This window comes from uncultured Nitrospira sp., from assembly GCA_902500695.1.
Taxonomy (GTDB): domain Bacteria; phylum Nitrospirota; class Nitrospiria; order Nitrospirales; family UBA8639; genus Nitrospira_E.
The window spans coordinates 1-45062 of sequence record CABVRQ010000031.1; the positions used below are offsets into that span (position 1 = coordinate 1).

37 protein-coding genes are annotated in these 45062 nt (G+C 49.1%); 21 read left to right on the top strand and 16 right to left on the bottom strand.

All coding sequences use genetic code 11. The annotated features are described in order from the left end of the window. Positions 1-80: 80 nt before the first annotated feature. The 5 genes from AAH187_RS09625 to AAH187_RS09645 all read right to left on the bottom strand — a co-directional run bounded on the left by AAH187_RS09625 (position 81) and on the right by AAH187_RS09645 (position 6616). Complete coding sequence (locus AAH187_RS09625) at positions 81-1802, bottom strand: hypothetical protein (protein WP_342348239.1); 1722 nt, start codon at positions 1800-1802, stop codon at positions 81-83. Between the two features lie 731 nt (positions 1803-2533). Next, positions 2534-3217, bottom strand: a complete 684-nt coding sequence (locus tag AAH187_RS09630; RefSeq protein WP_342348240.1) for a zinc metallopeptidase — start codon at positions 3215-3217, stop codon at positions 2534-2536. A 119-nt stretch (positions 3218-3336) separates the two neighbouring features. Beyond that, positions 3337-4125: an SDR family oxidoreductase gene (locus AAH187_RS09635; RefSeq protein ID WP_342348241.1), complete on the bottom strand. Its 789-nt coding sequence runs from the start codon at positions 4123-4125 to the stop codon at positions 3337-3339. A 73-nt stretch (positions 4126-4198) separates the two neighbouring features. Next, positions 4199-5668: a YdiU family protein gene (locus tag AAH187_RS09640; protein ID WP_342348242.1), complete on the bottom strand. Its 1470-nt coding sequence runs from the start codon at positions 5666-5668 to the stop codon at positions 4199-4201. Positions 5669-6427: 759 nt separating this feature from the next. Further along, positions 6428-6616 (bottom strand): hypothetical protein, encoded by a 189-nt coding sequence (locus tag AAH187_RS09645; RefSeq protein WP_342348243.1) that lies wholly within the window; start codon positions 6614-6616, stop codon positions 6428-6430. A gap of 198 nt (positions 6617-6814) precedes the next feature. Between AAH187_RS09645 and AAH187_RS09650 the strand changes: the two genes are divergently transcribed. The 17 genes from AAH187_RS09650 (at position 6815) to AAH187_RS09730 (ending at position 27532) form a co-directional block, all read left to right on the top strand. Then, the gene (locus tag AAH187_RS09650) at positions 6815-7297 is read left to right on the top strand and encodes a cupredoxin domain-containing protein (RefSeq protein WP_342348244.1); all 483 of its coding nucleotides are present in this window, start codon (positions 6815-6817) and stop codon (positions 7295-7297) included. An 83-nt stretch (positions 7298-7380) separates the two neighbouring features. Further along, entirely contained in the window at positions 7381-9144 is a 1764-nt protein-coding gene (locus AAH187_RS09655; protein ID WP_342348245.1) for a hypothetical protein, read from the top strand. 175 nt (positions 9145-9319) lie between these two features. After that, positions 9320-10717 carry a sigma 54-interacting transcriptional regulator gene (locus AAH187_RS09660; protein WP_342348246.1) on the top strand — a complete coding sequence of 466 codons (1398 nt, stop codon included), beginning with the start codon at positions 9320-9322 and terminating at the stop codon, positions 10715-10717. A gap of 256 nt (positions 10718-10973) precedes the next feature. Beyond that, positions 10974-12404, top strand: a complete 1431-nt coding sequence (locus AAH187_RS09665) for an MBL fold metallo-hydrolase (RefSeq protein ID WP_342348247.1) — start codon at positions 10974-10976, stop codon at positions 12402-12404. Positions 12405-12422: 18 nt separating this feature from the next. After that, entirely contained in the window at positions 12423-13010 is a 588-nt protein-coding gene (locus tag AAH187_RS09670) for a rhodanese-like domain-containing protein (protein WP_342348248.1), read from the top strand. 298 nt (positions 13011-13308) lie between these two features. Beyond that, positions 13309-13827 carry a DUF1264 domain-containing protein gene (locus tag AAH187_RS09675; protein ID WP_342348249.1) on the top strand — a complete coding sequence of 173 codons (519 nt, stop codon included), beginning with the start codon at positions 13309-13311 and terminating at the stop codon, positions 13825-13827. Between the two features lie 72 nt (positions 13828-13899). Beyond that, positions 13900-14367 (top strand): cytochrome c, encoded by a 468-nt coding sequence (locus AAH187_RS09680; RefSeq protein WP_342348250.1) that lies wholly within the window; start codon positions 13900-13902, stop codon positions 14365-14367. 331 nt (positions 14368-14698) lie between these two features. Further along, on the top strand, positions 14699-15106 hold the full coding sequence (locus tag AAH187_RS09685) for a hypothetical protein (protein ID WP_342348251.1): 408 nt from the start codon (positions 14699-14701) through the stop codon (positions 15104-15106). 654 nt (positions 15107-15760) lie between these two features. Beyond that, on the top strand, positions 15761-16438 hold the full coding sequence (locus tag AAH187_RS09690) for a hypothetical protein (RefSeq protein WP_342348252.1): 678 nt from the start codon (positions 15761-15763) through the stop codon (positions 16436-16438). A 279-nt stretch (positions 16439-16717) separates the two neighbouring features. After that, positions 16718-17950, top strand: coding sequence for a molybdopterin-dependent oxidoreductase (locus AAH187_RS09695; RefSeq protein WP_342348253.1), 1233 nt, complete (start codon positions 16718-16720; stop codon positions 17948-17950). A gap of 9 nt (positions 17951-17959) precedes the next feature. Beyond that, positions 17960-18625 (top strand): cytochrome c, encoded by a 666-nt coding sequence (locus tag AAH187_RS09700; RefSeq protein WP_342348254.1) that lies wholly within the window; start codon positions 17960-17962, stop codon positions 18623-18625. Positions 18626-18804: 179 nt separating this feature from the next. Next, positions 18805-20235 carry a pyruvate kinase gene (gene pyk, locus AAH187_RS09705; protein WP_342348255.1) on the top strand — a complete coding sequence of 477 codons (1431 nt, stop codon included), beginning with the start codon at positions 18805-18807 and terminating at the stop codon, positions 20233-20235. Positions 20236-20262: 27 nt separating this feature from the next. Next, complete coding sequence (locus tag AAH187_RS09710) at positions 20263-21915, top strand: FAD-dependent oxidoreductase (protein ID WP_342348256.1); 1653 nt, start codon at positions 20263-20265, stop codon at positions 21913-21915. Between the two features lie 255 nt (positions 21916-22170). Further along, on the top strand, positions 22171-22617 hold the full coding sequence (locus AAH187_RS09715; protein ID WP_342348257.1) for a response regulator: 447 nt from the start codon (positions 22171-22173) through the stop codon (positions 22615-22617). Positions 22618-22896: 279 nt separating this feature from the next. Beyond that, positions 22897-24306 (top strand): cytochrome c, encoded by a 1410-nt coding sequence (locus AAH187_RS09720; RefSeq protein WP_342348258.1) that lies wholly within the window; start codon positions 22897-22899, stop codon positions 24304-24306. Positions 24307-24409: 103 nt separating this feature from the next. Next, a complete protein-coding gene (locus tag AAH187_RS09725) occupies positions 24410-26020 on the top strand; it encodes a PAS domain S-box protein (RefSeq protein ID WP_342348259.1) in 1611 nt (536 codons plus the stop codon). A gap of 723 nt (positions 26021-26743) precedes the next feature. Further along, positions 26744-27532, top strand: coding sequence for a sulfite exporter TauE/SafE family protein (locus tag AAH187_RS09730; RefSeq protein WP_342348260.1), 789 nt, complete (start codon positions 26744-26746; stop codon positions 27530-27532). Positions 27533-27545: 13 nt separating this feature from the next. Here the strand turns inward: AAH187_RS09730 and AAH187_RS09735 are convergent, their stop codons facing one another. The 10 genes from AAH187_RS09735 to AAH187_RS09780 all read right to left on the bottom strand — a co-directional run bounded on the left by AAH187_RS09735 (position 27546) and on the right by AAH187_RS09780 (position 38752). After that, positions 27546-28619: a potassium channel family protein gene (locus AAH187_RS09735; protein WP_342348261.1), complete on the bottom strand. Its 1074-nt coding sequence runs from the start codon at positions 28617-28619 to the stop codon at positions 27546-27548. A 33-nt stretch (positions 28620-28652) separates the two neighbouring features. Beyond that, the gene (locus AAH187_RS09740) at positions 28653-30473 is read right to left on the bottom strand and encodes an SLC13 family permease (RefSeq protein WP_342348262.1); all 1821 of its coding nucleotides are present in this window, start codon (positions 30471-30473) and stop codon (positions 28653-28655) included. A 598-nt stretch (positions 30474-31071) separates the two neighbouring features. Then, positions 31072-31302 (bottom strand): hypothetical protein, encoded by a 231-nt coding sequence (locus tag AAH187_RS09745; RefSeq protein ID WP_342348263.1) that lies wholly within the window; start codon positions 31300-31302, stop codon positions 31072-31074. A gap of 378 nt (positions 31303-31680) precedes the next feature. Further along, positions 31681-32748, bottom strand: coding sequence for an SAM-dependent methyltransferase (locus AAH187_RS09750; protein WP_342348264.1), 1068 nt, complete (start codon positions 32746-32748; stop codon positions 31681-31683). Positions 32749-32911: 163 nt separating this feature from the next. After that, a complete protein-coding gene (locus tag AAH187_RS09755; protein WP_342348265.1) occupies positions 32912-33265 on the bottom strand; it encodes a hypothetical protein in 354 nt (117 codons plus the stop codon). A 181-nt stretch (positions 33266-33446) separates the two neighbouring features. Next, complete coding sequence (locus AAH187_RS09760) at positions 33447-35255, bottom strand: ATP-binding protein (RefSeq protein ID WP_342348266.1); 1809 nt, start codon at positions 35253-35255, stop codon at positions 33447-33449. Positions 35256-35401: 146 nt separating this feature from the next. Beyond that, positions 35402-36079: a phage holin family protein gene (locus AAH187_RS09765; protein ID WP_342348267.1), complete on the bottom strand. Its 678-nt coding sequence runs from the start codon at positions 36077-36079 to the stop codon at positions 35402-35404. Positions 36080-36162: 83 nt separating this feature from the next. Further along, positions 36163-36696: a carotenoid biosynthesis protein gene (locus AAH187_RS09770; protein WP_342348268.1), complete on the bottom strand. Its 534-nt coding sequence runs from the start codon at positions 36694-36696 to the stop codon at positions 36163-36165. A gap of 46 nt (positions 36697-36742) precedes the next feature. Then, positions 36743-37729, bottom strand: a complete 987-nt coding sequence (gene hpnA / locus AAH187_RS09775) for a hopanoid-associated sugar epimerase (protein ID WP_342348269.1) — start codon at positions 37727-37729, stop codon at positions 36743-36745. Between the two features lie 132 nt (positions 37730-37861). Then, on the bottom strand, positions 37862-38752 hold the full coding sequence (locus AAH187_RS09780) for a polyprenyl synthetase family protein (protein ID WP_342348270.1): 891 nt from the start codon (positions 38750-38752) through the stop codon (positions 37862-37864). A gap of 862 nt (positions 38753-39614) precedes the next feature. Between AAH187_RS09780 and AAH187_RS09785 the strand changes: the two genes are divergently transcribed. Next, positions 39615-39794 (top strand): hypothetical protein, encoded by a 180-nt coding sequence (locus AAH187_RS09785; RefSeq protein ID WP_342348271.1) that lies wholly within the window; start codon positions 39615-39617, stop codon positions 39792-39794. A 6-nt stretch (positions 39795-39800) separates the two neighbouring features. Here the strand turns inward: AAH187_RS09785 and uvrA are convergent, their stop codons facing one another. Beyond that, a complete protein-coding gene (gene uvrA / locus AAH187_RS09790) occupies positions 39801-42317 on the bottom strand; it encodes an excinuclease ABC subunit UvrA (protein ID WP_342348272.1) in 2517 nt (838 codons plus the stop codon). 179 nt (positions 42318-42496) lie between these two features. Here uvrA and AAH187_RS09795 point away from each other — a divergent pair, with 179 nt between their 5' ends. From AAH187_RS09795 to AAH187_RS09805, 3 genes are all read left to right on the top strand, one after another. Beyond that, positions 42497-43054 carry a hypothetical protein gene (locus AAH187_RS09795; RefSeq protein ID WP_342348273.1) on the top strand — a complete coding sequence of 186 codons (558 nt, stop codon included), beginning with the start codon at positions 42497-42499 and terminating at the stop codon, positions 43052-43054. Between the two features lie 156 nt (positions 43055-43210). Next, entirely contained in the window at positions 43211-44224 is a 1014-nt protein-coding gene (gene ruvB / locus AAH187_RS09800) for a Holliday junction branch migration DNA helicase RuvB (RefSeq protein WP_342348274.1), read from the top strand. Between the two features lie 218 nt (positions 44225-44442). Then, positions 44443-44895, top strand: a complete 453-nt coding sequence (locus tag AAH187_RS09805; RefSeq protein ID WP_342348275.1) for a hypothetical protein — start codon at positions 44443-44445, stop codon at positions 44893-44895. Positions 44896-45062 lie beyond the last annotated feature (167 nt).

Below are 45062 nucleotides of genomic sequence, written 5' to 3' on the forward strand. Positions count from 1 at the left end.
CGGAAACTGGCATTCCATTCAACAAGTTCGGGATTGCAATTGTCCCGGATGGGTCAGTTTATTAGGCAACTTTTCATTTTCTATTGCTTTAGCAGCACCAACAGCTCACTACAACGCTTCGTGATTTCCCCTGTCCCTCCGGAAGTTTCTTGGCCGGTCGCCAGGCTGAAGTGAGCTTCAAAATGATTTTCCATTGAATCTTTTTCAACGACTGACGCCGCTTCCCATTGGAGATAATAAAAAATACAGCAGTACAATTCTTGGGTTGCCTGCGCGGCACCTTTTGGAAAGGCTGATTTGAATAAATCTCGAATCTCGACGTCATCCGAAGCAATTTTCCGAGCACTCGAAAGAAATTGCGTTCGAACATCACCGTCACTATTCAATCCAAGCTCGAGCAATGTGTGCCATTGTTGCAACTTTAAAAAATGGATCCAATGAAACTCGTCGTTCCAGTCAGTGATGGCAGATGCCCGATTGAATGCTTCCAATGCCAATTTGTATTGGCCTGTTTTGAACAACTGAACACCTTGACTGTTGGTTTCCATGAACTTCTGCTTATTTGATTGCCGGGTCATTTCACGTTCAGCAGTCTCTTTGCGCTTTTCATACTGACTCATGAATATTTCTACGGCTTTTCTTTCATCCTCAGTTGAATAGGAAGCATCGTGGTATTGGCTTGCACGTTCGTACAGCCTCTTTTCATCATAAACTTTGACAAGGTCTTCCCATTTAATCCGCACTCCTGTTTGGTCCCTATGATTGCTCGTGTACACCACAAGCACTTTCCCTATAACCGTAGGATCTTCTTCGACTAGTCCAAAGACATACTCATTGACCTTGAGATTATTGTGCGGCTGGTACGTTCCCCATTGAGCCAATATGTAACCGTAATTCTTTTCTTCATTGAAAATATTGCGTCTTCCTTCTATGAAATGTGCGGTGAGCCTCTCATCCAAATGCGAGCTCAGTGCATCAAAGTTTCCTTGCTCCGGGATATTAAAGACATCTCCCATTCTGCTTCGAACGTTATCCGCGATTCGAATGGCAAGCTCAAGGGACGGCGTTTTTTGGACGAGGTCACTCAACACAACTTCACAATCATCTAAGAACAACTTGTTATCTATAAGATCAAATAGAAGGCGGATCGCCGCGGAGGACTCTGAGTCCTGGAAGATATCCGTTCCTTCTTTTCTGAAGAAATGCATATTCCTGTGCAAGCATTTAATGAGTACTGCCGAAGTTTCACGGGTGAGGGTTGGCAGAAAGCTGTGCCTCTTCTGCCATAGTTCAGTCGGTTGGGTCCTCTTTCTCAAACCTGAAAGATGAGGATCAACGCTTTCTTTTAGCTCGTCTTGACCAAAACCATTCCAAGAAACAATGAAGGATTCGACAACATGATCCGGCACTTCGGTGGCTGGAACAGTGCGCGTGAAGTATTTCCAGAACACTTCAGGATGACTCAGCCGGTTATGACGGCGATACTCTGGCTCCAAGTCATCATGGCCATCAGGCGTGTTGAAAAACCCTTTACGCACCTCAAAGAATAGGATTTGAAGAAGTTCGAGCAAGACCTCCGGCTTCTCCTGTTTCTCACATAGGGTTTCGATGTGCTTTTTGATGCGGATGTAGGTCCTGTCATCTCTGGCATTGCATTCATAGGGAAACGAAATGAATGCGGCCTCACCCCATGCTGGAAGGTACATCCACGGACATGCAGACATATCTTCGTAGACGTCGGGGTACACAATCCTTAGCGCTTCCAGAATCAGGAAATCCTGAAGATGAACCTCTTTCTTCACAGAAGGAAGGCTTTGATAGAGACCATTTAAGTAAAGGTTTGCGGATCCTACCGTGGGAAACAGCTTTGATAACCAGGAGGCGTAGACTCCAGGGAAGGTTTTCTCGAAATCCTCGATTCTTTTCTGATCAATCTCGAGATTTCTCAACAGTCGGGCTATTGCGGAAACATGATCATCCTCGCTTGAGCAATAGAGATGAAGATCAATGTGCTCCTTCTCTGCTGGAAGCAGAGAAATCCCGGTCTGGGCAATTTCTTCATCGGATGAAAATTTTTCGAGCCAATCCGGGTTTACGATCGCGTTGTCCTCCATATGATCAGTACTTACCACCTATCCTGTTTTTTGAATTTTCCTGAATGTTTCACAAGTTGGACTATCTGCAGACGGGTAGGCTTTTCTCTCACTCGATGACTGTCATCAACCATGATAACCAGTTTTACCCCCGCCCTCTCAATGAGGCCTTCGATTGGGGATTGCACCTCATCTCATGTTTCGTCGGTCCATGATTGGCCAAAATTGAATCCTGTAACCTTACTACCAGAAACCAGAAGGGTGCGGCATTTTATTCCCAATTTCCTTAGGAATCTAGTTTCCCAAACCAAAAATTAATTGATCCGGCCCCGCCCTTGGCCGTCGATGAGTTCGTGTTTGGCTGGAGAATCTACGAGGAGAGGCAGGATGTCATATTCTGACATTACCAAAGCATTTCCGCAGGAGGTTTCTCACGAAAATTACCGTCGCACAAGACGGATCCATCGCCACATATTCACCAGGCTGAAGAGTGAGGAGGCGACATAGGTGAGGGCTGCGGCAGTGAGGATACGTTTGGCGCCATGTAAATCCGGTGGTGCCAGGTACCCGCCTTCTCTAAGGATCGGCAGGGCACGGCGGAAACTGGCATTCCATTCCACGGGGAGGGTGATGAGATGTACCATGGCCGAAACGCTCATGGTCCCAATCGCCACGACTAAGACAGCCAGACCCACTGCGGGAATCCTGGTCACTCCAGCCAGGACAGGAATCCCCAGCATCAAATACGACCCGGCCTTTTCGGCTTTCTGCGCAAATTTGATCAGGTGTGTTCGATCCTTTAAGAGGGAATACCCGTCATGATCTTGCAAGGCATGGCCCACTTCATGGGCCGCAATGACGGCCGCCGTGAGGGATCTGCCATTGTAATGGTTAGGGTTCAGACCGACCACTTTGGTTTCGGGATTGTAATGGTCTCCCATTGGCGTGGGTTCCACACGCACCTGTTGCAGACCAAACCGATTGAGCAAATGACGGGCTAATTCCCCGCCCGTTCCCCCAAGATCCTCACGGTGGTGACGGTATTGGCGGAAGACCCACCACACCCACAGTTGCGGTCCCAACACGACAATCATGAGCAGGAGAAAAAGAAGAATCATGCGCATGGAATCACTCTATCTCCTCAGCCCGCTCCTCACCAAGGAAGGGATTGCTTCTTATGTTGTTTTCCTGATGACACACCAGGAATTTTCGAAGAGGTCCTTTTACTCATTGGTCTTTTTCATCAAAAGACCGTACGCACGAGACCGCCTTCAGCCCGGATGCAAGACCCATTAATGACTGATGCCCGGGAACTGCAGACGAACGCCACGATCTCTCCTATTTCTTTTGGATCAATCAGACGACCGATAAGGGAGGTCGGACGGTTTTCTGACATAAAACGGCGCCCGGCTTCCGCTGGCGGAAGGTCAGGAAATATGTTCCGGATGAACGTTTCAACGCTTTCCGTGCGGGTGGGGCCGGGGAGCACCGAATTGACCGTCACCTCCGTCCCTTTCGTGAGTTCTGCCAATGAACGTGCAATGCCTAACTGCATGGTTTTCGTTGCGCTGTAATGTGCCATTTCGGGAGCCGGGGACACCCCCGATTCGCTTGAAATGAATACGATACGTCCGTGCCCACGTTTTAGCATGCCCAGAAGGTAATGGCGGGCGAGACGCACGCCGCTCATGATGTTGATCTCAAACATCTGCTGCCACGCCTTATCCGATTCCTCAAAAAATCCGACAGCCTCGTAGATGCCAAGATTGTTGACCAGAATATCGACCTCGGGCACTTGAGAGATACTGTGAATGCAACCGGCGACAGTCCCGTTGTCAGCCACCAGAGGGATCATCTCTGCATGGGGAAGATCGGCGCGGATCTCCGCCAAAGCTTGTTCCACACTGGCCTGCGTACGACCGTTAATCACCACTTTAGCGCCTTCAGCGGCAAGTGCACGCGCAATTTCCAAGCCTATGCCCCCGGAGGAAGCCGTCACCATCGCTGTTTTTCCATTCAGATTCAGATTCATGATGACACTCCCTTCCCATGACGGATGAGTGGAAATCCCCGATCAGGTCTTTACTGTTTTTTTTCTCAATTGTTCACGAAGAGCACGAGACAATAATCGAAGGTTCGCCGGGAGGCGGAGGCAGGGCATAGTCTTCCATGCCGGGTTGTTCGGTAAACGGATCACTCAGCAGATTCAACAACCGATCTATTTCCGAATAATCTTTCTGCTGAACGGCTTGGGTTATGGCCCGTTGCGCGAGATGATTCCGGAGGATGTACTTGGGGTTCACCTGATCCATTCTGGCTTGGCGCTCCTCATCATCGCTTTTTTCGGCTCGAAGCCGCTCCCGAAACCGTGCCGTCCAGTCATCAAAGGCTTCCCGGTGGAGGAACTGGTCCCGTAACGCGGAGGGTACCGTGGGACTCTCCTGGTGAACGGTTCCCAAGGCACGGAACACGGTTGTGTAATCCGCCCGGCTGGAATCCATGAGGTTCAACAGATCGGTCACGAGTTTGTCGTCTCCCGCATGGGTTTCGACCAGCCCAAGCTTAGCCCGCATCAGTTCGGCATATTTCCCCGTCATCGCTTTTTCATAGACTCCCGGAGTGGCATTGACGTCGGCTTCTTCCACGAACGGGGACAAGGCCCGCGCCAGAGCCCGGATATTCCAATAGCCGATGTCGGGTTGGTTCTGGAAGGAATACCGCCCGTGATGGTCTGAATGATTGCAGATAAACGTTGGGTCATAGCGTTCCATAAATCCAAATGGGCCGTAATCCATCGTTAACCCCAGGATAGACATGTTATCGGTATTCAGAACGCCATGAGCCCACCCCACGGCTTGCCATTGGGCCACGAGATGCCCGGTGCGAACGGCTACTTCATGCAACAGCCTGGCATATCCATTTTCAACCCCAACCAGATGCGGGTAATGATATTCGATGACATAGTCTGCGAGCGTTTTCAGGTATTCGAATTGGCGTCGATAGTAAAACACTTCAAAACTGCCGAACCGCACATGGCTCGGCGCCATCCTGAGCAACATCGCTCCCGGTTCCGGTGTTTCCCGCCATACCACTTCTTCCCCGGCCACAATACACAAACTCCTTGTGGTGGGAATCCCCAACCCATGCATGGCTTCGCCACAGAGATATTCCCGAATGGTCGAACGCATCACCGCACGGCCATCGCCATCCCTTGAGAATCGCGTCAGCCCTGCGCCTTTCAATTGCAACTCCCACCGCTCCCCTTTTTGGTTTCGCACCTCTCCCAGCATAATGGCCCGCCCATCGCCGAGCTGCGGCACGTAATGCCCGAATTGATGACCCGAATACAACATGGCCACGGGATCACTGCCAGGCAACAGTTTGGCCCCGCAGAAGTATTCGGCAAACTCCGGACGGGCCCATTCTGTGGGGTCAAGTTCGAGCAAGTCGACAGCTGCCGGGTTGACGCTCACAAGGTAAGGGTTAGGAAAAGGCGTTGGCTTGACCCGCTCATGAAACACGTCAGGCAGGCCCGCATAGGTGTTCTGGAAATTGAGATGTTCTAATTTGTTCATGAGTTCATTATCCGTGACCTTGCCTGGGTCGAGCAACCACAAACCTCTTCATATCACTTTGAGACCGCTGAAGATTCAACGGTGAATGCAAAAACCTTTAAGACACTAGGCAAGAAATGACACTTCAGTATGTGTTTTAAAACGCGTCTTTCAAAACCGTATCTCTTTCGATTCAACTGTGTGTGGTATTTTCTCAACAACAATTCTTTTGATTTCCTTGAAAATTGAAAAATGTCAATATATACAATACATTATGAACAATGGCTTTCTAGGTTCAATAATTGCTTTTGCCATCATGCAGAAGTCTTAATGCTAGGAAGCTTATGGTTATTGGGTGCGTGTATTTTTTCTTATGCCCTCGAAAAAGAAAAGGAGATCGCATGATTCGGATTTGTGCATGGTGTCGACAGGAAGGCAAGACCGGAATTCTTGGAAGGAACCCGGGAGAGTCCGGGGAGATCAATGAACCGGAATCCCACGGGATCTGCCACGACCATGGAGTCCGCCTTCGCCAGACTTTCACGCGAAACCTTGGCCATCGCCCTCTTTCAACAGCTACTCTTTCCCCCTCATCAGCTTCCCTCTAGACAGCGTTCACCCTTCCTAATGCTGAAACTCGGGTTGCAAGACGTCAGAGGCGTGAGCTGCGGCAGGGATGGTATGACCCACATCACAACTGCGCGAATGGAAATTTCAACAAATACGGTTTGTCGGAGTTGGGTCTTGAGGCTGTGATTCGAGAGAACTGCGGAAGGTATGCTATCGGCGCGGAGTTGGGAATTTGCTGGTCGTCTTTAATCGGTTTTTGATCAGGACCATCCCGATATGAGGGAGGCGGGCGGTTCGACGGACCTCAAACCATCCATACGCCAGCACGCTCAGGACCAACACCAGGGCAATGCCTATCGAAAGGGGGTCAGGACCGATAAATAATTCAAAGAGATGCACCGTGGACTGTTCTCCTGATGTATTCCCATGTTTTTCGGTCGTTTCCGCAGGATCTTGAGATTTTCTCTCCCACTTCCGATTTTTTTCCTTTTATACATATTTCCCCTTACGGCTATACCAAATTTTTTTATAGAATTGGCGAACAATTCCTCCTGCTCGTTTCGCGCCGGAATCGCTAACCGGTATAATGCATTCATCATGATGTTTTCCCTACCCTCATTTAGATTTTTTCAGGCCTGGATTCTGATGCTGAGTCTCACGGTGTTTGCGCCCCCGGACATGGCCGTAGTGGGGGGAGCCACGCCGGTCAGTCTCGCTCCTGCCGCTGATACCGAAGAAACCGTCGTGACCATCAATATTAAATCACGGGAATTCAGCCCCAACACCCTTTCCGTCACCGTGGGGCAAAAAACCCGGCTGGTCCTCAAAAATTTGGATACGGAACTGCATGCATTTCTGCCGGTCGGCCTACTGACAGATATCCACTTGAATGTCAGCGGAAGTGGTGCCCCACAGTTTTCCAAAGAAGGTCTCAGCCGCGTTTTGCTTCCCACCAGAGGCCAAACAGACATTGTCTTTATCCCATCTCATCCCGGTACGTTCCCATATTTTTGCGATTTACCGGGCCATGTGATGCGGGGTACCATCGTGGTACACAAGAACGAGAGTATGGTAGATTAGCCACCTGGGCATGAGGGATATCCCCTCTCTACTCGTACACAAAATCATTAACCAAGCATGTTTGTGAGGAGGAGTTTGGTTCCATGAGTATTGTTTGTCGTCAACCAATTATGACAGATACCCTGCAACCTGAGGCAGATCATCGCCTCGGTTCCCCTGTTCGCCGGATGTGGCCTTCGCTCAAATGGGCAGGGCTCCTTTGCTGTTCCTGGCTGTTGACCTTCACTCATGTGTGGGCCGCCGAGCCAGGCCCCGTCAATGAGGAAGCCTTGCTCACCACCGTTCGGGAATTTGCCAATGCGTTGGGAAACGGCGATCGAGTCGCGGCCGGCCAACGGGATTTTGTGTGCTTACATCAGATGGCCCAACAGCAGTTGTTCTCAGACGGGAATTTTCCCGACCCGTCAAATCCTATCTATGAATGGTGTGAACACCGTCGGCAGGAGGCCCACCAACTCGTCATTCAACAACACGACCGGGCATTGGATAATGTGTGGCCGGGACCGGGAAGACTAGTCGATTTTTCAGATTTCGAACGATTCTTTATTGCGGAGACCCTTCATCAACAACTAGCTCCGTCGTTTTTTGTCATGCAGGCCATTGCGATTCAGGAACCAACGACCCCATTTATCATTGAGGCCGTGGAATCGGGTACCTTGCCCCATGCCTCGTTTCCTTCGCCAGATGAAACCGCAGTCCTTGCCACACCCACAGCCTTTCTGACCACAAGGGTGTCCTACCCGAATGCCTTGACAGCACCCATTGCCAATGCCCCGGGAGCCGAGGATTGGGTCGTGCCTTATAAAAAAGCACAGCGGGTGGTGAAATCCGTTAACGTGAAATGGGTCGTGCTTTCAGATCTCAAGCGGTTGGGATTTCCCACCGACCGTGCCGTGCTGGATTTGATTCTCGATGGCCCACGCGGCACAACCATTCCATTTGTGGTGGATCCAGGTGGGTTTATGCCTCGCTCAACAGAATGGTTTGGCCTTCCAGAAAGCATGGAGACCATCAAAACAGGAATACAGCAGGCACAGGCAGCCCCTACCAGACTAGAATCCATCATGAGGTTGAACCGGGTTTTGATGATTGGTCCCACCCACATTCCTACCCTCGAAGTTTTTTCCGATCAACTGTATAAAGGTTTTCTGGAGTATGGAGGTCGCTTGAACGGCCTTCAATTGGGTGACGAGCGTCTGGCTCAACGGTTCAACGAACTCTATTGGACGGTGCAATCCCAAACCGATCGGTTTGATATGTCCCTGGGTATGGAAATGGGTGGGAAGCCTGAGCCGATGTCCGCCGATTTTCTCTATCGAATGATTCCCGTGATGGAGGCCTTAGCCTCCCTGGAGCCTGGTGATTTCAACAACCGTATTCGCCTGTCCTCGACCTACCGATGGACGAACGACCAAATGGCGGCTCTGTCCGCTCCACAGGAATTATTGACTGAAGTCCCAACCGACCAGGAAGAACTCCGCGCACAGGTGCTCTTGGAATTGGCGTGGGCCCGAATTGGGAAAGTGGCCTGGAACCGGCACTTTGACGATCCCGACATTCACAAAGGCTATGAGGCGGCTCAAAAAGCTTTCGAGCTCACGAAAGATCCGCTCAACAAATTTACCGCAGCCTATGCGATGGCCTATAGCCTGGCGTTTCACGTACCTCGTGACAATCAGGCCATGTTGGGTTTACTACAGCAGGCCCGTGACTGGTTTGAAAAAACTCCCGGCTCAAGCCCCCAAAGCTGGGCGTATATGTTGCACAATGATACGCTGAAGGGGTTAGTCGAGACTGATCCCGCCTTCAAGTCATTGCTAGCCGCACAGGTAGATTCTGCAAAATAGGTGTGAGCAGCCTCATGAAATTATCACATGCGGTGTCCCGGACAAACTGACGACCACGAAAGGCTGGAGAAACGTCTTGCCTCAATGAACGTTCTCCAGCCTTACTGGTTCACCTACCCTCTTTTTCTCAACACGGTCCATCTCTCCCGGAGCTCTCTTCTTTAATTCACCTACCATGGAGCTAGATTTCCGAAAAAATCCCGCTATCTTGAATAACATGCTCGACGTGATGGCCGATGGCGTGTTCACCGTCGATGCCAAGGGTCATATTGTAGCCTGGAGCACGGGGGCAGCTCGTATTACGGGATATTCCAGTCAGGATATCCTGGGAAAATCCTGTCATATTTTAGAGGGTCAAAATTGCAAGGGCTTTCGCATCCTGACGGAATTTCTCGACAACCCGACTCCGTATCCATGGGGAATCTGCAACCAGGAATGCAAAGTTCTGGGGAAAGACGGGCGAGAACTCTACCTCTTTGGCAATGTCTCGATCATCCGAGATGAACAAGGTCAGGTCGGAGGTGCTGTGGGTACCTTTACCGACCTCACTTCATTTATTGTAAATAATCAGAAAATTGCCGTGCTGGAGGAACAGGCAAAATCCCGTGAGTCCTTTCAACAACTCATAGGCAAAAGCCCTCCGATGCAAGAAGTGTTTCGCCGGCTCCGACTGGCCGCACAAAGCGATGTCACGGTGCTGCTCACCGGGGAATCCGGCACCGGAAAAGAATTGGCGGCCCGAGCCATTCACACCCTGAGCGATCGAAAAGATAAACCGTTTTTCGCCATCAATTGTTCAGCCATTCCTGAAACCTTGCTTGAAAGCGAACTTTTTGGGCATGTGAAGGGGGCATTTACCGGGGCCATACGCGACAAAATCGGAGTCTTTCAAGCCGCCGGCGGTGGCACGTTATTTTTAGATGAAATCGGAGATACCAGCCCTCTCCTGCAGTTGAAATTACTCAGGGTCCTGCAGGAAAGCGAGATTCGCCGGGTTGGAGATGATCGGGGCATGCAGGTCGATGTTCGACTCATTACGGCCACCAATAGGGATTTAAACCTTCTTATGGCGGAAGGCACGGTTCGGGAAGATTTTTATTATCGAATTCATGTGTTCGAGATTACCCTTCCACCTTTGCGAGCCAGACGAGAAGATATTCCTCTCCTGGTTCACCATTTCATGGCAGACAGTTCTAAGACGTTTCGTCGCGAAATAGGAGACATAGCCCAGGACGCCCTTCAACGATTGATTGACTATAACTGGCCAGGGAATGTCCGCGAATTAAAAAATGCGATCGAACATGCCTTCGTCACTGTCACGGGGGATTGCCTTACCCTGTGGGACCTCCCTTCCGAAGTCCAACGTCCCCCAAGATCTAAAAGTCTCAAACCTCTCTCTTCCAAATCAGAGCCTTCCCTTCCACCGGATGAGGAAGCTCGCATTGCTGAAGCCCTCCAACAGACCAACGGCAACAAAACGGAGGCTGCCAAACTTCTCGGAGTGAGTCGAGTCACCCTTTGGAAGAAAATTAAACAGCTTCAGACCCCTCCCAACGCACAACCAAACCGTTAATACGTTAACTTAACAGTTAACGCGTTTTGTACAGTTCTTCGGACTTTAAGGCCATACTCGGGCTTTTAGTCATCTTTATTAATCCACTAGGACATTGTTTTTATTTAGAATTTTTAAAACATTCACGAAAAAACTTACATGGCACAATCCATGCTTAAGTGTATGTCATGGAAAGAATCTTAAAAGAATATCTCAAAACGAACTCAGTCGAATTTGACCAAGACTCCTTTTCAAGAAGGAGGGGAGGGTATCAATCATGATTGTGAAACAATTTTATTTGAGTTGTTTAGCCCATGCGTCTTACATGATTGGCGATAACAAAACCTCAACCGCTGTGGTTGTGGATCCTCAACGGGACGTCGAGCAATATCTTCAGGAAGCCCGCCGTCACGATTGGAAGATTCGGTATGTGTTTCTCACTCACTTCCATGCGGACTTTCTGGCCGGGCATCTTGAACTGCAACGACAAACTGGTGCTGAGATTTGCCTTGGCGCCAAAGCCAAGACCGACTTCCCCATTCGCAACTTTCAGGACAAAGAGGTGCTTGAGTTTGGGTCGGTGCGCATTCAGGTCCTGGAAACCCCCGGACATACCCCTGAGAGTATTTCGCTTGCCGTCTACGATTTGAGCAGGAGCGCCGATCATCCACACTGTGTGCTGACGGGAGATACCTTGTTTATTGGCGATGTAGGTAGGCCGGACCTTATGGCCTCCATTGGGGTCACCGCAGAAGAGTTAGGGGGCCAACTATTTGATTCGCTCCGCAATACACTCATGCGCCTCCCGGATGAAACGCTGGTCTATCCTGCCCATGGAGCGGGATCCATGTGCGGGAAAAATTTAAGTAATGACACTGTGTCCACATTAGGCAGGCAACGTTGGGAAAACTATGCGCTTCAACCTATGACAAAAGAAAAATTTGTTGAATTGGTCACGGCTGACCAACCTGAAGCCCCTTCGTACTTCGGATATGACGCCAAGATGAATAGGGAACAACATCCTATTCTGGATGATGTGGTGCGGAACAGCCTCACTCCTCTTTCCCTTCAAGTGGTGTTGGATCATCAGAAAAAGGGTGCTCAAGTCCTTGATGTCCGAAATGCCGTTGAATATGCGGGGGGGCACCTGAAGGGGAGTCTCAACATTGGATTAGGAGGGAAATTTGCGACCTGGGCCGGGACGGTTCTGGACCCCAAACGCTCCATCCTCATCATTGCCGAGCCTGGATATGAAAAGGAGGCGATTCAACGATTAGGCCGCATTGGGTTTGACCGCGTCCTGGGCTATCTGAACGGTGGGATGCAATCCCTTGAGGTAAACCCTGATATTATCCAAAAAGTCCAACGCATCTCCGCTCAGGGACTTGCGGAACTGTTGACGACCTCTCAACCACCAATGGTCGTCGACGTCAGATCGGAAAAAGAGTGGCAATCAGGGCATATTGACCGAAGCATCAACATTCCTTTGCCTCACCTGGCCGAACATGTTCATGACATCCCTGCAGATACCCCTGTGGTGGTCCATTGTGCCAGTGGCTATCGATCATCCACCGCCATAGGGATTTTGGAACAGGCCGGACGAGACCAGGCCATGGATCTCGTCGGCGGGCATGACGCCTGGCTCACCACGTGGGGGCATCCACGCCACAAAGGTCAATCCGAAGCTACAACCTCATGCGGGAAATAACGGAAAGGAGGATAGCAAATGAATGCATTGGTATTAGATCAAGGAGCAAAATCGGGAACGGGTAAGGAAAATCAGGTGTCGACTCCTTCATCGAAGGGTCCCCTGTATATCGATGTCAGGACACCACAAGAATTTGAAAAAATGCATATTTCAGGTGCTCGAAATATCCCTCTACCAGATTTACATAGATATGTGGGCGAACTGAAAACCCTTTCTCATGAGCACCCCATCATGTTGATCTGTCGAACACAAAACCGGGTGAAGATTGCCTACGAGTATTTGATTAACCAAGGTCTAACGAATTGTGGAATTCTGGAAGGAGGCATCACTGCCTGGATTGAGCAAGGCAAGCCTGTGGTCCGGGGGCAACATCAAATCTCCCTTGAAGGACAGGTTCGAGCCATCGCAGGCGGGTTGATTCTGGTAGGGGTAGCCTTAGGCTTTACGGTTCACGGTGGATTCTTTTTCCTCCCTGCCATGGTTGGAGCCGGACTCCTGCACGCTGGATTAACCGATTCGTGTTTAATGGGTATGCTGTTATCCAAGCTACCCATGAACCGAATTGAAAATTCCTCGCAAAAAAAAGGCAAGAAAGGAGATTCATGATGAATTGTCCACGATGCGAAGGATTATTGATGAGTGATCAAGTCTATAACCCGCAGGAAGCCGTATATGTGTTGCCTATATGGCGCTGCGTTAACTGCGGCGAATCGTTTGACCCCATGATTCTCCAGAACCGGACGACACAAAAAGGGAAAGGGACTATGCTACATTCAAAATCCACAAGTTTGACAAACAATAGAACCCCATTGGCTATGACACGATAGAACGCCTATAGTTTTACCATAGTCCCTAACCTGGAATTCAGTCAGGTCCATCACATATTAATCACAAGGAGGTTGCTATGCATCGTTCAATTCGATCCGTTTTGATGTTGGGGGGTATTAGCCTTATAGCCATGGGGTGGATGACCACTCCAGCCATGAGTGAGGGAAAAAGCCCGACAGATGGCTATGACATTCACATTCAAGCCCCGCATATGATGGCGGATGGGACCGTGGGAGGACCGTACCATCATTACTGTAAGGGCATTTCGGATGAGCTGTTGCAATGTCAGTTATATGAGTCCACCGATCCCAACGCCAAGCTGGTGGCCATTGAATATTTTATTGCCAAAGACCTCGCACGAAAAAATGTCCCCCTGGTTCAGTGGAATCGGGCCTTTCATGATCATCAAGTCGAAATCGATACCGGGCGCGTGCAAATTCTTGATGTTGAAGACCCTGCCAAAGTCAAAGCCCTGGCAGAAGCGGCTGGGAAAACCGATGGAGTCATTTTTCACCTCTGGGGCAAGGATCAGGTGGTTCCAGATGGGGCCGTCTCGATACCCACCTCGCTTGGTCACGTCTTCCGGACAGAATAATCTAACCTCACAGGGAGAGCGGTCTGTCGCTCTCCCTGTATTCTTACAAACTCATTATTTTAAGGAGCGCTTGTGATACGTTGGAAATTAGGAAGACTCCTGGTGGGGTTTTTCATATTTCAAAGTCTCTGGCCTTTTGCAAATGAAGCGGCTGATCTTGAAGTGTTGACCCCTCGGGTACCTCAGGATCAAATAGCCAAAGCGCGATCGCGGGAAAATCCATTTTCATCCAGCCCTGAGAATATTGAGAAGGGGAAACACATTTTTCACGGCAAAGCCTTTTGTGTCACCTGTCATGGACCGGAAGGAAAGGGCTTGGGAGATATCCCTGGCTTAAGGGGGAAGCTTCCCCGGAATTTTACGGATAAAATCTGGCAGGCAGCTCGCACCGATGGAGAACTCTTTTGGATATTGCAAAACGGCAGCCCGGGGACGGCTATGGCCTCCTTCATCCCCCTGGTGTTGACTGAAGAAGAGGCTTGGTATGTGATATTGTATGTGAGATCATTTGGCAATGGGGTAGAATCAAGAAAAGAATAAAGCGATGATCCGGCCATCAACCTCATTGAATCTGCTATCCCTCACAACGATGTGTTTGTGGTCTTTTAGGTTCCGAGTCCATTGACCTGACATCCTAAGAATGTCAATAATGCGAAAGGGGCCACGCCTGGAGTAGCGGCCATCAAAGTTTTTATGCCAGAAAAGGCGGTGAATTGATAGGTAATACCGGTCTCACCAATATGGTAGAAGGAAATGAAAAAGCGGATCTACATGGCCTTGCGGTTGTTCATCCCTAATTTGTTCCGTGCGCGAACCTGGCCCCTTCCCGAGGCCATGTTCCGAACCACATCTAGGAAGGAGGACTTGGCTTATGTCGGTTATGCCTCTAATCGTTCTTGCAACCTGGTTAGCGTTCACCTCAGTCGAGATTCCCTCCCCCTCAACGACCTTAGCCTTGCCTTCAGAACCAGACGAAAATACGCGGATCGATGAAATCTACGATCAGGAATCTCTCATGCTGCTTTCCCTGTATTCCTTGAAAGGGAATGGGAAAGCCGATTACATCACGGGACGAACCGTCGAACAACATGTGCGAAGCACCTACGGAAACCCGGTTTACTACACCCTGGAGTTTCCCATTTTTTATTGGTGGAACCATACAATGTGGAATGACCCGTTTGTGGATGGTGTCAACGGAAACGAACAGGTCTATCAGGAGGAAACCGATTTTGATGTGAGCCGATATAAGCCTTGTGCCTTTAACGGGCAACTCTGCTAGAAAAGCGGCTTTACAGTAGAGTCTCTTCCTTTATCATCTGGCCGCTGGCGGCCCATCAAACACATTCGCCCAAATGTCCACTCGTTCGAAACACGAACCGGATAGAGGGTATAGGTTGTTCAGGCATTTCCATAAATTTTACCAGTATCCACCCGAAAAAATGAGGAAACCCTCTGGGTTTTAGCCAGCCGGTGCTGGCAACTCTTCACAGTTTCCCGGCCACTTGCCTTGCCAACTGACAAATTAAAGCCGAAGGCAAACACCAGTGGGCTACAGGAATGGTGCTGATCTTAGACCCACAACACTCTCAACGCACAGTCAGCTTCGAACCCGAAAATGTCTTGAATACCAATGTCTGGATTGGAGCGCAGTATGCATGTTGAAAATTTCCAAGATTGAGGATACGGCATTGGGAGCCGGGAATTCCAATTCAAGGAGCCTGGATTCGACTGTACATACCTGAGAGGCTTTACCTGCTAAAATCTGTCAAGAACGATTTACAGTCACTTCCTAAAAGAGATATAAAAAGCTTGCCGAAAAAACAATACGGGACCAAGCAACCGGCCTGGACTCTAGATTCAATCCATTCCATCCGGAATCTTTCGAAAATGAGCATTATTCTTTCTATAAAAATTTCCTGCAGGAAAAGAAATCATGAAATTCGCAACCCCTCATTTCTGTAGGGTCATTTTGTTCGTTCTCCTTCCATTGTTTGTTTCTGGTCCTTTCTTGGCATTTGGCAACGAGTTACCTGATGGTGTTAAACCACTTCTTTTGACAGACGGGAAACCTTTATCAACATTTGTCCCTGAAGGAACTCTTTTTCTCAATGATCCTGAAACCCTCGACCGCTTCCTCAAGAATCTCGAAGGGTCTCCTCCAGACTGGAAATTTCTGTTTGGGTCTAATGTTGACGAACGGTATGATCGCCTTTTTGAGGAAACAGAGAAACGCGACGCTGCCAGGATAGGCAACACAACAGCAAATCAATTTTTGGCCTTCATTTGGGAAGGAGACCTCACCAGCTATCGGCCCGAACACAAAGGATTCGGGGTGGCGATTGGGCCGAGCCAAATCCCTACGGCTTGGGGAATCATTCGTTTCAAGATCGCCAACCAACCCTCTGAAATGGTGGCGATCCCTCCTTCACGTTTACTAGAAGAGCTTCAGAAGAAACGTTTACACCATGAACAGGTAGAAGTCACCATTCTATTTATCGGAAAACTTATTCCTGAAGAATCGTTGATGTATGATTTTTCCACGGCCAAAGAAGGAGAAGGTATGATTCTTCCTATTGTGCACCTCACCCAAATTGAATACCTTTTTGAATAATGCATGCCGAGTGTACAATGTGAAAACGATGAAGAGTCTCTTCGATGGTTAACGATATTGGATTATTAAAATGGGTCTCCAAAAACGAGCATACTGACCTTTTCTGAGATGCCCAATGACCCGTCTGGCAGATCATTCAGTATCTTGGGACATTGGCAAAATAAGAATAAAGGATAATTCCCTGATTTGTTCTTCAGTGCTGTCATGGAAATAGAAAGGTTTGATTTGTGAGTAGGTCATCTCTCTGGGCTCTTTTGAAAAAATAAGGTAGATTAACCCATGAAAGACACAAGGCCCGGAATTGATCGACGACATTTTTTGAAGGGAAGCCTGGCTCTTGGGTTGGCAGGCCTCCTCACACCCGCGGGGATCCGCGCTAACGATTCATCGAACGTCACGCTTCCTTTCGAGCGGGGTCGTCGCCCATTGGTCGCTTTTCCACAGAAGCGGCCACTCATGGTATTGGCCACAAGGCCTCCCCAGTTAGAAACACCCTTTCATATTTTCAACGAGAACATCTTCACGCCTAATGATGCATTTTTTGTTCGTTGGCATCTTGCCAATATCCCTCAGGAAATTGACGTGAACACCTTTCGGCTGACTATTCGAGGTCGAGTCAATCAAATTTTATCTCTGAGCCTTGAAGAACTGAAAACTCAATTTGAACAAGTCGAAATTGCCGCCGTCTGTCAATGCGCGGGAAATAGTCGCGGGTTTTTCCAACCCAGAGTACCCGGAGTACAGTGGGGAAATGGTGCGATGGGAAATGCCAATTGGAAGGGAATCAGACTCCGTGATCTTCTTCACAAGGCGGGACTTGCAAACGATGCTCTGCAGGTACGGTTTGATGGCCTGGACCAAGCGGTCGCCCAAGTCACACCGGATTTCCGGAAATCTCTGAACCTTGATGATGCACTACAGAAAGAGGTGTTGATCGCTCACTCCATGAACGGAGAATCTCTTCCCATGTTGAACGGTTTTCCTCTTCGCCTCGTGGTGCCGGGATGGTATGCGACCTATTGGGTGAAGATGCTGAATGACATCGAAGTGCTCAATCAGGCCGATCAAACTTTTTGGACGACCGATGCCTATCGCCTGCCGGCTGATCCTTGTCACTGCGTGAACCCCGGTGAGGCCTTAACGAGCACCGTTCCAATGGGCAAAACGCCCGTTCGATCCTTTATGACGAATGTGGAACAGGGTCAACTCCTGCCTGGAGGAAAACCATTCACGATTAAAGGGATAGCCTTTGACCAGGGCTATGGCATTGATCGCGTGTTGTTCTCCATGGATGGAGGCCAACAATGGCAGTCCGCTCGATTGGGAAAGGACTATGGGAACTTCAGCTTTCGTCCTTGGGAGGCACCCTTTACTCCTGAGCCTGGAAAGACATATCCACTCCAATCACTGGCCATCAATCGGATTGGAGAAACACAGCGGTTCGATGCCAGATGGAATCCACATGGATATCTTCGCAACGTCATCGAAACGGTGAATATCCATGCAACCTGAGACCAAGTCATGATGCGTGTGTGCAAGTTCTTGATGGTGCTGCTGTGTCTCATCGGATTTTGGTGGGAACTTCCGGCTAATGCCGATGACAGAAAACAGCTATCCATTCTCCATCTTCCTTCCGATCCCATTTCTTTTCAACCAGGTCCTGGGAGTGATCTCGCCAGCCGTTACTGCCTGATGTGTCATTCCGCAGAGTATGTGTATATGCAGCCACCTCATCCCCGTGAGGAATGGACGGAAATTGTCGAAAAAATGAAAACATCCTTCGGCTGTCCAATCTCGAATGAGGACATGGCTCCCTTGGCCGATTATCTCGTGTCGCAAAACTCACTTCAACCTTCCCCCTCAGCGCCTCACGTCCAAGCGGACGATCAGAAGGAAACACCCGGTCGATCTCCTACTCAATCTGGCGATCCGCAACAAGGGAAATCCCTCTATGAACGCCACTGCCTCACGTGCCATGGACCCGGTGGCAAAGGAGACGGCCCCATCGGACCGGTTTTGGTTCCGCCGGCAGCCAACCTCACGTTATTAGGTAAGCAATCGGACAAAACCATCCTTGATGCGCTCCGAAAAGGACGTCCGGGAACAGCGATGCCAGCCTGGGAATACGATCTGAATCCACAAGAGCTGAATCATCTTCTTTCATTTCTTCGAACGTTAACTCCATAACACCGATGAATCCTGTACGCCAGATCAAGAGGCCATTCCATCAGCAACCAGATACATTCCTTGGATTTCCCTATTCATACGAGTGCTTCCCGTTCGTGGCTCTGTAAAACCTGAAAAAATCTCCGCTTCTCTCACCAATGTCTGTTAGCGTCACCTTCGCCAATTTTGAGACCATACCCATGCGCCATGTAAAAATTATAGCTACTATTGGCCCTGCGACTTCCTCTCCTGAAAGTCTGAAACAACTCCTGCATGCCGGGGTCAATGTCGCCAGATTCAACATGTCCCATGGAACCGCCGATTGGCACAGAACCACAATCCAACGCCTTCGTCAGCTTGCCCTTGATGAAAAGACCCCACTCGCTATCCTTGTAGACTTGGCAGGTCCCAAAATCCGCCTGGGGGAACTCCCAAACCAAGGAACCGTCTTGAAGAAAGGCCAGGATATTCTTCTGATTGCGAAGTCAGATCAAAGCTCAAGGCAAAACGAACCGGAGGATACACTGCCCGTTAATCTTTCCCATTTCCCGAATGGAATGAAACCCGGTCAAATCGTGTTACTTGATGACGGGAACATGTCTCTCACCGTGGAGAAACAAGTAACCAACCGTCTGGTCTGTAAGGTATTGGTCGGAGGAACGGTCATCTCACATAAAGGGGTGAATTTCCCTGGCCTCCCACTCGACATTCCCGGATTTACGCAGAAAGACGCTGACGATCTTCAAGTGGCCATCGACATTGAAGCCGATTATGTCGCCCTCTCGTTTGTGCGAAGTCCGCAGGATATTCACGCACTCCAAAAGGCCTTGGCTGATCGATCCGCGCTGATTCCTCTCATTGCCAAAATTGAAAGGCCTGAAGCCCTGACATGTCTTGATGAAATCCTTGATGCGGCAGATGGGGTGATGGTCGCTAGGGGAGACCTGGCACTGGAAATGAGTCCGGAAGAAGTCCCGCTTCTGCAAAAGCAGATCATCGCACAGGCCAATCTCATGGGAAAACCCGTGATCACCGCCACACAAATGCTGGAATCGATGACTCACAATGCTTTCCCCACTCGCGCGGAAGCCTCAGATGTGGCAAACGCCGTGCTGGACGGAACGGATGCCGTCATGTTGTCTGCCGAAACTTCAATGGGAAACTTTCCTTTCGAATCGGTCCAGGTCATGGATCGGATTATTCGACAAGCAGAAAAAGAAATGTTCCGCCGGAGCCAAAACCTCATTTCACCTAAAGGAATCGTGCATTCGACTCCGGAAGCAGTCTGTGAGGCTGCCGTCTCTCTTGCAACAGCTATTGGCGCCCAAGCCATCGTGGTCTTCACCGAGTCCGGCCATACAGCCATGTTATTGGCCCGCCATCGACCGACGGTCCAGATTTTCGCACTGACTCCCTCCCCAACCGTCACCCGTCAATTAGCTTTAGTATGGGGCATTGTTTCAAGTGTATTTCCTCAAATTGATGAAACCGATGAACGAATTCATGCCGCCCAGGATCACCTAAAAGCACTAGGCCTGCTTCAGGAAGGGCGGCTCATTGTCATCGTCACCGGGGAACGATTGGGACATGCCTTCGGAACCAATATCATCAAAGCTCATTTGGTCGTGTAAATTCATACAAGGAGAAGATTAGGGAACATGTCCCTCAAAATCATCATTGTCGGAGGCGTGGCTGGCGGAGCAAGCGCGGCGGCCAAGGCGCGGAGAACCAACGAAGCCGCAAACATTGTGATGTTTGAAAAAGGGCCCTATGTATCCTTTGCCAACTGTGGTCTCCCATATTATGTCGGAGAGACCATTCAGGATCGTGATGACCTTCTCCTTCAAACCCCGGAGCGGTTTTGGAAACGATTCAGGGTCCAGGTCCAGGTGTTACACGAAGTCATTCGCATAGACCGAACAGCGAAATGCGTGCAGGTGAAAAACTTGGTGACTCAAGAGATCGCTTCGCACCCCTATGACACACTCATTCTCGCACCCGGTGCCGGGGCCATCATGCCCAACATACCTGGCATTCACGCCAGGAATATCTTTACGGTCAAAACCGTTCCTGACTCTGATGCCATCAAAACCTTTCTCGCCAGCCAAACTTCGCAGCAGGCCTTGGTGATTGGAGGCGGGTTTATTGGGCTGGAAACGGCCGAAGCCCTGATGGGTCTTGGATTGACCGTGACGATCATAGAAAAAGCTCCGCAAATACTGCCTCCTTTTGATCGGGACATGGCCACTCTGGTCGCTCATCATCTCCAAGAAAAGGGAGTGAAGATTATTGCGGGTGACGGAATCAACGGATTCCGGCAGAACGGCGACCATGCCAAAGAAGCCGAATTGGAAAGTGGAACACGGCTTCCAATGGACCTCGCCATTCTTTCGATCGGCGTCAGACCGGAGCTCAAGCTGGCCAGAGAGGCAGGGCTTGAAATTGGGTCAGCGGGAGGCATTACCGTGAATGAACGGCAGCAAACCTCTGACCCTGATATCTATGCAGCAGGTGATGCGGTCGAAACACTCCATCTCATAACCGGCAAACGAACAAGAATCCCTTTAGCCGGGCCAGCCAATAAACAGGGGAGGGTCGCCGGAGCCAATGCTGCGGGCGGAGACTTACAGTTTCATGGTGCACTGGGTACGGCAATTGTCGAAAGCATGGGCATCACCGCTGCCAAAACTGGATTAAGCGGACACGAAGCCAAGGCCCAGGGCTTGAATTACTTTGTCTCCCTCACCCATCCCTTAGATCACGCAGAATATTATCCTGGAGCAGAAGCCCTTCACATGAAATTAGTCGTAGAGCAACAGACGGGAAGATTGCTAGGTGCCCAAATTGTGGGGGATCAGGGAGTGGATAAACGCATTGATGTGTTGGCGACAGCTATACATGCCAAATTGAATGTCCAGGATTTGGAACAATTGGATTTGGCTTATGCCCCCCAATTTAACTCGGCCAAAGGGCCGGTCATTATGGCAGGTTTCGTGGCCGCTAACACCTTACGGGGTGAGGTCGACACGCTCACGGGGGAAGAATTACAAAAGAAATTAGAAGGGAATCCTTCTCTCCAATTGTTAGATGTCCGGACCATGGATGAATATCAAGAAGCGCATATTCCTCATGCCCGCCTTATTCCGATTGATGAACTGCGAGACCATCTTCAGCAACTTGATCCTTCTCAGGAAACGGTCGTCTATTGTCGTGTCGGATTACGCGGGTACCTTGCGGCGCGCATTCTCCTTCAACATGGCTTCACCAATGTCTTCAACCTCACCGGTGGCTATTTAAGTTTCCCTCAATAACCCCCCCCCTCAATCCAAGCAAACCAGTAAATCTTCGAAATCTGAGAATGTTAACTCGTTAACTCAATTCGTTAAATCAAGCTTAACGCTTCACCATATTTTTCGTTGATTGATAGTCCTTTATACGTCATAAGCAATTGATATTACATATTTTTATATCATTTATGTCATTTGGCATTCAGTTTGCTTAAGTTAATGATATGAAGAGGATAAATCCAGAGGTGGCTTAACAATTTTTACCAAAGGAGAGCGCTCATGGAACAAACGACAAGTAAATCTCGAACAGCAGCGATGTTCAGTGGTCAAGACACATTAGGCCGGATCTTGGTCGTCGATGACGAACCGGATGTTCGCAAAGTTGTGAGATTGTCATTGGAGAAAGCCGGATACGACGTGATTGAAGCCGAAGACGGTCAACAGGCCGTGCAAGAAATCAAAAGTGGAGAAAACCCTCTTTTACTGGACGTGATCCTCACCGATATCCGAATGCCCAAACTAAACGGACTTGAGGCTATTCAGTTTTTTCAGAAAGAATTCCCACGTGTATCGTTGATTGTGCTGACGGGATTCCCCGACGTAACAATGGCCACATCCTTGATGAAGAATGGGATTATTGACTATTTGGTCAAACCGGTTGAAAAAGAGAAACTTCTGACCGCAGTTGCTAAGGCCATGGAACAACGGGAACTCAACCATTTATAGATCGAGGGGATTTCTTACTAAACTCCTTATAAAAAAATGAGTGGCCTTCTTTTGTCTTTCAGTTTGGTGTTGATTTTGCTCTATCGATCTGGAAAGGGAATGATAGTTGGTCTTTATGGGTCAGAATTCCCCAAGTGGGATGGAATTGGGATGGGGAAATTTTTCTCATAGAATTATCATATCGAAACCTCTAAAATTCTGCGACCCAAGAGGATACATAGGATTTTTACCAATTTTTGAATGGAGGCGTTGCCAATGGCTCACATGAGGAATGTCCACTTGAAGACACAAGGCCATGCTCTCATACTCACGATGAGCATCCTTCTCTGTCTTCTGTTCCCTTTCTCGCTTTTTGCCGCTGAGGGAAAAGATCCAGAATCCCTGATCAGCACCACCTGTTCGACTTGCCACAAGTTTCAGGGCGAGGGGGAGAGCCGCTTTAATTTAAAGGCTCCGGATCTCATGTGGGGGGGCAGCAAGTTTCAGCGGGATTGGCTGATTAAATGGCTGACAGGGAAAGAACCGATGCTGTATGCCAAAAGCTACCGGTGGGATCAGTCTCAACAACCTGAGCAGCACATGACCGTCTCTCAACAGGAAGCTGAGGGCCTTGCCGACTATTTCGAGACACACCTTCAGGATCCGCGAGTGAAGCCGGGATCTATTGATATGTCGACGTTTAGTAAACAGGAGGCGAAGTTTGGAGAGGAAATCTTCACCCAACATTCCTGTATTGGCTGTCATCAGATTATGGTGGATGGAAAAAAGACCGGAGGCCCACAAAGCGCCTCGTTCTTTAACTCGGGAAAAAGGCTGAAGGCTGATTGGATTTATCGCTTCAACTCGGGTCCCCCCGACTTTGTACCCCACAGTGGAGAGTTTGTCGGGGATGTGAGTGCACTCGGGCTGCGGTATGTGACGGGGTTTATTGCAACCCGAGGGGATGAGGATTTCCCCTATTATGAACCTTGGAAAAGTTCAAAGTTCGATCATCCGAACGTCGAAAACGGTGCGAAAATTTACCAAGAATATTGCGCACAATGTCACGGGGCCGAGGGCAAAGGCGATGGACCTGCCGCGTCAGGCTTGGAACCCAAACCGGCGGTGCATGCCAATATTCCCTTTGAAAAAATTCCTCTCGATTATCTGTATAACGTGATCTACTATGGGGGGAAAGCTGTTGGGAAATCTCCTCTAATGCCGTATTGGGGACTAACCATTGGCGAGACAGAAGGCGTATCCGACGTCATTGCCTATTTGAAGACCACGTTTAAAGGTGCTCCGGAAGTGGCTAGCACGGCTTCACCATCTAGTGGTCCTTCAGGAGTCTGCCCGCAACCACGCAACACCAAGCAAGCGCCTGGGAAATTTCGTAACCTGACCAGTCCGTTACCCGACTCTCAAGAGCACATCAAGGCGGGAGAGAAGCTGTATCACGAAACCGCTCAACCGTTGGCCTGCACACAATGTCATGGACCCAAGGGAGATGGGCAAGGACCAATGGGTGCGGCGTTGAATCCTCATCCCCGAAACTTTACGTGTGGAGAAACCATGAAAGATATTTCTGACGGGCAGATGTATTGGATTATCAAAAACGGATCTGCAGGAACCGGCATGATGGCCTTTTCCGGTATGCCCGATGACCAAATCTGGCAAGTGATTCAGTACCTTCGGACGTTGGCTCAATAACCTGGCAATTGGTTTCAAGCCCCTTCGGGGGTAACAAGCAATTTTATTCAGGGCCTGGAGATATCATCTCCAGGCCCTGAACCTAACGAGTAGGAAGAGCATCATGCCCCTAACACCAGAAAATGTACCGCAGGACCATACCAACCTTTCACAAATGCTGAAACATCTTGAACAACACCATGCCCTCATTTTACAGGCTGCCGGTGAAGGGATATTCGGGTTGGATCTGGAGGGCCGGCATACCTTTGTGAACCCGGCAGCCGCGAAAATGTTGGGCTACGAGCCACAAGAATTAATCGGCCAACCCAGCCACTCCCTGTGGCATCACACCAAAGCCGATGGCTCTCCCTATCCTCAGGAACAATGCCCGAACTATGCGACATATAAGGATGGCCAGGTACATCGAGGCGACAACGAAGTATTCTGGCGAAAAGATGGGACCAGTTTTCCCGTCGAATACTCCAGCACACCTATTCGGCATGAAGGGGCTCTGGTCGGCGCCGTTGTGGTTTTTCAAGATATTACGTATCGCCGGCAATGTGAAAAATCTCTTACACAATTTCGTCGACACACCGATATGATTTTACAGGCTGCCGGTGAAGGCATTTTTGGGTTAGACCTCGAAGGAAATCATACCTTTGTCAATCCTGTCGCCAATAGCTTATTAGGCTATGAACCAGGCGAGTTATTTGGAAAACCCAGCCACATCACCTGGCATCATACGAAATCCGATGGCTCCCCTTACCCGGCTGAAGAATGTCCCATCTATGGAGCCTATAAAGATGGGCTGGTTCACCAGGGTGAAGACGAGGTGTTCTGGAAAAAAGATGGGACGAGCTTCCCTGCTCGCTATTCAAGCACTCCTATCTGGGATGACCTGGATAATTTAGCGGGGGCAGTGGTCACGTTTCAGGATATCACTGAGAAGAAACGTATGGCTGCTCAGTTGTTAGAGGAAGCCAAACTGGCAGAAGTGACCAGAGTTCTTGGGGATATCGGGCACGACATTAAAAACATGTTGATGCCTGTGTTGTCGGGTGCAGATTTATTAAAGGATGAATTGGACGAACAGTTCCCCACATTAATTCGGGAAAAGGCGAAAGGGGCAGAAACCAGTTATACCAACAGCCTGGATCTGATACGAATGATCGTTACCAATGCCAGACGCATTCAGGACCGTGTGCGGGAAATCGCGGATGCCGTCAAGGGCGTTACCAGTCCTCCACATTTCACACCCTGCCGCATACGAGACGTCGTGGATGGAGTGCTCGACACTCTTCGCACGTATGCGGCAGAAAAAGGCATTACCCTCCTGACCGATGGCCTTGATGCCCTGCCTGTGATTGATGCAGATGAACGTCGACTGTTTAATGCCTTTTACAATCTCATCAATAATGCCATCCCGGAAGTGCCCCGTGGAGGATCAGTCACGGTCGGCGGAGGTCCTGGACCGCGTCCAGACACCGTAGAATTGACGGTAGCCGATACCGGAAAGGGAATGCCCTCTGAAGTTCGAGATCGGCTCTTTACCGCTGAGGCCATTAGCACCAAAAAGGAAGGAACAGGACTCGGGACCAAAATTGTCAAGGACGCCATCGATCTCCATCATGGTCACATTTCAGTTGAAAGTGAAGAAGGCTGCGGAACAATCTTCCGTCTGGTCCTTTCCGTATCTCAAGTCGTTTCATCCCAGGCCAGACCCGGCAACAAATGACATGATCATGAGATACAAGGAAGATTCATTCCTTGCAGAAAAGGAAACCTTCTTAGCCAATTTCGAAAGATCACCAACTGATAACTGTCGGTTAACTCGAAGAATCTAACTGAGATGATCTGGGCTCAAAGCACTCATTGTGGGTGATTCTGGCAAGCCCATCTCAGGCAGAAATATCCTTCTCTTGTCTCATTTGATTTCTCCCCATACAATGAGTTCGTACTCCTCTTCACATCTTTTATTCATTCATACTCTTTCATACCTGGAAGATTTCAGGAACAATATGATGCGAGGAGTACTTATTGGCAAGGCCTTGATGACCCTGGCGGCCTGTCGAAAAACCAGTGGAAACTTTGGTCTTGGCGCATGGTGTAAGACTGCCGCTGGAGGCAATAAATATCATCTGAACAATCAAGAAGATCAAGTAACCAAGATCAGTAGACGGGAAATTTGCGCAGAAGGAACAAGGCATCTGCATTGATCAAATTAGGCGGGATTCGTGGTTTCAATGAAGAATGGATGAGGGGCATCACCATACTTTTCTGGTCATCAAAATGAGAGAAGGCACATACTCCTCTCATGTCTTCCTATCATTCTTCTTGTAACATTTCATTGCCGGTCAGGGTTTCTTACAAATTCCACTTTACTGGTTGAACCATGTCTTACGATTCTGACTCCTCAGGCCTTATCCTTTCATCTTTTCCTCTTGCCTCTTAATTTCTCATGGACTTCCACTATCTGCTGGGTCTTTTGTCTGGTGGGCTCATCGGGGTGCTGTTAGGAGCCACAGGAGGGGGAGGATCGTTAGTGGCCATTCCCTTATTGGTCTATGTGGTTGGCGTACCCGTACAAAATGCCACGGCTATGTCACTTATCGTAGTTGGCTATTCGGCCCTCTTTGGGGCATGGCATGAGAGCCGACAGCAGCGGGTTCACTTTATCTCTGCCATTTTATTCAGCCTGACCGGAATGGTCGGCGCTTGGGTGGGCGCTCATGGCCACCAACTTGTTCCGGACTCCCTGGTGCTTTTTTCCTTTGGCAACCTGCTCCTGTTTATTAGCATGTGGACGTTTTGGAAAAATTATGAGGGGGAACAGAACGACGTTCCGAGCGGATGCGCAAAAGAATTTTCCGGGCGATGTGCGCTGAAAGCCCTCACGTTCGGATGGGGGGTTGGCCTGCTGACCGGGTTTTTTGGAGTTGGAGGCGGGTTTCTCATTGTTCCCGCACTGATGTTTCTCATGGGGTTTCCCATTCGTTTAGCTATTGGCACGTCGCTTCTCATTATTGCCCTGATTTCCATCGGCGGGGTGATCGGCCATTTCAAGGTGTCCCACCTGGATTTTGTGTTAACGGGATTGGTGTTACTCGGCAGTCTTCTCGGGTTGATGTTTGGCTCACAAGTGACGCAATCTATTCCAGCGCATCATCTGAGACGGGGAGTGGCCATCTTAATCGGTGTGATCGGCATATTGTTGATCGTGGCCAATGCCCGGCCACTCCTCTTTTAGAAATGGAGTTCTTTCAAGAAGAAACCGTATTTTCCGAAACCGGCTTAAATAATAACATCACATCCCCCAGTTCCAGAGTATGGCTCTTTTCAAACTCCCAGTGTGAAAGTATCGTACCTTGCCGATACACCCGAAGCAGCAAATCCGGCTGCAAATCCATTGCGGACTTTCCAACATCCTGCTGGTCCGCCGTTCGCTCCTCGAGATGGACCTTCCCGCCTGCCGTTAAGAAATCCTCCAAGTAATCCACCAAAAAATGTTGATCCACTGCGGCGGCTAACATATATCCCCCATACGTCGCCGGCGAAATAATGGTTTGTGCCCCTCCCTGGCGGAAGAGTTTGACGTTTTCTTCTTCCTTTGCACTGACAATCACCCGACAACGTGAATTCAAATTCCGGACGGTTAACAAGATAAGGGCATTCGTATCATCTCGTCCGGCGGCAATAATGACGGCCTTGGCCTCATTGAGAAACGCCCCATACTTTAATATTCCTTCCTGCGTCGCATCCCCTCTGAGTGCCACGACTCCCAATTCTCCAGCAACGCGTACCCGTTCTTCTCCTGGATCAATGACCAAAATATGATCAGGGTTCGTCCCCTTGGCGAGCAGTTCTTTGACCGTCGAATAGCCAGTATGACCGAATCCGCAAATGACGACATGCTGATCAAGAGATCTTTGGAGTTTTGCCATGCGAAATACCTCAGTAAATTGTCTGAACGCCAGTTGATAGGCAGTCCCTAAAAAAATGACCCAAAGAAAGATACGGACCGGTGTGACGACGAATGCATCAATCAGGCGTGCCCGGGTGGTGACCGGCACAATGTCCCCATAACCGACAGTCGTTACGGTAACCATTGTGAAATAGATCACATCTGAAAATGATATCTCTCCATCTATTTGATCCTTGAGACCGTTTCGATCCAACCAGAGTATCCCTGTCAAAAAACAAAATAACATTGCCACCAAGAGAATCCGGCTCAGAAGCGTGCGAAATGGATCAAGGTCGGTGGGCATGTACACCACCCGCCGAAAAAAGAGCCTGGAGGTCTTTCGGGAAGCATGGGCGCGGAATAAAAATGCCATGTTGTCCTCTTCTCGTCCCTATTCAAAGATGCGTTAACTTTGTCCCGTTAAGGGCCACATAAAGACAAGTAGGGGGATTGAGACCAGGAGGATTAAGAGTTCCAAAGGCAATCCCATACGCCAGTAGTCCCCAAATCGATACCCCCCTGGCCCCATGACCAATAAATTATTTTGATGGCCAATTGGAGTCAAAAAGGCACAAGAGGCCCCAATCGCCACTGCCATGAGAAAGGGATCGGTATTGACGCCAAGATTCTGCGCCACCGCCACGCTCAAGGGTGCCATCACGACTGCCGTCGCGGCATTATTCATGACATCTGACAACGTCATCGTTAACACCATGATGATGCCTAAGAGAATAATTGGGGGAAGCCCCTCCATCATATTGACCAAAAATCCAGCTAACACGGTCGTTGCTCCACTCCGTTCCAACGCTTGCCCAATAGGAATCATGGCTCCTAACAATACCAGGACCGGCCAATCCACAGCTTGATACACATCCCTCGGGGAAACAATGTTGAGAAGCACCATCCCTAAGGCCGAACAGATCAAGGCAACCGGGAGTGACGCAAACCCAGACATGGCGCTGCCCAAGGCAAGGGCGAATAGCCCGCTTGCCAGCCACGCCTGTCCCGGCTTTCCCAACTGAAGTCCCCGCTCGGCTAAGGGGAGACATCCGAGCTGGCCAATCACCTCCAAAACCCGTTCCTTTTCTCCCTGCAGCAGAAGCACATCCCCCGCTTTAAACCGAAATTCCCTCAGCCTGCCACGGTAAGGAGTGCCTTGACGAGAGGCTCCTAATAAGTTAATCCCGAACCGGCTTCGCAGCTTGAGAGAACCCGCCAGCCGCCCAACTAACCAAGAACGATCAGGAGGCACAACGGCCTCCAATAACATATCTTCATCCTGTCTCTTGGAGGGCTTTTGTTCAGAATCAGGGATTTCTTCCTTTGGCTGGGTCCCCGTTAACTTCAAGCCCAATGTGGACACAAATTTATTAATGCCTTGTGGCCCCGCCTCGAGGACGAGGACATCGCCGACTTGAATGTGTTCCCTCCAAGCTGCGCCCCGAATAGATTGGTCACCACGTACCAACCCAATAATTAAGGCGTCGGAGTCCTCAGTGGCCATTTCCAGTTCTGACAAAGACTTTCCTATTGCCTTAGAATTTTCCGGAACTTCAACTTCTGTTAAATATTCCTGTATGGAAAACAGGTCCTGTGGCGCATTTTGAGATCGTCGCGCAATGGGAATGAGGCGCCAACCCACGAGTGCCACAAAGAGAATTCCCACCAACGCCATGACTCCTCCCACAGGAGTGAAATCAAACATTCCAAATGGCTCACCGGCAACTTCTGCCCGGTAATGGGCCACGATGATATTGGGAGGTGTTCCAATAAGCGTAACCATTCCACCCAAAATTGTTCCAAAAGCCAATGGCATCAAAACCACGGCCGGGGAACGCTTGGCCTCAACGGACGATTGAATAGCCACTGGCATCAGTAAGGCCAAGGCACCGACATTATTCATGACGGTTGAAATCAATCCACCCAGAGAAGATAAAACGGCCACATGGATGGACGGGGAAGAAGACGTGGCAACCTTGACATAGCGCGTGAGAATTTCCACGGCTCCCGCATTACTCAACCCACGACTGATAATCAACACAGCCGCCACGGTGACGACCGCAGGATGACCAAACCCTAGAAATGCCTCTTCGGATGGAACGAATCCCAAAACTGTGCAGAGGAGCAAGCCACTGAGGGCGACCAAATCATAGCGCCATCGTTCCCAGATGAAGAACACCAACAGGATTCCCATTAAGCCCAGAAAAAAGAGATGGTCACTGTTCACGAACGAAAAGAATCCTTTTATTCAGGCATCAATGTATGTGGTCGAGAACCGGAAGGAAATTGCCAAAACACTCCTAAGAGTCAGATCTTAAGAAAACTATGCAACCGTACCTTGCCTGCTCAGATCATTCGGAGAATAATTGAAACTTATTAGTGTATCAAGGTTGGAAAGGAAATGTTCCACCATTCCGATCCGGCAAGATCAAAATGGTAGTTCGGACTGGGTTGGAATCCTCATGCAAGATACCGGGCATGCAGGGCTGAATCTCGTCGTGGAGATTTCTCACCATCCCCATGGTGACATGCTCAGTCAATAATTCGAGTAAGAATTGGCAGGCAACCTCAAGCAGTCATGCCGGAATAGTCGCAGATGAAAGTGTGGCAAAAGGTCGAGGAAAATACCAAGCCAAAGCCATGTGGCCAGGAAGGTTTTACTCTAAAGAAACCCGCTTCCGAAACGTCAGGAGAACCAGGAAATTAATCCATTAGGTGACAGGTCCTCACCACAATGCAGCATTCGAACCTCGTCCTGAACCTCGAGTCAATCAGTCCCTGGGAGCGTTGCCCCTCCCAAAGCACAACGGAGTCCTTCAAGACTTTCAGGCCGTCAAGCGAGCAACAGGAGTCCGTGGAGCTCTTCGCAGCCGCTTCCGAAATGGAATAACCTGGGCCTGAACTGGACCATCAGTGCGATGATGATTAATGACGGGGTCCATCAGGTTCCCGCACATAACACACCGATACGCTTTAATCCAAAGTTCTCCCATCGCTCCCTTAATGTCCAGACAATCATCAACCACCATTAGCCCATTACATCGTACACACGTCATAACTCTACCTCCTTTGAAAGCCTCCTGCTTCCCACTCTTCTCAACGGGTGAGTCAATGCATCACGCGTGCCACGCACCACGTGAGTTCTCGAAAAGCACCAACTAATTAGGTGTGTATGATTGCGGAAAATGAAAGGAGAACACTGGACAATCGAATTAATTTTTGGAGTCTACAATATTTTGTGATAAAAAAAAAGAGTAAACACACATTTTGTGGGTACTGCAAATAATGACTACAACTTAGGCACTTTTATCGTTTGTGAAAATATTATTTTTTTGACTTGGGTCTCCACATATTTCTATTTCCCTGGGCCTGGGTCAGTTCCATTAAAAATAGGGTGAGATTTGGCAGGCTAGTGGATATTTTGACAGGATCACTCATGAAGCTGATTGTAGACCAGGCCCATTTGAAAGACCTTTTGTTTTGAATATGAGAACGTCAAAGGTACTCCCCAAACCAGCAGGCCTAGTGAGCACATCAATCTCTTCTTGATCAGATTCCCTGTCACCTGTTGGCCCTTTATAATCCAGAATTCCAAGATTGCGCAGCCATATTCCTTGCGGGATAAGCCCATCCACCTCAAAACCTACCTCCTCTGCAAGGAAGCACGCAGCGGTATAATCCACATCAGCCGTCAAATCTTGTTGGCCCACAGCAAAAAACTGGTCATATATTTGTTGCTGGTGATAGTAAGAACGAAGGGTCCCGTTTCTATGCCGATGTGAATATAAATTTGACGCGCGATCGCCATAATCGACAAAAATCACATACCCTGGATCCACAACTCTCCATATGCTTTTGAGGAATGGCTTTAACTCCAAACAAATTTCTGCGACTTGCCCTCTCCCAAGCTGCACCCTGTCGTCACCCAATCGCTCGGCTAAAGCCATAGTTGAAAGAGGTCTCGGTTGCTCACAAAACTCTCCATCCTCATCTAGGTCCACATACAATTCCAAAACTTCCTCAGGTCCCATTCCCATCACACGATGAACGGGCAACGCATCAAGCACTTCGTTTCCGAATACAAATGTCGGTTTCGGTGGTAAAGAGTCAAGATTTTGGATTGACTGCAATCCTCTTCGCTGTTGATGGGCTCGCAACCCTTGGCTTGGCTCCAGAACTACGTATTCATGATCATTTTCAAGGCAAGAAATAATATTGTTCCCTAACTGACCTGTTCCTCCACCTAATTCCAAGACCCTTAAAGGAAAACCAATCGCCTTCTCTGCATAAGTGATGGCTTTGGCAATGGCATATCCAAAGGCCGGAAATCTTGCATTGGTGTCAAACGGCCCTTCAGGACTTCCAATTTTTGGTGCTTTTGAATAAAACCCCATATTTTCATCATATAAGGCCGCAGCCATAAAGTCCCTGAAGGTCATTGGCCCTTGCGTCCGAATTTTGCCCTTCAAGGCATTGCCAAGTTCCGTATCAATCCGGTTCAAGGCAAATCCAGCCTAATTTGTTGATGGTCAGAATCAAAACAATCATGTATTGAGGAGTGGAGAGGTCCTGACAAATTATTCGAGAGGAGAGGAATTGGCCATACAAAAAAAGGGTGCCATCTCTGGCACCCTTTTCCTAAGTTTTCAGACTGCAAAAATTAAATTACTTAATAACAGTCGATTTAGCCCCGGCTGGATTAGGGTTGGTTTTATTGAGCGGCCCTTCGACTTCTGGTAAACGGCCAGCACCGGCAGACTTTTGTATCCGCCCACGATTAGGATCACTGACATCATTCATCGCTGCTTTGCTGCCAAATGCTTGAGAAGACAACAGACTCTTTTCTCCTCCTGCATTCGTTTGGCCAGGATCATTGGCGGTAGCTTGACCTGTTACTGGAGACTTCCCCGCAGCCGGATACCCTGGATGAGCTGGTAACAACCCTGGATTGGCAAAGGCCATTGATAGGGCGAAGGTGCTAGCACCCACCGTTCCAAGAAAAATTCCAATCCCTTTCATAAGACCGCTCCTTTGTTGGTTATGACTGGTTAACAATAGAAAATGGTCTGGATATGTACATGTCCTGATTTAATCAGATAGAAAAAGCGATCTTATTCAGATTGGCCCATAGTGTCAAGTTTACACAACCAAAATGGCAAAAATTGCGAAATGTTGTGCTCCAGGCGCGTGTTTTTTTCAATCAAACTGGACGGCGAGGCCGATACGGAGTTCTTGGTCGGGGGGCTGGCATGAGAATGGTAACGGTCGTTCCCTTATCCGGCTCACTCGCGATACTAATCTGCCCCTGGTGCTCTTCAACAACTTTTTTCACGGTCGCCAAACCCAACCCGGTTCCTGATCGCTTTGTGGTGAAATAGGGTTCAAAGACCTTATCCACAAACTCGGCTGGAATGGGCACTCCATCATTGGCAATAATTACCTGAAGTTCCGGCTTTCGAGCTCTGGTGAGCATGACTTCCACACGTAAATGACCTCCAGGAGACATAGCTTCAATGGCATTTTTGAAAATACACAGGAATACATGTTGCATTTTCACTTCATCCCACCGGACTTGGGCCAACCGAGCCGGTACCTTTTTGATAACCTCAATGCGATTTACGCGAATGTCCGTCGACACCAATGAAAAAGCCTTGTCCAATAGATCCTGAACCCGGCACATCTTTCGGTCAAGTTCCAACGGTTTGGCAAAATCTAGAATTTCATTCAATACTGTTTCAATACGGATCATATCCCGCATGGCATTTTCCACCCGGGTTTGCGAATCGAAATCTAGGTCGGCGTCGGTCGTAATTTCTTCTAGCTGAGCCCTGATAAACCCAATCGGTTCACGGATTTCTGTGGCCAGAAACGAACTCACTTCATGCAGTGCGGCACGTCGCTCTTCCTTACGAACATCCCCTCCCTCCGGTGGAGTAACAATCACCTGCCCTTTGAGGGCAGGCTGTTCCGGTTGAATCGGGGCGACATCCATGACGGAAAGGTTACACGATGGGTCTTCAAACAATTCCACCAATTTGGTTGTAATGGCTTCGAGACTTTTGGAATCGCTCCCAGTTTGATCGAAATTATTAGGAGTTTTTGACGCTAACGTGACAGTACCGGCCACTCGTCCCCTGACGTAAAAAGGAACAACTATTGTCGACGAGAAGCGATCACGATACAGCTGTTTATAGTCGTGAAACCGCCCTTGGGTCGAAGCCAAATTATTGTCACAGCGAGGCTTTCGATGACGAACAGACCACCCGGAAGCCGAATCATCTAAAGAGAGAAGCTGCCCCGGGGTCACATCCCGTTTCTGAGTTCCGAGTACACCCAACACTTCCAGCGTCGCGGCAAGAGGGTCATAAATGCTGACCCAGCCACGATCAAAAGCCATACCCCCATCCACTTCTTCTGTCAAAATGCTCCCTATCCGCTCTTGGACCTCCGCAGTGGAATATGTTCGAGCCACCGTCGCATGACCCTCTTCCCCAGCCCCGGGCACAGTCAATGACACAGGTTCATTACCCACCAATGGCTTGCTCAAAATCAGTGAGGAACCAAAGAGTCCCGCTTTCTTTAATTCTGTAGAAATATGCGAGACATTGGTCGAGAGAGTCGTCTTTTCTCTTTTGGTCAGCGCGGAATTTTCTCTCCTTGCCAGCACCAGCGTGCCATACACCCGGCCCCCAAACTTCAACGGTAGGACTAACGCGACCTTGCTCCCAGGAGTGACCATACGAATTCTGAGCACGCTCTCCAACTCCCCGCCAACCCCATTACGGACGGCGACACTTTTCAAATCCTCCATTGAAAGCGCACGAAGAATCGCGCGGACTTCTCTTGGAGAAAAACCCCTGGAAACCTGCTCGACTAATGGTCCACCATCATGAGTCATAATCGCAACTAAGACCGCTTCCATCCCGACCTCATTGACCACAGAGGTCAGAATTTTTTGAAGCGTACTTTGTTGCTTGGCGGCTAGTGTGGATTCAAGGCGATTGGACATGCATGCGTTTCCTCTCAGAATATTTGCGCACAATGACAGTGTGGGATATGGCGATGGTTAAGGGGGAAAGGGTTCTTTCCCAAACCCTCTTTAAATTTTTAAATCTCTCAACAACGCCAGGATGGAACTTCCATGGGGTTGTCCCGTTAATTAATATGGCGAATTTTTCGACCGGATGAAGGATGAGTGACAATTTCTATTCGGCCTTGCTCGGAAATCCAGAGATTTAATACTCCACTGACCAGACTAATAATGAGCGCGCCACCCACCGCTGGCCAAAACCCTGAGACAATGAATCCTTTAACCAGAATCGCTACCAGATAGAGGAGGAATCCATTAATAAGAACCATGAATAGCCCTAACGTGACGAAAATAAATGGAGCTGAAAGCAGATAAAGCACGGGGCGGATGATGGCATTAAGAAATGCAAGAATAATCACTGCCGCGATCCCCGACGCAACCCCTGTGATTTCAATGCCTGGGATAATCTGGCTTGCCAGCAAAACCGCAAACCCCGTAATCCCGCATCGAATTAAAAAACCCTTCATAGTTGCATCATACCGGCCCTGCGGTCGTGGCCTCAAGCCATGGCCACCAATGGTGAGAGAATCCTCTTTGGGACACGGTGGCTCACTCTGAAGATTCGTCCACACTGGAAACGAACAATCTCGCCACAAAGGACTAAAAAGAACCGCAGTCATGGATACAAAATTAAAGCTCCCCACGATACCCATCAGCATTTCACCAATCCAGAAGGTCACCTCCAAATTAAAGGCCAGGACGCCGTAATAAAGGCCAATCCCTAGGATCAATTCCCATTTCACTACCCTTCGGGGATTGAGTCTGTTGCATTTGGGCCCCGCTCCATCCAACGGTGACTAAGGAGAGAGAGGAATCCGACAACCGCCTACCCCGCAAAATTAGCAAGGGGAACTCCAAAATAAAGCCCCTCCTGGCGGTACCCGTAAATATTTCCCAGAAACCATCGTTCCCCCTGAAGGGCTACGGGATCAATCACGACATCAGAAAAGGTAAACAAAACCAACGTTAGTCCCACAACAGGCCATGAGTTTCTTAATGCCGGTTCGAATGTCCATCCATGTTGCCCAGCCCCTTTCGCAGGGGGTAACACAAAGATCAGAGCCAGACAGTAGCTGGCAAATACTAAAAATGAGAATGAGAGGGAGTCCATAAACGGAATATTGGAAAGATACAACTCATGGTCTTTGGTTGAACCCGTATAAAAATACTCGCCAAAGGGGATCCCGATCCGGATCGAGGTATATTCACAAATAAAAGCAATTGCCCACGTGAGGCCGAAAAATCTGCCGGTCCGCCGCCATCCTAAATGTTTTTGCCCGCTATCTAGGGAGACCCCTAAAAAGATAAAGACATAGGGCCTGAGTATGAACGTGGTTGTGAGAAGATAAAAGCATTCCAAAGCTTAGCGTCGTCGATGGGACATGGCTAAGACTGGAGAGGGAGTGTCAGGCATATCCATGTTGGCGAAACCACTCTACCGATTTCTTTAAAGCCGTTTCCACTGGGGTTTGGGGAAGAGCCAGCTCCTGGCGCGCCTTCGTGCAATCATAATGCATGTGATATTTGGCCATCCGTACCCCTTCCAAAGGAATCCTTGGTGGACGATGGGTCACCAAATTGGCAATCCATTGATTCAGATGCGCTAGGGGAAGCACGAGCCTCCAAGGTAATCGAAGACGTGGAGCAGGCACTCCCGTTAGTCGACTGAGTATTTGACACACTTCTTTTAGCGTAAGATTCTGATTGCCCAGAATATACCGCTCACCCACCCGACCGCACTCCATCGCTCGGACGTGCCCTATAGCCACATCCTCAACATCCACCAAATTCATCCCGGTCTCTATATACGCCAACATTCTGCCACGCATAAAATCCACAATAATTTGGCCGGTTGGAGTGGGTTTGACGTCCCGCTCTCCCACCGGAGCCGTTGGATTGACAATAACCACAGGCAATCCCTCTTGAGCCATACGGAGGACTTCTTGCTCCGCCAAAAACTTAGATCGCTTATAGTCCCCTGCCAGTTGGGCCAACGTTGGAAAGAGTGTTTCATTCCCAAAGCCCCCTTGATCAGGCAGCCCGATCGCACCAATCGTACTCGTGTAGACGATTCGTTGAACACCTGACTCTCTTGCTGCACGAAACAAATTTTTGGTCCCCTCGACATTGATGGCATAAAAGATAGAAGGGTCTTGATCCCACAACGCATAATGCGCCGCCACGTGATAAAGCCCTTCGCAGCCGGCTATGGCTTTCTTGAGGGACAGGGGATCCTGCAAATCTCCATGAACGGCTTCGACGGGTAACCCTTCAAGATTTTTCAGATTGCTGGTGGGCCGAATTAGTACACGGACCTCATCGCCTTTCGCGACGACTGCTCGTGTCACCGCAGCCCCAATGAAGCCAGAAGACCCGGTAATGAGTACTTTCATAAAATTCTGACCTTGCCCACGCGTTCAATAACCATCCAGCATGACCTACACCGACAGAACTGTTGTAAATGAGAAGGGATGGGATGGCGTAAGGTCGTATTTAAGACTGCAGGGCCATACAATTTTCAAGGCTCAAGATCGTCGCGCCATTATATACGTGGCAATGTGTCGTAGGGGGTCAGCCTGCTTATCAAATGTATTTAATCGGGTTATCGCACGCTGGACACACTCCTCTCCCAGTTGCCTGGCGCCCTCAACCCCAAAAAATGAAGGATAGGTCTGCTTCCCTCTTTTTTCATCAGCCCCTGCGTCCTTTCCCAATTCCTCCCGGGTCCCCACCATGTCCAACACATCATCAGCAATCTGAAAAGCCAGGCCAATATCCTCGGAATAGTCGGTTAGACATTGCATTTGCTGTGTCTTAGCCTCACCGATAATACTACCGATCCGCACCGCAGCGCGAATCAGGCGCCCCGTTTTAAAGGTGTGGATTTGCTGGAGGTGAGCTAAATCAATCTCCTGGTTTTCAGCCTGAATATCCATTACCTGCCCCCCTACCATTCCCTGATGCCCAGAGCCATGTGCCAGTTCCCGCACAATGTCTAACTGCTGAGCAGCAGAGAAAGCCTCTGTGCCATCAACTTGACTGCATAACGCAAACGCCATCGTCAACAAGGCATCACCTGCCAATATCGCCATACCATCCCCAAAAACTTTGTGGTTGGTTAACCGGCCTCGCCGATAGTCATCGTTATCCATCGCCGGGAGATCATCATGAATAAGAGAATACGTATGAACGAACTCCAAAGAAGCGGCAAATGGCAACATGGCGTCGCGGTCATATCCCAGGGCTTGGGCAGTGGCAATGGTCAAAATCGGACGAATGCGCTTACCTCCACCCAGAAGGCTGTATCGCATGGATTCATACAGTCGTTGAGGATGGACCGAGAGCAGAGGGACGCTCCGCTCCAAAAACTGGTCAACCCGTTGGCGCTGTTGGTCTAAGTAGGCTTGAATGTTCACAAAGGAGCGAATAGACGCTGTGGAAGGATAGAAAAAATAGTTCGTGACCCTATCAAATGGATTTTTGGAGTGTCAAATAATAGGCCTATAACTTGTGGGCAGAAGATCAGTAAACGGTTCCAAAAAGTTTTCTTCATTGTTTTCACCTGAATTACTCAGTATACTTTTCTTCTATGAGCATTCGAAACCGAGCCGGAGATTGGGAACCCCTGTTGTTGGGTATCGAACCCGAAATGTGCGGGGTGTGTCACGAAGGTCTGTACCGGAACCTTACCATGCTCCGTGGAGGATGGTCTCGTTGCAGCATCTGTGAACATTTCGTCCATTATAGTTGTCTGGCCAGCGGGAAGGTCTCCTATCTGAAAAGACGGCCGCGTGTGTGCAAAACTTGTGCAGACCAGCAGACTTTCACCCAACCTGCCATGTCCACGCCTTCGGTGCCTGCCGAAGTCAAATAATGGAACATCCAGGGCTTTCAACCCGACCAGCTATGGGTTCTCCTCGACTCTCAGCATCATTTCTCCATTTTTTTCTGGCTCCCATCCTCTGCGCATTTAGTGGTTTTCATACTGCCAGCTATCTCTTCGTCGGTCTTTACACGTGGCCTCGAACCAGTCGGGTGCTTGTCCTGACTATTGGTATGCTTATTTTTTCCTATGAATTCATTTTTAAGAACCAGTCGTCACCTCCTACTTCCACATGGAAATATTCTTCCTTTGAATCGGTATTCTATACCTGTGCTGTTCCCTATATAATAGGAGCAGGAGCACTCTTGGTCTTTGCGGGCCTGTGAGAAGAGGGCAGCTTTCCTGCCAATACCCTTGAACCTGTATTGATCTGCATTTCTAGAGAGGACCCAACCATGAAAAATGTCGACTTGACTGTCAATGGAACCATGCTAACGATTACGGTAGACCTGTCGAAGGATTTTGGTCCTTCTTCATCGGGGAAAACAACGATCATTGCCTCAACCGAAGGCAATGTCTCGATTCCCGATCGAGAAGAAAAAATCGGGCTGAATATTTACAAGAAAAAAGCCTAGGCTTCCTCAGGAAGCTCGGCTTTTAAAATCTTCTCGTAACACCTGCCCTGTCCACGATGCCTTAACCTTCATCACGGCTTGCGGGGTACCCTCCGCCACCACAAATCCTCCTTGATCTCCACCTTCCGGTCCCAAATCAATGACCCAATCCGCGTTCTGAATCACATCCACATTATGCTCAATCACGAGGACCGTATTCCCTGTCTCCACTAACCGGTCAAGCACATCCAACAACCGTTGAATATCCACAAAATGCAATCCCGTCGTCGGTTCGTCCAGAATATAGAGCGTACGACCAGTGGGTCGTTTCGAGAGTTCCTTGGAAAGTTTGACCCGCTGGGCTTCTCCCCCGGACAAGGTGGTCGCCGATTGCCCGAGCTTAATGTAATGCAGACCCACATCTGATAAGGTTTGCAGTCGGGTCCGCAGTGGCGGAATGTTCACAAAAAACTCCAGGGCCTCAGCCACTGTCATGTTTAAGACATCTGCGATCGTTCGCCCCCTATAAGTCACATCCAAGGTTTCGCGATTGTACCGTTGGCCATTGCAGGCCTCACAGGTCACATAAATATCTGGGAGAAAATGCATTTCAATTTTTATGAGGCCATCACCCTGACAAGCCTCACATCGCCCACCCTTGACATTGAAACTGTAGCGGCCTGGCTTATAGCCTCGCACTCGAGACTCCGGTAATTGCGAGAACAGATCACGAATGAAACTAAATAGGCCAGTATAGGTAGCGGGGTTCGAACGCGGGGTCCGTCCAATCGGGGACTGATCAATATCAATAAGTTTATCCAACTGATCAAGCCCACGTATTTCCCGACATCCTTCAAACACCGGCTTCTTCTGGGAAAAACCCTGTCCCAGGGATCGGAACAACACATCTACGACCAGAGTGCTTTTTCCAGACCCTGACACACCGGTGACACAGGTCAAGAGGCCCAATGGAAAGTTTACAGTCAGATGCCGAAGATTGTGTTTTTCCGCGCCCACGACGGTCAAAAATCCTTTGGCTTGCCGTGCACGCTGAGGCAAGGACACCCGCCGACTCCCTTTTAGATATTGGCCGGTTAGCGAGGTTGGGTGAGCCATCACCACCGAGGGAGGTCCCTGTGCGACTAATTGTCCACCTTCCACGCCAGCTCCGGGACCTAAATCCAATACATAGTCGGCAGCGCGCATGGTCTCGGCGTCGTGCTCCACCACCACAACAGTATTCCCCATATCACGCAATCGTAACAACGTTTGGAGTAACCGTCGGTGATCTCGCTGATGCAACCCAATACTAGGTTCATCCAGGATATACAGCACGCCTACCAACCCCGATCCGATTTGCGTGGCTAATCGAATCCGTTGTCCTTCCCCTCCGGACAAAGTGGCAGAAGGACGATCCAAAGTGAGGTAGCCCAATCCGACGTTGAGTAAAAACTCCAGCCGCTCCCGAATCTCTTTCAGCACTCGCTCCCCAATCATCTGTTCGCGATCGGTGAGAATTAAGGCATCCATAAATGCCAGGATATTCCGCACGGACAGATGAGTCACTTCAGCAATAGACTGCCCTCCAATTTTTATGGCAAGGCTTTCCTTCTTCAGTCGGCCTCCACCACACATCTCGCAGGGTGTATCGAAAGTCCATTCCTCCCATTCCGAATGAGTGGAAGCCTCATACCCAATGCCATCGCATCCATCACATGCACCATGAGGGCTGTTAAATGAAAAAATTCTTGGGGAAACTTCTGAATAGCTGACACCACACTGAATACATGCCAGGTGTTCGCTATAGACACGGACCCGATCATCTTCTGTCAGCACTCCAACGAGGCCATGCGCCAACTTGAGGGCCGTTTCTACCGAATCTGCCAAACGACGCGACACCCCGGTCTCTGACTTGACGATGAGTCGATCAATCACAATCTCAATTGTATGCTTTCGTTGTTTATGTAATTTAATAGACTCCCCGAGATCCCGAATGCCCCCATCAATACGAGCCCGAACAAATCCGGCCTTGCGAGCTGCCAATAGTTCTTTGCGATATTCACCTTTGCGTCCTCGCACAATGGGCGCCAGAATGTGGATTTTTGTGCCAAGAGGAAGCCCGTGGATGGCATCCACCATTTGTTGCACCGTTTGCGCTGCAATGGCATTCCCACAGAGGTAGCAAAAGGGTTGTCCTATTCTGGCAAACAACAGACGAAAATAATCGTAGATCTCCGTCACCGTCCCCACCGTGGAACGGGGGTTGTGACTCGTCGTCTTCTGTTCGATGGAAATGGCAGGTGAAAGCCCTTCAATGGAATCCACATCCGGTTTCGTCATTTGGTCAAGGAATTGCCTGGCATAGGCGGAGAGTGACTCAACGTATCGCCGCTGGCCTTCAGCATAAATCGTGTCAAATGCTAAAGACGACTTACCTGATCCACTTAAGCCCGTAATGACCACCAACTGATCTCGAGGAATCTCCAAGTCGAGATTCTTGAGATTATGTTGGCGAGCGCCCCTAATCACGATAGAGTTGTTCATAGAGGCCGAGTATATCATACGAATCCCCTTGACTGTGGCCTCTCTTTGACCATTGGAATTGACCCTTACACAAAAGGTCGGATACAATCCTGCAGGCTTCATGTATCTATTTTGAATAGACTGAATCGTACCTTTTTCCCCCAATCTTATTTTCATTTCCCTTATTGATGAGGAATTTCATGAAGAATCTGAAAGCAGGATGTATCTTGACTGCCACCATTATTCTGACGAGTCTTTTGGCACTTTCTCCACCAACATGGGCCGCTAAATACGAACTCACTCGAAACAGCATTGAGGAGGCCAAGGAGGTTAATGCCGGAGACATTTCCCTATTCCGCGTGAAACTCGGAGACGCTGAAGCAACCGCCGTTGAAGCCCTCGTGGAAGCAAGGATTTCTGGCGTTCGTGCAGAGCAAGAGGGTACCTTTATTCTCCTGTGGGACAAAGAAAATCCAACTGGTGCAATGGCAGGAGTCCGTATCACGGACGGGAAAGTGGATTTAATATTTATCAACAATCGATTTGCCCATAAAGTCCGTGGCATCTTCCGACACATCCTCGGGGCCAAGTCCACAAAAGAAATCCGTGACCTGCTGGGACCAGAGGATTTCCCCAATGAAACACTAATGGGCGCCAAACTCTTGTATGAAAAGCAAGGGTTTCTCGTGAACTTCCTGGAACGACAAGTAAATGTTGAATTCTGCCTTGGTTGTCAGGATCTATTTTCAGGGTTCTAGGAACCTTGTTGGGGGCTGCAGTTTCATTTCACTTCCCACCCTGCTTCCAGTTTTTGAGTCATTTTCCGAAAGAGGGAGTCATCCTCCCTCTTCTCATTTCCCCACATCGTCAAGAATGCAGTTCTTCTAATTTTTTTGTTTAGACTGATTCCCTTTATGGACGACCGAATTCTTACCACTCATCTTATAGAAGAAGAGCAAAGCCTTGAGGGGACTCTTAGGCCTCAACGCTTAACGGAGTATATCGGGCAGGAGCGGATGAAAGAATCGCTTCGGGTTTGTATTGACGCGGCGACGGGAAGAGGGGAAGCCTTAGACCATGCCATTTTTTATGGGCCTCCTGGATTGGGTAAAACCACCATCGCTCACATCATCGCCAAAGAAATGGGAGGCACGATTCGCTCTACCTCCGGGCTGGTGCTCACCCATGCGGGAGACCTAGCGGCCATTTTGGCCAATCTTCAACCACGGGATGTTCTCTTTATCGATGAAATTCATCGATTGCCCCCAGCAGCCGAAGAAGTATTATATCCCGCCATGGAGGATTACCAAATCGATTTGGTGATTGGACAGGGCCCCTCACTGCGCACCATGAAATTAGATCTCCCGCCTTTTACGCTCATTGGAGCCACCACACGAGCGGGCTCCCTCACCTCTCCTCTGCGAGAACGCTTTGGACTTGTTTATCGATTGGATTATTATCTACCTGAAGAATTACAGGTCATCATTTCCCGCTCCGCTAGACTACTCGGCGTCCACATTGATGATGAAGGGGCAGGAGAAATTGCCGGCCGGGCTCGTGGGACTCCCCGTATTGCTAATCGGTTAATCAAACGTGTTCGTGACTTTGCGGAAGTCAAAGCCCAAGGACGTATCACGAGATTGGTCGCACAGGAAGCTTTACAATGGCTAGGAGTCGACCACGCGGGTTTTGATGAAATGGATCGCAAAATACTCTTAACCATAATTAAAAAATTTAAAGGAGGACCGGTGGGCATCGACGCATTGGCCGCAGCGGTCCAAGAAGAAAAATCCACATTAGAAGATGTATACGAACCTTTTCTGCTTCAATCTGGATATCTAGATCGAACGGCCCGAGGCCGACAAATCACCTCAAAAGCTTTGCAACATTTTGGAGAAAGTCCGAATCTCTTTTCGATGGGAATCTGACCGGATCATCCCTCCGACCTTAAATCTATACGACATTCACTTTCTCTCTCTCACTTTTATTTAAAAAAGCATCCGCCCCCTCCCTCCCCCTCCTTTGCTGTATTGACGGTATCCAAAAAATGATTGGTATAGTAGGGGAAACTGACAAACAGACATGAGTCAGATGAAAAGAATCTGTTCTGTCTTATCCATTCATACGACAGTGAGGGGATATTCTAATGAATATACGCGCCTTATCATTCTTTCATTTTTTTTACAGGAAGACCTTCGTCGTTTTTCTTGCCTTTTTCTGTTCCATAAGCCTGATAACAACATCAGCCTCGGCTAATGAACTACATATCGAGTTTGGGAATTCCTGGGTGGAAGATGGCTACATTTTCCACGTCGACATTGAATTACCACCCTACAATGTTCATTGCACAACAACTGGTAGAGGATTCATTGGCTTTAACGTGTATTATGAGGACATGAAAAGCCCGGAGGGAGAGTGGACCTTTGGTATAGCTCCGTGGCCTGAGGGGCTTGCATCTGATTCCAAAGTGGGGTCACATATGACTGCTGTCGCTCCTCAAATATATTGCACCAGTTTTTCCCCCTGCACAATTGAAAATATTCAAATCGTCAAGGCTTGGTGCCCTCCACTAGAAGAAGAAAGTTTTTATGCACAATAAATCCGCACTCTCCTTTGTCTTCCCAGAACCACCCATCTATTTTCATGGTACATAAAAATATTTAATAGGCACATTATTTGACGATAAATGCATCCAACACCATAAGTAAACCTTTCTATCTCCTCCGCTGGAGTTAGTTAAATAGACCACTCCACCCAATAAAAAGA

Excerpts from the sequence above, each read along its gene's own strand:
- AAH187_RS09785 (WP_342348271.1), top strand. The coding sequence starts at position 39,615 with ATGAAAAATGTCGACTTGACTGTCAATGGAACCATGCTAACGATTACG.
- AAH187_RS09670 (WP_342348248.1), top strand. The coding sequence starts at position 12,423 with ATGAATGCATTGGTATTAGATCAAGGAGCAAAATCGGGAACGGGTAAG.
- pyk (WP_342348255.1), top strand. The coding sequence starts at position 18,805 with ATGCGCCATGTAAAAATTATAGCTACTATTGGCCCTGCGACTTCCTCT.
- AAH187_RS09655 (WP_342348245.1), top strand. The coding sequence starts at position 7,381 with ATGAGTATTGTTTGTCGTCAACCAATTATGACAGATACCCTGCAACCT.
- AAH187_RS09795 (WP_342348273.1), top strand. The coding sequence starts at position 42,497 with ATGAAGAATCTGAAAGCAGGATGTATCTTGACTGCCACCATTATTCTG.
- AAH187_RS09635 (WP_342348241.1), bottom strand. The coding sequence starts at position 4,125 with ATGAATCTGAATCTGAATGGAAAAACAGCGATGGTGACGGCTTCCTCC.
- AAH187_RS09755 (WP_342348265.1), bottom strand. The coding sequence starts at position 33,265 with ATGAAAGGGATTGGAATTTTTCTTGGAACGGTGGGTGCTAGCACCTTC.
- AAH187_RS09745 (WP_342348263.1), bottom strand. The coding sequence starts at position 31,302 with ATGACGTGTGTACGATGTAATGGGCTAATGGTGGTTGATGATTGTCTG.
- uvrA (WP_342348272.1), bottom strand. The coding sequence starts at position 42,317 with ATGAACAACTCTATCGTGATTAGGGGCGCTCGCCAACATAATCTCAAG.
- AAH187_RS09695 (WP_342348253.1), top strand. The coding sequence starts at position 16,718 with ATGAAAGACACAAGGCCCGGAATTGATCGACGACATTTTTTGAAGGGA.
- AAH187_RS09650 (WP_342348244.1), top strand. The coding sequence starts at position 6,815 with ATGATGTTTTCCCTACCCTCATTTAGATTTTTTCAGGCCTGGATTCTG.
- AAH187_RS09710 (WP_342348256.1), top strand. The coding sequence starts at position 20,263 with ATGTCCCTCAAAATCATCATTGTCGGAGGCGTGGCTGGCGGAGCAAGC.
- AAH187_RS09715 (WP_342348257.1), top strand. The coding sequence starts at position 22,171 with ATGGAACAAACGACAAGTAAATCTCGAACAGCAGCGATGTTCAGTGGT.
- AAH187_RS09735 (WP_342348261.1), bottom strand. The coding sequence starts at position 28,619 with ATGGCATTTTTATTCCGCGCCCATGCTTCCCGAAAGACCTCCAGGCTC.
- AAH187_RS09665 (WP_342348247.1), top strand. The coding sequence starts at position 10,974 with ATGATTGTGAAACAATTTTATTTGAGTTGTTTAGCCCATGCGTCTTAC.
- AAH187_RS09760 (WP_342348266.1), bottom strand. The coding sequence starts at position 35,255 with ATGTCCAATCGCCTTGAATCCACACTAGCCGCCAAGCAACAAAGTACG.
- AAH187_RS09725 (WP_342348259.1), top strand. The coding sequence starts at position 24,410 with ATGCCCCTAACACCAGAAAATGTACCGCAGGACCATACCAACCTTTCA.
- AAH187_RS09690 (WP_342348252.1), top strand. The coding sequence starts at position 15,761 with ATGAAATTCGCAACCCCTCATTTCTGTAGGGTCATTTTGTTCGTTCTC.
- AAH187_RS09640 (WP_342348242.1), bottom strand. The coding sequence starts at position 5,668 with ATGAACAAATTAGAACATCTCAATTTCCAGAACACCTATGCGGGCCTG.
- AAH187_RS09685 (WP_342348251.1), top strand. The coding sequence starts at position 14,699 with ATGTCGGTTATGCCTCTAATCGTTCTTGCAACCTGGTTAGCGTTCACC.
- AAH187_RS09630 (WP_342348240.1), bottom strand. The coding sequence starts at position 3,217 with ATGCGCATGATTCTTCTTTTTCTCCTGCTCATGATTGTCGTGTTGGGA.
- AAH187_RS09730 (WP_342348260.1), top strand. The coding sequence starts at position 26,744 with ATGGACTTCCACTATCTGCTGGGTCTTTTGTCTGGTGGGCTCATCGGG.
- AAH187_RS09675 (WP_342348249.1), top strand. The coding sequence starts at position 13,309 with ATGCATCGTTCAATTCGATCCGTTTTGATGTTGGGGGGTATTAGCCTT.
- ruvB (WP_342348274.1), top strand. The coding sequence starts at position 43,211 with ATGGACGACCGAATTCTTACCACTCATCTTATAGAAGAAGAGCAAAGC.
- AAH187_RS09700 (WP_342348254.1), top strand. The coding sequence starts at position 17,960 with ATGATGCGTGTGTGCAAGTTCTTGATGGTGCTGCTGTGTCTCATCGGA.
- AAH187_RS09660 (WP_342348246.1), top strand. The coding sequence starts at position 9,320 with ATGGAGCTAGATTTCCGAAAAAATCCCGCTATCTTGAATAACATGCTC.
- hpnA (WP_342348269.1), bottom strand. The coding sequence starts at position 37,729 with ATGAAAGTACTCATTACCGGGTCTTCTGGCTTCATTGGGGCTGCGGTG.
- AAH187_RS09805 (WP_342348275.1), top strand. The coding sequence starts at position 44,443 with ATGAATATACGCGCCTTATCATTCTTTCATTTTTTTTACAGGAAGACC.